Raw genomic sequence first — 54,682 nt, 5'->3', positions numbered from 1 at the left:
ATGGCCGTCACTGTGCCACGGCCGGGTACGGCGGCCCGTCTGGGGCAGGATGGGTGTCATGGCTCACTCGCGCATCGCCGTCACCGGATCGACCGGACTCATCGGAGCGGCGCTGGTGCGCTCGCTGCGGGCCGACGGGCACGAGGTGGTGCGCCTGGTGCGCCGCCCCGCCCGCGCCGGTGACGAGGTGGAGTGGGACCCGAAGCGCGAGTACGTGGACACGGCGGGCCTGGTCGGCTGCGACGCCGTGGTCCACCTCGCCGGGGCCGGGGTCGGCGACCACCGCTGGACGGCGGCCTACAAGAAGGAGATCCGGGACAGCCGGGTGCTGGGCACCGCCGCGATCGCGGAGGCCGTCGCCTCCCTCGACACCCCGCCCGCCGTGCTGCTGTCCGGGTCCGCGATCGGCTTCTACGGGGACACCGGGGACCGCCCGGTGGACGAGGACGCGCCGCCCGGTGACGGCTTCCTGCCCTCGGTGTGCGTGGAGTGGGAGGAGGCCACGGCGGCGGCCGAGGAGGCGGGGGTGCGTACGGTGCACGCCCGCACCGGTCTGGTGGTCGCCCGCGCGGGGGGCGCCTGGGGCCGGCTGTTCCCGCTGTTCCGGGCGGGGCTCGGTGGCCGGATGGGCAACGGGCGGCAGTACTGGAGCTTCATCGCGCTGCACGACCACATCGCTGCCCTCCGGCACATCCTGGACACCCCCGAACTGACCGGTCCGGTCAACCTGACGGCCCCGGCGCCCGTCACCAACGCCGAGGTGACGGCCGCGATGGGCCGGGTACTGCGGCGTCCGACGCTGTTCACCGCGCCCGCGCCGGCGCTGCGGATCGTGCTCGGCGAGTTCGCCTCGGACGTGCTGGGCAGTCAGCGCGTGCTGCCCGCCCGGCTGCTGGACTCCGGCTTCTCGTTCGCCTTCCCCGAGATCGACTCCGCCGTCCGCGCGGCACTGCGCTGACCGCCGCACCGCACCGGCACACCCGTTCGGACGGGTGTGCGACCCCGTGCATCGGTGCACCGGTACGCGCGCGACTGCGCACGATCGGGCCACTCTCCTAGCCTCCTGACGTACGCACGCATTCCGGTGGGCGGTTGAGGGCAAGAGCCCCCCACCACTTGCTCCGAATCGGGGAGGGCACGTGCTCAGCACGGCACACCACGCGGACGTCGTCATCATCGGGGCCGGGATCGCCGGCCTGTCGGCGGCCCACCGGCTGACCAGCGCGGGGGTCAGCGTCAGCGTCCTGGAGGCCGGGCCCGGCGTCGGCGGCCGGATGGCGACCGACGAGGTGGACGGATTCCGGCTCGACCACGTCGGCCCGCTGCTCAACACCGCGTATCCGGAGCTCCGCACCACACCGGGGCTCGACGGACTGGTCCTGCGCACCTTCGATCCCGGCGTCCTCGTCCACAGCGGAAGCCGCCGCCACCGGACCGGCGAAACCCGGGGCACACCGCGCTCGCGCCGCACACGGGGCGCGCTCAAGGCGGCGCGCGCCCTCGCGAGCGCCCCCCGGCCGCCGCGTACCGGCGCCCTCACCGGCGCCATGGGCGGCGCGATCGACCACGCCCGGCTCGGCGCGGCCCTCTCCCGGCTCGCCGCCACACCCCCGGCCCGCGTCCTCGCCCGGCCCGAACGCGCCGCGCTGGACGCGCTGTCGGGCCGGCTGTCCGCCCGTACGCTCGACGGCTTCGTACGCCCGCTGCTCACCGCGCTGCTCAGCGACCCGGACCTCACCACCTCCAGCCGGTGCGCCGACCTCGCCCTGCGCTCCTACGCGAGCGGACGGCTGTGTGTACCGGAGGGCGGGGCGGGTACGCTGCCGGCACTCCTGGCCGCTTCCCTGCCGCCCGGCACCGTACGCACCGGAGTGCACGTCACCTCCGCCGACATCACCTCCGTACGCACCAAGGAGCACGGCGAACTGGGCTGCCGGTCCCTGCTGGTGGCCACCGGGGCGAGCGCGGCCGCCGAACTGCTGCCCGGACTGCGGCTGCCGTCCTTCCACCCCGTGACCGTGCTCCATCACACCGCGCCCGAGCCGCCGCCCACCGGCGCCTCGCTGCTCCTGGACGCCGACCGGTCCGGCCCGGTCGCGCACACCGCCGTGATGAGCGCCGTCGATCCGGTCCGGGCCCCGCGCGGCCGGACGCTGATCAGCTCCACGGTCCTCGGCACCCCGCCCGACGACCTCGACCGCACGGTCCGCGCCCATCTCGCCGCGCTCTACGGCGTGCCCACCGGGGACTGGGAGCTGCTGGCCGCCCACCACGACCCGGAGGCGGTGCCCGCGATGCCCGCGCCGCACGACCCGCACCGGCCCGTCCGGGTCCTCGCGGGCCTCTACGTCTGCGGCGACCACCGCGACACCGGCACCGTCCAGGGCGCCCTGGCCTCGGGCGCCCGCGCCGCCGCCTCGATCCTGCACGACCTCGGCGTGCGCCCGGCCGCCGGCCCCGCCCCGGCACTCCCCGAGGCGGCCTGACCGGCGGCTCAGCCCAGCGCCGCCACCCGCTCGCGGTAGCCGCGGACGGCGGCGGCGTCCCGGAAGGGCTCCAGCCTGCGCTCGAAGTCCCGTACGTACTCCGCGGCGCGCACGGAACGCATCTCGGCGGCCTGCTGGGCGGCCTCCGCCCCCAGCCGGCACGCCTGGTCCAGCTCCCCGAGCCCCAGCCGGGCGGAGGCCAGCACCACCCGGCAGAACAGCCGGCTGCGGGCGTACGCGGGGGCCCGCAGCTGGAGCGCGCGCTCGGCGTACTGGGCGGCGGTCCGGTACTGCTGGAGGTCGCGGTGGCAGTGCCCGAACTCGTCGGCGAGCTGCGCCTCGTCGAAGTGGCGCGCCCAGTGCGGCACGTCGTCGCCGGGGCGGGCGGTCTCCAGGGCGCGCTCGGCCCGCGCGAGGGAGGCCGTGCACGCCTTGGCGTCGCCGAGCACCGCGTGCCCGCGCGCCTCCACCGCGTGCAGCAGGGCGAGGACCGTGTGGGGCGCGGCCGATCCGATGCCCTGCTGGGCCACCCGCGCCAGCTGGACCGCTTCCCGGCCGTGCGCGAGATACACCGCCTGCCGGCTCATGGTGATCAGGACGTAGCTGCCGTAGGCCCGGTCACCGGCCGCCTGCGAGAGCCGCAGCGCCTGGACGAAGTAGCGCTGGGCGAGGCCGTGCGCCGCGATGTCGTACGAGGTCCAGCCGGCCAGCCTGGTCAGATCGGCGGCCGCCGCGAACAGCCGCCGCCCGGTCGCCTCCCCGTACGTGCCGCGCAGCATCGGCTCCGTCTCGTGCTCCAGATACCGCACGAGGGCCTGCCGGGCGTGCCCGCCGCCGTAGGCGTGGTCCAGGGTGCGGAACAGTTCGGCGACCGACCGGAGCGCGGCGACGTCCCCCTCGCCGACCCGGAGGCCGGAGCCCCGCTCGGTCTGCCGCTGGCGGGGCACGCCCGCGCCGGCCGGGGCGCCGGGCGGCGCGGGGGCCCCGCCGGGCCGCGACGGGACCGGCCCCCGCACGCCGTGCCGCCCGCCGCCCGGACCGGGCGCGCCGCCCTGCTCGGGGACGACCGGGGCGGCGCCGTGCGGCGGGTACGGGGCGGGGGCGGCGGGCGGCCTCGGGGCGCCGGTCCGGCCGGGGGCGGCGGGCGCGGGGCGGGCGACCCACTCGTCGGCGCGGCCGATCAGCCAGTCCCGGCTGGGCACGACGAGCCCGGCCGGGGTGAAGGCGATCTTCCGCAGCTCCGTCTGGCTGCCGGAGTCCTTGCGCCACAGCCCGCTGACGATGTCCACCGCCTCGGCCGGGGTGGCGGCGAACTCCAGGCCCGCGTACACCGGGGCGCAGGCGTCGAGCCCGAGGTCCTGGGCGGAGAGCCGGCGGCCGAGGCGGCGGGTGAAGACCTCGGCGATCAGCGCGGGGGTGGTGCCCCGGGGCTGCTGGCCACGCAGCCAGCGGGTGACCGAGGTCTTGTCGTACCGCAGGTCGAGGCCGTGTTCGAGGCCGAGCTGATCCACCCGGCGGGCGAGGCCGGCGTTGGAGAATCCGGCCTCGGTGATGAGTGAGGCGAGCCGACGGTTGGGGGTGCGCTGCGGTGGTCGTTCCGACATCAGCTGTAGGGTCTCCTGCCTTCGGGGCCGGGCGGGCAGCCCTCTGGGCCTCCTCTGACGAACGGCGCGAATTTAGCCCTCGGCGCGGCAGCGACAGCACCGTTCGCTCCACATTCATCCGATCGTGTGAGGATTGTGGACGGCGCTGACGGGAAGACCTGCCGGGCCGCCGCGTCGCCGCCGGTCGTACAGTGGCCGGGGTCTTTCACGAAAGGCCCGGGCGCGATTCGTGCAGGGTGACGCGGTACCGGGGAAATCCTCCGGCCCACGCCGCCGCGAGGAGAGAGGCTGCTGCCGTGACTGAGCTCCGGTTCGTCCACATGGGTTTCGGCGAGAACGCCGTCGACTACCAGGAGGCCTGGCAGAAGCAGCGCGAGGTGCACGCGGCCCGGTTCGAGGACACCGTCCCCGACACCTGCCTGCTCCTGGAGCACCCGCCCGTCTACACCGCCGGCCGGCGCACCGAGGACAGCGAGCGCCCCCTCGACGGCACCCCCGTCATCGACGTGGACCGGGGCGGCAAGATCACCTGGCACGGCCCCGGCCAGCTCGTCGGCTACCCGATCCAGAAGCTCCCGCGCCCGGTGGACGTCGTCGCGCACGTGCGCCGCCTGGAGGAGGCGCTGATCCGTACCGCCGCCGAGTTCGGCGTCGCGACCAGCCGGGTGGAGGGCCGCAGCGGCGTCTGGGTCCTGGGCGACCCGGTCGAGGAGCGCCCCGCGGTCGGCGGCCTGACGCTGGACTTCGACCCGCGGCTGCGGGACGAGGAGTTCGACCCCCGGCTCAACGGCCCGGACTACGCCCCGTCCAACGCCGGGCAGCGCCGCGAGGACCGCAAGCTGGCGGCGATCGGCATCCGGGTCGCCAAGGGCGTCACCATGCACGGCTTCGCGTTCAACGTGAACCCCGACAACACCTGGTTCGACCGGATCGTGCCCTGCGGCATCCGCGACGCCGGGGTCACCTCGCTCGGCTACGAACTGGGCCGCGACATCACCATCGCCGAGGTCCTCCCGGTCGTCGAGAAGCACCTGAAGGACATCCTGGAGAACGCCGAACCGGCCCCCCGGACGATCGCGCGGCCCGACGACGCCATGGCCACGGCGTGACCCACGGAACACATCGCCGGGAATAGGCCCCACCTGCCACAGGTTGGGCAGACGTAAAGCCGAATGAACTACGGGCGTACCCTGGTGTTCGCCGAAGAATCCAATGCAGTGAAAGCAAAGGGGAGTGCCGGAGTGTCTGTCGCACCTGACGGGCGCAAGATGCTGCGCCTTGAGGTCCGGAACAGCCAGACCCCCATCGAGCGCAAGCCCGAGTGGATCAAGACCCGGGCGAAGATGGGCCCCGAGTACAACCAGCTGCAGAAACTCGTCAAGAGCGAGGGTCTGCACACGGTGTGCCAGGAGGCCGGCTGCCCCAACATCTTCGAGTGCTGGGAGGACCGCGAGGCCACGTTCCTCATCGGCGGCGACCAGTGCACCCGGCGCTGTGACTTCTGCCAGATCGACACGGGCAAGCCGCAGGCGCTGGACCGGGACGAGCCCCGCCGCGTCGGCGAGTCGGTCGTCACGATGGACCTGAACTACGCCACGATCACCGGCGTCGCCCGCGACGACCTGGAGGACGGCGGCTCCTGGCTCTACGCGGAGACCGTGCGCCAGATCCACGCGCAGACGGCGGACCGGGAGGCCGGCCGCACCAAGGTCGAGCTGCTGATCCCCGACTTCAACGCCGAGCCCGCCCAGCTCGCGGAGGTCTTCTCCGCCCGCCCCGAGGTCCTCGCGCACAACGTGGAGACGGTGCCGCGCATCTTCAAGCGCATCCGCCCCGGCTTCCGCTACGAGCGTTCCCTGGAGGTCATCACCCGCGCCCGCGAGGCCGGCCTGGTGACCAAGTCCAACCTGATCCTCGGCATGGGCGAGACCCGCGAAGAGGTCAGCGAGGCGCTGCGGGACCTGTACGAGGCGGGCTGCGAGCTCATCACGATCACGCAGTACCTGCGGCCGTCGGTGCGCCACCACCCCGTCGAGCGCTGGGTGAAGCCGCACGAGTTCGTGGAGCTGAAGGACGAGGCCGACGCGATCGGGTACTCGGGCGTCATGTCCGGGCCGCTGGTCCGCTCCTCGTACCGCGCCGGCCGGCTGTTCCAGCAGGCGATGGACCGGCGCGAGGCGCAGGTCGCGGCGCGGTCCGCGTAGGCGCGTTCCGGGGCCCGTGTCCCGGGCGGTCCGTCCGCGTGACCGCGCGGACGGACCGCGCCGGGGTGCGCGGGGCGCGTACCGAGGTTTCATGGGTGTGTGACCGTGCGGTCATGCGCCGGTAACGCCCACTGGTGACCCTGGACACAGGCACCCGCACTTCGTTCCGAGGGGACTTCCACGATGCAGGCCGCGCCGGTACGCGCCACCGTCATCCCGACCGTCACCGGTGCCCTCCGCGCCGTCGAGTCGCTGCTGCTCGGCCGCGGCCAGCGCACGGCCCGCCGCAACGCATGGACGGCCGTCCTGGCGGACCGCCGCCGGGCCGAGGACCGGGCGGAGTCCGGCTACGTACCGCAACGGGAGGCCGCGGCGGCCCGCCGCTCGCGGGCCACGTAAACTTCATTGCATGGCGAGGAAGGCAAAAACCACTGAAGGCGCGGACAGCGCCGAGAACGCGGGGCGGCTCAAGCAGATCGCTCTGACCTACAAGATGACCAAGCGGACCGACTCCAAGATCGGTCTTGTGGTCGCGGGTGTGGGAATCGTCACCTTCGGTGTGATCCTCGCGATCGGTTTCCTGATCGATCACCCGGTCTACCTGGGCATCCTCGGGTTCGTGCTCGCCCTCCTCGCGATGGCGATCATCTTCGGGCGCCGCGCCGAGCGCGCCGCCTTCGGGCAGATGGAGGGCCAGCCGGGCGCCGCCGCCGCGGTGCTCGACCGGGTCGGCCGGGGCTGGACGACCACCCCCGCGGTCGCGATGAACCGCAACCAGGACGTCGTCCACCGCGCCGTGGGCAAGGCGGGCATCGTGCTGGTCGCCGAGGGCAACCCGAACCGGGTGAAGAGCCTGCTCGCGGCCGAGAAGAAGAAGATGGCCCGGATCGTGGTCGACGTCCCGGTCCACGACATCATCGTCGGCAACGGCGAGGGCCAGGTGCCCCTCAAGAAGGTGCGCACCAAGATGCTGAAGATGCCCCGCGTGCTGACCGGCCCGCAGGTCACGGCCGCCAACGACCGCCTGCGCGCGATGGGCGACCTGATGAGCAACATGCCCCTCCCGAAGGGGCCCCTCCCCGGCCGCGGTGGCGCCGGGCGCCCGCCGCGTGCGCGCTAGTCACCACTTTCAGCGAGAACCACTCCAGGCCGTACCTCGCCTGTCATCCGCATCTTGGGAAGCCTGTGACGGGGCGCCGGTGGCGCCCCGTCACTGTGCTTCATGATCTCCATGACGCGCTCCCAGCGGCCCTGCCTGCTCCATCGGTTCCAGTGGCCGATGAGCCCCTTGAAGCCGGCTTCGGCCTCCAGGACCGGCCACGACGCTCCGGTGAGCGCTTTTGCGAGGAAGACCTCGAGAACTGTTCTCGGAGCCGGTCCGCCCGCCTGGCGCGGCACCAGGCCGCCGTGGGCGAAGCCTTCCGCTTCCGCGATCCGCCGCCACACCTCGTCGGACAGGGCGGGCACGTCCCTCCCCCGCTCCCGGAACCACTCACCGATCGGGCAGCCGAGCCCTCGGCGCATCGCCGGCGGATTCTCCAGCACCCTCACCGTAATACCCAGCAGGCCGAGCCACTCACCCTGCTGTTCCTTGGTGAAATGCTCCAGGCACCCGTGCGCGGACAGCACCGCGCCTTGGCCCACCTCCGCTCCCTGCTCGGCCTCCTGAGCCTCCGACCGCCAAAGAGCGATCTCATCCCTTTCTCCCCGCAGCTGCTCCAGCTCCGCGAAAAGGGGACGGAGACTGCTCTCCGCAACGGTTTCAGGAAGGCCGCCGAGAAGGCCCCGGATGATGTCGTACCGCTCGGCGATCTTCCGGTCCAGCGACGCCAGGCGTGCGGAATAGTCGACCTTCGACGCGGCACCGGTGCTCACCAGCCCCGTTCCGCCGCCGAACAGTGCACAGACATGGCCCCACACCCATTCCTCGACGCCCTGAGCAAAGATCTGGGAGCAGGAGCATGTCGCGGCACCGGCGTACTCCGGCCTCTTGCCGTTGCAGACGTAGTGCACGCTCTCGTTCTCGTGGGGGCTGCTGCCCACGTAGTGGTGACCGCAAGGGCTCAGCAGGCGAGTGGAGAGTGGGTACGCCCGTCGGCGGACCGGGTTCCGGCGAAAGGTTCTGCCCTTCGCGCCCCGCAGCTCCGACACCTCGTCCGGAGTGAACACGGGCGGCACGTGCAGAGTGACGGACGCGCCCCAGAGCGGAAGGCCGTCCGGACCGATCTGTGCGCCGTTCTTCCCGCTTCGGAAGACGAATCGGGCACTCAGGAGATCCTCGTCCGTGAGGCGCCCCCGGATATTGGGGCCGCTCCACGGCTTGCCCGAGCGAGTGAAGAGCCCTTCCGCGTTCAAGTGGAGAGCGACTTTCTCCCAGTTCCTCTTGAACCGCACGGCGGCACGGCGCGCCTCTCGGAGCACGTCGGCCTCGTGGACGGCTTCGCAGGGGTCGGTGCGGGTGCACGCCTCTCCCCCGTCGCAGACGTCGAGCACAAGCCGCTGCTCGCCCTTGATTCCCTGATTGGCGATGCGATAGCCGTAGCGGGCCTGTCCACCGGGGAAGCCCCCGGCTTCCGCCTTTTCCTGGATACCGCCCTGAACTCGCCTGCGGATCTTGGCAAGCTCCTTGAACGCGTCCTCGGCCTCGTCACGCATGCGGGACTCGCCCGCTTCGGTGGTGTTGTCGATGTCCTGGTCGACAACGGCGACGAAGACCCCCAGGTCTTGAAGGCTCCAGACCCATTCCCAGAAGACCCGCTTCTGCCGGCCGATGGCGCGGGTCTCGTAGACGCAGACCAAGTCGAACGGACGCGGCTCCCGCGCGGCGAGTTCCATGAGCCTCGCCGCCCCGTCACGGAGCCTCCAGGGACGGGTACCCGGTGCAGACTCGTCCACGAACGTCCCGACGTGAGCCCAGCCCTTGCCTGCGGCATACGCTGCGGTCCGCCTGCCCGTGTAGGCGATCCCGTAGCCCTTTGCCTGCTCTGCGGTCGAAACACGCAGATAGTCGACGGCCCGGAGCGGGACTCCGGCCGGAGCCTGGGCTGTGACGCTGATTGCAGACATGACAGACTCCCGCATGTCAGTCCTCCGGTTCCTGGCGGATGTTCCATGCCGCTGGGGGGAAGACCACGAGCAACTCGGGCCGGCCGGTCGCCGGGGGCGGCGTACCGCCGCTCCAACCGCATCGAACGTGCAGAAAATGCGTGTGTACGGGTACGGGTCAGGCGCGGATCTGTACGGCTCGGGCCAGGCGGTCGTGGAGGCCGCGGCCGTCGCGGTCCCAGACGAGCGCCGGGATGGCCAGGCAGAGCAGCACGCTGCGCAGAAGCACGCGGACGGGGCCGAGGCGGCCGCCGTCCTCGGCGATGACGCGGACGCCCATGAGGCGCTTGCCGGGGGTGCAGCCGATCGTGCCGACGGTGAGCACGCTCATCACGAGGAAGACGGCGAGCGCCCAGTTCCCCGCCGTCTGCTGGTCACCGCGCGCGATCAGGCCGTATGCGATCAGCATGCACAGCGCCCAGTCGATGAAGAGGGCTCCGAAGCGCCGGCCGAGCGGGGCGATGGCGCCGGGCCCCTCCTCGGGGAGGCCGAGCCGCTTTCCCCGGTATCCGAAGTCGGCGCCCATCTCCTCGGCGGCCGCGCGCGGCCCCGAGAGCCACGATCCGATTGCTTGCCTGTTGTCCACCCGACCACGGTACTGCGCCGGGCCGCACGCCTTCGCCCGTGGGGGCGAACACGGCCCGCAGCACCCGCGCCGGTTAACTTCCGCGAAACAAATGGGTCATGCTTGAGAAATCCGGTCTGCCTATGGTCGGGTCCAGCGTGTGCCACCGCACTGGCCACAACGAGCTGCAACCCCGACCCCTCCCCGGGCCGGGAGTAGGAGGAGTTGGATGTTCCAGAACGCCGACGACGCGAAGAAGTTCATCGCCGACAATGACGTCAAGTTCATCGACGTCCGGTTCTGCGACCTGCCCGGCGTGATGCAGCACGTCACCGTCCCGGCGGCGACCTTCGACCCGGCGGAGGAGCTGGCCTTCGACGGCTCCTCGATCCGCGGCTTCCAGGCCATCCACGAGTCCGACATGTCGCTGCGCGCGGACCTGTCGACCGCCCGCGTCGACCCGTTCCGCCGCGACAAGACGGTCAACATCAACTTCTTCATCCACGACCCGATCACCGGCGAGCAGTACAGCCGCGACCCGCGGAACGTGGCGAAGAAGGCCGAGGCGTACCTCGCCTCGACCGGGATCGCCGACACCGCGTACTTCGGCCCGGAGGCCGAGTTCTACGTCTTCGACAACGTCCGGTTCCAGACGTCGGCGAACGAGAGCTTCTACCACATCGACTCCGAGGCCGGCGCCTGGAACACCGGCGCGCTGGAGAACAACCGCGGCTACAAGGTCCGGTACAAGGGCGGCTACTTCCCGGTCTCCCCGGTCGACCACTTCGCCGACCTGCGCGCCGAGATGTCCCTGGTGCTGGAGGAGAGCGGTCTGCAGATCGAGCGCCAGCACCACGAGGTCGGCACCGGCGGCCAGGCGGAGATCAACTACAAGTTCAACACGCTGCTCGCCGCGGCCGACGACCTGATGCTCTTCAAGTACATCGTGAAGAACGTCGCCTGGCGCAACGGTAAGACCGCGACCTTCATGCCGAAGCCGATCTTCGGCGACAACGGCTCGGGCATGCACGTCCACCAGTCCCTGTGGGCCGGCGGCGACCCGCTGTTCTACGACGAGCAGGGCTACGCGGGCCTCTCGGACACCGCCCGCTACTACATCGGCGGCATCCTGAAGCACGCCCCGTCGCTGCTGGCCTTCACCAACCCGACGGTGAACTCCTACCACCGCCTGGTGCCGGGCTTCGAGGCGCCGGTCAACATGGTGTACTCGCAGCGCAACCGTTCCGCCGCGATGCGTATCCCGATCACGGGCTCCAACCCGAAGGCCAAGCGCGTCGAGTTCCGCGCCCCGGACCCGTCGTCCAACCCGTACCTGGCGTTCTCGGCCCTCCTGATGGCCGGCCTGGACGGCATCAAGAACAAGATCGAGCCCGCCGAGCCGATCGACAAGGACCTGTACGAGCTGGCTCCCGAGGAGCACGCCAACGTCCAGCAGGTCCCGACGTCCCTGCCGGCCGTCCTGGACGCCCTGGAGGCGGACAACGAGTACCTCCAGGCCGGCGGTGTCTTCACGTCCGACCTGATCGAGACGTGGATCGACTACAAGCGCACCCACGAGATCGCCCCGATCCAGCTCCGCCCGCACCCCCACGAGTTCGAGCTCTACTTCGACCTCTAGGAATCGCGACCGGGACGACGCGCCGGGTCTGCGCAAGCACGCCCGTACGGACCGCCGGAACTCGACGGCGTACCGGTCACAGTTCCACCGGGACAAGAGCCCTGCCACTCTCCACGGAGAGAGCGGCAGGGCTCTCTGCATAGCCTTTCAACTTCTGACTGAATGTGCCGGTTCGTATCTCATAGCGCCCTATCGTGCGGTAGCGACATGGTTTGCCATCCGTCCAAGCCGTGCGCGCTTACCTTCAGTCCCACCAGGAGTCATGCGTGTCCACGCCCCCGCCCTCCGGCCGTGCTCCCTTTCCGCCCACCACCCGACGATGGTGGCAGCACCCGGCGCTCGTCATCACCGCCCTGGTCGTCTTCCCTCCCGGCGGAATCGCGCTCGCGTGGCTCACTCGGTGGAACCGGCTGAAGAAGATCATCGCCACCGTCCTGGCGGGCCTCTGGTTCCTCGCTCCTTTTCTCGGCAATCCACCCAAGAAGCCGAAGGATGACATCAAGCCAAAGTCAGCAGCGACCGCAACGGTGGAGACACCTGCCTCGCCCGCGAGCCCGTCCCCCAGCGCACCGCCCAGTTTCGTGGGTCAGAGCCTCAAGAAGGCCAAGGCAGCCGCCCACTCCGCCGGGTACAGCGCACTTTCCCATGACGCCTCGGACAGCGACGACGGACAGTGGGACGACGGCAACTGGAAGGTGTGCTTTCAAACAGTGGCGGACAAGAGGGTCGGCTCGATGCCTACGCTCGACTTCGGGGTGGTCCGCAACGAGTGGCCGTGCCCCGGGAAGGACGGCGAGCCGATCCCGTACCCGGAGATGCCACATGTCGTCGGTCAGAACTTCGAGGAAGCATCCACACGGCTCAAGCCACTCGCCCTCCGGGCAATTGAGGCGGAAAGTGCCTACACCGACGTCACCCTCCCTTCTGCCGTCGAGGACTGGACCGTCTGCTTCCAGGCCCCGGAGGCCGGCGAGGGGATCAACCACCCGAAGAGCATCACGGCCTACCTCAAAGTGACCGCCCCGGATACGGCATGCCCGAAAACGGAACTCACCGAGTTGCACCCCGCCCCGACGCCGCCGGGTACGGACGGCTCGGATGTCCCCAGTCCCTCGTCGACCGACAGCTCCGACGAGGTCGCGGTAGCTGTCAAGTCAAATGAAACGATTGTGCGGCTATGAACTGTGTTGTTGTGATTCGTGTCGTCGGGTGGGGTCGTTGATCCATGCCTGCTGGGGGATCTTCGGTGGCACGGGCCGGTGGTTGAAGCGTTCGGGGTGCTGCTCGAACGCGACCGTGAGGGTGGCCGCCCGTTGCTCGCGGACGAGGTCGGCGGTGCCGAAATGGACGCTGGCCGGGGTGTGGTAGCCGATCCCGGAGTGCCGGTGGACGTGGTTGTAGTGCGAGATGAACGCGTCCATCCACTCGCGTGCGTGGGCGAGGGAATCGAAGCGTTCGGGGTAGTCCGACTGGTACTTCGTGGTGCGGAACCGGCTCTCGCTGTACGGGTTGTCGTTGCTGACCCTGGGTCTGGAGTGGCTTCGGGTGACGCCCAGGTCGAGAAGCGTCTGGGAGACCTGCCTGGAGGTCATCGAGGTGCCGCGGTCGGCGTGAACGGTGTGCGGCACGATCCCGTTGCGGTCGATCGCCTCTTGGATCAACTCCTCGGCTCGCGCCGCTGATTCGGCCTGCTCGACGGTGTGGCCGACGACATAGCGGGAGTAGATGTCGAGGATCACGTAGCCGTGGAACCAGACTCCCTTCGCCGGGCCGGCCAGGCGGGTGATGTCCCAGCTCCAGACCTGGGAAGGCCCGTCGGCGACGAGTTCGGGAATGGTGCGGGGAGGATGGGTGGCCCGCCGGCGGCGTTCGCCGTCCTGACCGGCTTCCTTCAGGATCCGGTACATCGTGCGCTCGGAACAGTGGTAACGGCCCTCGTCCAGCTCGCGGGCATAGACCTGCGCGGGCGGCAGGTCCACGTACTCGGGCCGGTTCATCAGCTCCAGCACCGCCCGCCGCTCGGCCGCCGACAGCGCGTTGACCGGCGCCGGACGCGGAGCCTTCGGCCTGGGCGGGGCCGGGTTGAGCCGCCGGTGGTGGGTGGCCCGGGAGCGTCCCGTCAGACGGCACGCCACCACGATGCCCACGTGCGGAGCGAGCTGCTCGACCAGGGCGTGCAGATGATGTTCGAGGACGTCGTTCAGTCCGCGCTGTCGGAGACCGATTCCAACAGCGCGACAGCTTTTCCCAGCACCTCCACCGCGGCGCGGTTCTTCGCCAGCTCCTTCTCCAGCCGTTCCACCTGCCTGCGCAGCCTGTCGTTCTCCGCCTCGGCCGGGTGCTTCCTCGGGCGGGCGGGGCTGGTGCGGTGATCGGTCAGCTTCTCCAGCGCGCCCGCATCCCTGGCCTGCCGCCACTCGATGATGTGCGAGTGGTACAGCCTCTCCCGGCGCAGGACAGCGCCCTTGTCCCCGGCGGGGGCCGCGTCGTACTCGGCGACGATCCGCAGCTTGTACTCGGGGGCGAAACGGCGGCGCTTCGGCTTCGGCGCCGGATCCTGCCCGGCGGGCTTGGTGCTGGTCATGCGGGTGGTTCTCCTGTCGTACCCGCCCACAATATCTGATCATTTCGGGGCGTCTCACCCAACGGTGTCAGAGAGGGCCTGGTGAGAAGCGACCGTCCCTCGCCGCCCTGGCCGGGGAACTGGCGGACGCAAGCCGCCTCCGTACTCCCGTACCGCCGCTGGCCAGCCGGTTCCCGGGCCTGGCTCTCGAAGATGCGTATCGCATTCAGCGGCTCAACGTAGCGCGTCGCGTTTCGGCAGGTGGCCGCGTCGTCGGTCACAAGATAGGGCTGACCTCGCTTGCCATGCAGCAGCAGATGGGCATCCACGAGCCCGACTCCGGAGTCGTCCTCGATGACATGATCTCGCCCAGCGGCAGCCACTTGAGCATGGCGGACTTCATGGCCCCCCGGATCGAGACGGAGATCGCCTTCCGTATTGGCCGCGACTTGAACGCCCCCACTGACCTTCGCACCGTCCGCTCCTCTGTGGCGGAGGTGTTCCTCGCGTTCGAAGTTCTCGACACCTGCTTCACCGACTGGAACATCACGCTGGTCGACAGCATCGCCGATAACGCCGCATGCGCCCGGGTCATCACCGGAACCCCGGTCCCCGCCAGCGACATCGCGGATGTCTCCGCGGAGCGGATCACGGTCAGCGTCGATGGGAAGACCGCGGCGATCGGGGAAGGACGCGACATCCTCGGCGACCCGTTCAAGGCGCTGATGTGGCTGACGTACCGCCTCCCCGTCCTCAAGACCACGCTGCACGCCGGCGACATCGTCCTGGCCGGTTCCGTGCACGCCAGCATCCCGCTCACCGCCGACATGGACATCCGGGCCACGTCGACCCGGCTCCCCGCCATCCGTACGCACGCCATCTGAGTCCTGCCCGCTTCGTATGAAGAGTGGAGTACACGTGCTGAACACGGCCGTCCTCGGTACCGGTCTCCTCGCCCTCGACCTGGTCGAGCGCATCCAGAACTCCCCGCACCTGCACTGCGGTCTCGTCGTCGGCCGCACCCCCGACAGCACCGGCCTGAGCAAGGCCGCCGCCATGGGCTGCGCCACCGCGGCAGGCAGCATCACCGCCCTGGCCGACTCGGAGGAGATGTTCGACATCGTCTTCGACGTCACCAACGCTTTCGCCCACCCCGAGCACGCGGCCCACCTCGCCGGCACCGGAGCTACGGTCATCAACCTGACCCCCGCCAACACCGGGACGCTGATCTTTCCCGCCGTCAACGGCGACCAGGCCGCCGCGCACCAGCACATCAGCCTCGCCTCGTGTGGCGGCCAGACCTCGATCCCCGTCCTCCACGCCATCGCCCAGCACTACGAGCCCCTCCATGTGGAGATGGTGGCCACGGCCGCCACCAAGAGCGTCGGCCGGGCCAGCCGCCTCAACCTCGACGAGTACGTCGAGACGACCCAGTCCGCGATCCAGCAGTTCACCGACGCGGACACCGTCAAGACCATGCTGAACATCAGCCCCGCCACGCCGCCGCCGCGCTTCCGCAGCACGATGACGCTCCTGGCGCCGGGGGCCGAGACAGAGCCGGTGCGCACGATCGTGGACTCCGCGGCCGAGACCATGCGGTCCTTCGTCCCCGGCTTCCATGTGGCCTCGTGCACCGTCGCCGACGACACGATCCGAGTGGCCGTGGAGGTCACCGCCACCCGCACCAACATGCCGGTGCACGCGGGGAACCTCGAAGTGATCAGCGCCGCCGCCATCCACGCCGCCGAACAGCACGCCCTCACCCGGACCTCAGCAATGAAGGAGTACGTACGATGACCTCCAGCAACCAGAGTCGCCTGATCGTCCACGACCCGACCCTGCGCGACGGCCAGCACGCCGTGCGCCACCAGCTCGACCGCCACCAGATCGGTGCCTACGCCGCCGCCGCCGACGCGGCCCGCGTCCCCGTCGTCGAAATCGGCCACGGCAACGGACTCGGCGCGTCCTCGTTCCAGGTGGGTCACAGCAAGATCAGCGACGATGAGATGCTGTCCACCGCCCGCGAGGCCCTCACACACAGCAGGATGGCCGTCCTCATGGCGCCCGCCTGGGGAACCTCCGCCGACCTCCGCAACGCCGTCGTACGCCACGGCGCGGACGTGGCCCGTATCGCGGTGCACTGCACGGAGGCCACCGCCGCCGAACGCCATCTCGGAGTCATCCGGGAACTCGGGGCCGAAGCACAGGCCGTGCTCATGATGAGTCACATGGCCGACCCTGGACAGCTCGCCGAGCAGTGCGCGCTTCTGGTCGGCTACGGGGCTCAGGCCGTCGGCATCATGGACAGCGCCGGGTTCTACCTGCCCGAGGACGTCACCGCCCGCATCGGCTCCATCGCCTCGGCGGTGGAGGTGCCCGTGATCTTCCACGGGCACAACAACCTCGGTATGGCAGTGGCCAACTCCGTCGCCGCCGTCACGGCCGGTGCCCGCGTCATCGACGCGTGCGCCCGGGGGTTCGGCGCGGGCGCGGGCAACACCCAACTGGAAGTTCTCGTGCCCGTATTGGAACGCTATGGCCACGCCACCGGGATCGACGTCCGGCGCCTGGCTGATGCCGCCGACCTCGCCGGACGGACGCTCATGCCCGCGCCGCCGTCGATCGACTCGACCAGCCTCGCGTCCGGACTCGCCGGCGTCTTCTCCGGGTTCAAGAAGCCCGTCCTGGAGGCGGCTTCGCACGAAGGCGTCCACCTCTGGGACCTGTTCCAGGAACTCGGCCGCCGTCAGGTGATCGCCGGGCAGGAGGACGTGATCCCGGAGGCCGCCCGCAGCCTCACGTCGCGGGGAGCGGACCGGTGACCGCCATGACGGCCCCGGCCGGGGTCTGGTTCATCACGCCGGGCCACACGTCCGAGCGCTTCCCGACCGCGTACAAGTGCGGCGCGGACGTCGCGCTCGTGGATCTGGAGGACTCCGTGCCCTCCATGGCCAAACCGTCCGCCCGTGCCGCTGCCCGCGGCTTCCTCGCCGCCCCCGCAGCGACCGGGTGCACGCTCGGTGTCAGGATCAGCTCGCCCACCACCCTCGACGGCGTTCGCGACCTCGCCGCCATCGCGGTCTTCCCTGCGAAGCCGCAGATCGTCTTGATCCCCAAGGTCGAATCGCCGCGCGACTTCGAGATCGTCGCCGGTGTCCTCGACACCCCCGACTACACACCCCTGCTGTACGCGCTGATCGAGACCCCGCGCGCCGTGGAGGCGCTGCCGTCGATTGTGCGGGCCGACCGGATCGCCGGGGTCCTGTTCGGGACGGCCGACTACGCCACCTCCACCGGCAGCGCCATGGGGTGGGATGCGATGCTGCACGCCCGGTCCGCGCTCGTCACCAGCGCCGCCGCTGCAGGCATCCCGGCCATTGACTCCCCGTTCTTCGACCTGGACGACCTTGATGGGCTGCGTCGTGAAGCCGAGCAGGTCAAGGCGCTCGGATTCGCCGGGAAGTGCTGCGTGCACCCTCGGCAGCTCGTCGCGGTGACGGGGGTGTTCCGTCCGACGGACGAGGAGATCGCCGCCGCCCGCGCCATCGTCGAGGCCGCCGAAACCTCCGGTGAACGTATCGTCCGTGTGGGCCACCAGATGATCGGTCCCCCCATGGTCGCCGCCGCCCGCTCCCTCCTCACCCGTGCCAACACGCCGCATGAGGTGCGCGCATGAGCACCGTCGGCCCGCAGGGGTACCGGCGGATCGCCGAAGGCCGATACCGAGAAGTCGTCGGCCTCGGGTTCGACGAGCTGGCCGTGGGCCTGGTCATCGAGCACCGTCCCGGACGCACCCTCACCGAGACCGACAACGTCCTGATGACGACGCTCGGCGGGAACGACGCCCCCCTCCACACGGACGCCCACTACAGCAGCCTCACCGAGTGGGGCCGCCCCCTGGTGTGCAGCAGCATCACCCTCCACATCGTCGGCGGAATGACCGTGCGCAGCACCAGCGGCCTCACCCTGGCGAACCTCGGCTTCGAGGAGATCCGCTTCACCCACCCGGTCTTCGTCGGCGACACCCTCTACGCGGAGACCGAGATCACCGGCCGCCGGATATCCAGGAGCCGGCCGGAGACGGGGATCGTCACCTGCCGCACGACCGGCCGCAACCAGAACGACGAAGTCGTCATGACGTTCAGCCGGAGCTTCCTCGTCCCGCTCGACAGCGCCACGGTCCGAGACCGCACCCACTACTAGAAGCGGACGTCACATGCCCAATCCGACCCTGTTCACCGAGGTCGCCGACGACGACCACTGGCAGCAGTACGACCGCCTCGCAACCCGGAGCTACGGCCACCCCGTGGACGACATCACCCTCCTGCGCCCCCACGCGGACATCCGCGTCGCGGTCCGGGACGGTCACGTCGTGGCCGGCGGTCTCGGCCTCCTCCTGCCGCAGTTCTTCGGCGGGGCCCCCGTACCGTCCGCGCTCCTCGGCGCCGGCTGCGTCGCCCCGGAGGAACGCGGAGCCCACCTCTCCGTCCGCATGATCTCCGAACGCCTGCGCCCGCTGCGCGACCAGGGGGCCGTGATCTCCACTCTCTGGACCGCATCCAGCGGCTACGCCCGCCGCCTCGGCTGGGAGGCCCCCACCCAGGTGTACTCGTGGACCGTCCCCACCGACGAACTGAGACGGTGCTTCACCGGGACCGGATTCGATATCACGCACGGCACGGACGCGAAGGTCCGCCTGCTCCAGAACGACCTGGCCGCTTGGTGGAACGGAACGTGGCAGCGACCGGAGTGGTGGGCGGACTGGCAGCAGGGCAAGCACCCCGGCCTGGCCACGTACCGCTTCAACCGGCCGGGGCAGGGGCCCGCCGGCGTCCTCTCCCTGGCCAACGAGCCTCACCCCATCGAGGGGCGTCAGGTCGTCGTGCACGACTTCTGGGCCGCGGACCAGGACACGACCGCCGCCATGTTCGCCTTCCTCGGCCGGCACAACAGCCGCATCCCCACCGTCGCCTTCCAGCGAACCGGACTGCCGCCCGGACCGCTGCTGCTGCACCGCCTGGACCGTCCCGGCTCCCTGACCGCGCGGTCCTGGCACCCGTGGATGCTCCGCATCCTTGACCTGCGCCGAGCAGTGCAGCTACGCGGCTGGCCCGACGAGGTCGACCTCACCCTCCCCATCGAAATCGTCACCGAGAGCGGCGAGGCCACCGAGCGCTACACACTCCGGATCACCAACGGGAAAGCCGATCTGGAACCCACCACGCGCGCAGGACAGATCACCCTGACCAGAGGACAGTTCGCCGTCTGGTACGCCGGCGGCTACCGCAGCACGGCCGCCGCCACCCTGGCCGGAGTAGCCGCCCCTCCCCGCACCGTCGCCCGGTTCCTGGCTGTCACCACCGACCGTGAACCATGGCTCGCTGACCACTTCTGACCCGTATGCCGCAAGGCGCCGCAGTACCCTTCACACTTACGGGCTGATTCCACCGCTTGCATGCAATTCGGAGAAACCACCACATGACGCGGAACACCCCCATCCCGCCCGACCTGCGCCGATGGATCACCGCCAGCCTGCCGGACGGGAACCCCGACAAGGCCGAGGACGTCTCCTGGGACCGCGGCGACTCGCGAGTCTGGAGGGTGCCCACGGCTGGGACCGAGGTCTTCGTGAAGCTCAGCCCGAGCCCGAAGGACTACGAGCGGGAGGTGGCAGGCTACGCGTACGCGGCGCGTGTCCTCACCCCGCAGGAAGCGCCCCGCCTCCTCGCCGCAGATCCCGGCTTGCAAGCGATCATGACCTCACTCCAGCCGGGCCGCGTCGTACGCGGGCTGCCCCTCGGCAGGAAGGAGGAACTGTGGGTGCACGAACGGGCGGGAGACTTGCTCAGGCGCTGGCACAACGCCTCCGCGCCCGCCTCGCAGCAGGACCGCGACACGATCCGCGCGACCATGGCCGGCCAGGCGAGCGAAGCCGCCGCCTGCCTGGAGACCACCGCCGGACACCTCGACGACAAGCAGCGTGCTCTGGTCCAGTGCGCTGCCGACGAGCTGCCGCAGCTCGCCGTGAAGCTGCCCGTCGTGTACCGGCACGGCGACTACGCCACCCGCAACTGGCTGTGGGACCCCCACCACGGCTACGGCGTGATCGACTTCGAGATGTCCGCCCACGGCGTCGCCGTCGAAGAGTTCGTGTGGCTGTGCGGAGCGGTATGGGCGCCCCGCCCGGACCTCAAGGCCGCATACTTCACCGGATACGGCCGCGCCCTGTCGGACAGCGAGGAGAGGGCGCTGCTCCTCCTCACCGCGAGGCTCGGTGTCTCCTACCTCGCCACCGGCCTCTCCAAGCAGAACCCGGTGCTCATCGAGCGGGGTCACCTCGTCCTCAGCCGCCTCACGCACGCATAGGGGCGGCCTGATGACGACCGTCCTCATCGTCGTAGCACACCCCGACGACGCCGAGATAGCCATGGGGATGCGCATCCACGAGTACGCGAGGCAGGGAGCACGCGTCCGGGTCCACTGCCTCACCACCGGGGCACCCGGACCGGACGGCGCCCCGGAGCGCAGGGACGAGTGCCTGGCCGCCGGCGCGATCCTGGGCGTGCAGAACTACAGCTTCTCGAACATCCCCGACACCCGGTTCGTCGAGAATCGCGGCAAGATCAACAGCGACCTCGTCAAGCTCCTGGACAAGACCCGCCCGGACGTCGTCTACACGCACTTTCCCGACGACCAGCACCTCGACCACCGCGTCACCGCGCAGGAGGTCACGACCGTCGCCCTACGCGCCGCCAACAACCTGATCTACTTCCGCTCCCCCTACAGCATCGGGTTCGAGCCCACCAAGATCTTCATGGGCACCCCGGAACTCCTGGACCTCAAAGCAAGGGCTCTGAGGTGCTTCGCCTCGCAACAGCAACTCGACATGGACGTCTTCCGCAAGCTCGCCGAGGTCGTGTACCGACAGCACGTACATCACCGCGTAGTCAAGCGCTTCCCTCCGGGGACGAACTCCGCCGAGCTCTTCCGCACAGCTAGAAAAATCGAGTTCGCAGGCCGGGAAGATCCGTTCCAACAATGCCCCTCAACGGAAGGACCCGCATGAGCTCGCCCTGGCTCCCGCCTGAGCAGTACGTCAAGACGATCGCCAACGCAACCTCGTACGCGGGCTTCTACTTCACCGACACCGCGGGTCGCCCCATCCAGCTCCGTTCTGTCCTCAGTGCGGAGACCTGGCAGTGGCCCGGCGGGAACATGGACCCGGGTGAGACCCCGTGGGAGTGCGCGCTGCGCGAGTGCGGCGAGGAGACGGGCATCGCCTTCGCAGGCGAGAGGAAGCTCCTCGCATTTCACTTCATCAGCCAGGGCGCGAACTGGCCGCTCAACAAGTTCGGCGTGATCTTCAACGGTGGCCGACTCACCGACGAGCAGATCAACGCCATCATCCTCGACCCGAACGAGCACACCAAGCTGAGGGCGCTCACCCTGGAGGAGTGGGAGGGAGTCATGTCTCCATACAGCTTCGCCCGCCTCAAAGCGACCGATGACGCCCGGCGTACCGGGACCATCGCCTACTTGGAGAGTTGACGACCGTATCCCTGCCCCCGCCAAGCGTGGTAGCGCTCGTACTAGCTCTCTCCCAGCGTCCTGACCATGACCGCGTACAGCGGGGAGTCCTCGGAGGGCTTGGCCTCGTCCCGCTTCTGGTAGCCCCACTTCTCGTACAGCGCTTGCACCCTCGGGTGGGCGGAGTCGACCAGGAGCGTCACGAAGTCGACCTCGACCGATCGGATCAGCGCGTCGTGGATCTGCCGCGCCCGGCCGGTCCCCTGCCACTGGGGCACCACCATCAGCTCGGACAGAGCGAAGATGCGGCCGCGCACACCCCTGGGCCGGTCCGCGCCCTTCCACCAGCCGCCCGGCTTGAAGCGCGAACCGTACGCGTACCCGACCGCTTCACCGTCCTCCCAGCCCGAGACGCACAGCCAGTCCTCGCGCCCGGTCCACAGGTCGACGTAGTACGAGAACCGCTCGCGTGAGTGGAACGGGTCGGGCTCGTTCGCGTAGACCTCGTCGTGTATGTCCAGGAGCAGGGAGCGCACGTCCGGGGCGTCGGCGTGCGTGTACGTTTTCAGATCCATCGGCGTGACTCCTCGATCCAGCTCACGACCTCGGGCGCCTTCGTGCCTGTGGCCTCGATGACTTGGCGAGTGACGGCGAGCGTCCTCGTCGTGCGCAGCGATCCGGACGCCGGCAGCAGCATCTCGTACGCGCGGCGTCCTGTTCCGGCGGCGAGCTCCACCTCTCCCTGCCTCGCCTGGGCGAGCGACAGGTGCGCCGTGTAGAGGGCCTTGTTGCGGACCATGTCGTCGGGGATCGCCGCAAGAGTGCGGTGGAGGCAGGACTCGGCCCGCTCGTCTTCTCCCAGTGCGGTCCAGACGTACGACGACAGGGCGTCGAATTCGGCTCGGTTGTAGAACGAGATCCACGCGGAGGGCTGTACGCCGTCGGCGCGTCCGAACGTCCTCTCCGCGAAGCTCATGGCACGCAGGGATTCGGTGGGCCGATGCAACCTGGCCAGGGCGTTGGCGTGCCGCATGTGCCCCAGCGACGCGTACAGCGGGTCGCGCCGAGCGGTCGAGGACCGCTTCATGACCTCGGCACCGGCCGCCGCCTCGGCGTGGTTCTCGCGTTGGCTGGAGGTGAGCATCAGGTGGTCCCACACGCGGTACATGGCCTCCCCCTCGCGCGCCAGGCCCGCAAGGGGGAGTGCCTGGCCGAGGTGAGAGCGGGCACGCTGCGGAGCACGGGCGTCGATGGCGGCGAAGGCCGCCAGACAGGTGGCATCGGAGGCGAGCCGGTACAGCTGGCGCCTCACGTGGTCCGAGGCGCCTCCGCGGGCGAGCGACGACTGGATGCGCGACGCGAGCTCGATGGCCTTGTTCTCGATCTTCCCCGCCCCGCCGAGCCGCGCGTCACCGCGCAGCAGCTCGGTGTACTCCAGACGAAACCGGTCGGCGTCGGCATGCCCCAGCCGCGTGGGGCGTGGCGGGGCAGCGGCGGCGACGGCGGTTCCGGTCGCCGCGACAAGGAAATTGCGGCGGTGCACTGAGTCCTCCGCTCGTACGGCGGTGCGTGGTGGGACGAACCCCAAATCCGCTACGGGGCACCCGAATACCGCTTCGAGTGCGGCGCATGTGCGGCCGATCGGCCGGCGGGTGCTGCCGTTGAGAAGATTGCGCACCGTCCGCGCGGACACATCCCCCGGCCTCCCCCCGATTTCTTCGAGCGCGATATTCATCTGTCGTGCTAATTCGTCCTGCGTCAGGCCGAGTTCATTCATCCGGCCTCTCAGGATGACGTTCGCTCCCATGCGACAGAACGTAGCCGGGCCGGTACGCCCGGAACAGCCGCCGGGTCATGCGAACGTAAAGTTTTCCGCTTGGTCTTGGGCGAATCGGCTGCGACCTTTCCTGTCCACAGCCGCCTGACGGTCGTTGACTGATCACACGCCCCGGAAGTCGAAGAACGCTCCGGGCCCGCTCCCCCTCAGCAGCGACCACGCCCTGTCCGTAGTGCGGCCCGCATCCGGGGTCGAGTGGACGACGTCGGCGGACAACCTTCAGCTCATCCCATGAGACAGCGACAGCCCACCAACTTCCGCCCCGCTGGATCACCGGCCCCGGGTGGAGGCACCACCAAGCAGCACTCGCGCATCCATCGAAGGAGCATCACCATGATCGACACCAGCAACGAGAACGGCACCACCACTCCCGGCAGGAAGCCGGTGGCGGTCGACCTCGGCGACGTCGCCGAGCTGACCGAGGGCCAAGGCGGCGGACAGTCGGAGGACAAGCGCCGCGCATACAACTGCTGACCCTTGCCGCAGAGGTGCGGTCCCAGCCTTCGGGTCGGGGCCGCACCCCCTTCGCAAGATCTGGAGGACACGTTGCCCGTCGGCGGATTCAGCACCACCCGACCCAACCTTCCTCGCCCACTCGGCGCGGAGAGCTTCGCCACGTCATCTCTGTGGCGGCTCGGCAGCATCCCCGTCCGCACAGCGCGGCGGCCCGGCCGTCGCGTCCATGTCATCGGCTTGTGCGCAGCCACCGCCGAAGAGGTACAGGCCCTGGCCGAGTGCCCAGTGCCCACCCGCGCAACCTGGCAGTGGCCGGGTGCCTACGCGGTGCTGGAAGAGCTGGCACACGGGCTGGTCCTCCACACCGACCCGGCCGCCGCACTGCCCCTGTACGCGGTCGCCTGGCAGGGGACCTGGGCGTGGTCGACGTCGGCCCGCTACCTCGGCGCCCTGGCGGGCGCTCACGTCGACACCAAGCGTCTGGCATGCGCGTTCCTCGCTCCATCCGTGCCCGTATTGGCCACTGGCCGTACGTACTTCGCCGGAGTCGAACAGCTCCCACCCGGCAGCCGCATCGAACTGCCCGCCACCGGAGACCGGTACACGCACAGCACCACGTGGTGCCCCGACCCCCTCGACGGGCCGCCACCGCACCTGCGTAACGCCCTCACTGCCGCCGTACGTCTACGCGCCGACACCGACCCGGCTCTGTCGAGCGACCTTTCCGGTGGTCTCGACTCCTCCACGATCGCCATCCTCGCTTCCCGCACCGCGCCGGATCCGGTGAACGCTGTCACCGTCCACCCCCGTGGTGTCCTCGACGGCGCCGACCTCCATTACGCCCGGCTCACCGCTGCGGCCTCCGACGGCAGGCTCCGCCACCACCTGCTCCCCCTCGGCGATGAACACCGGCCGTACACCAACCTCACCGACCTCCCCGTGACCGACGAACCCGCGCCTTCCACGCTCACGCAGACCCGACTCCTGGCCCAATTCCGCTGGATGCGCCGCGAACTCGGCACCCGTAGTCATCTGACCGGCGACGGCGGGGACAGCGTCCTCTTCCAGCCGCCGGCCCAGCTCGCCGATCTCCTGCGCCATCGTCGCTGCACCCGCGCGGTCCGCGAGGCATTCGGGTGGGCTCGGCTTCGACACATCGCCGTCGTCCCACTGCTTCGCTCCGCATCGATGATGACGGCCATCACCCGCGAGGGCGCCTCGGCAACACTCACCACCGAGCTGACCAGCGGGGTCAAGCCGACTCGGGGTGATGTCAGGTGGTTCTCCACCCTGCCCGTACCGGCATGGGCGGAGTCTTCCGCCGTACGTCTCCTCACCGAGGCCGCCGAGGACTACGCTGCCGCGCCCGCCCCTCTGCCGGGCCTGGACACCTCGGTACGCATCCTCGTTGATGAGATCCGCGAAGTGGCACGCACTGCGGTGTCCGACGCCGAGCTGGCAGACGCCTGCGGCATCGATCTGCACAATCCATTCCTTGATGCCTCCGTGGTCGACGCGGTGCTGAGGACCCCAGTCGATCTGCGTCCCCCTCTCTACGCCTACAAGCCGGTGCTGAAGCAGGCGTTCGCCGATCTCCTCCCAGCCGAACTTGTGGCCCGTATCACGAAGGGGGCCTTCGAGGCAGACCACTACGGCGGACTGCGCGCCGCCCTTCCCCAACTCCTCGACACCGGAGGCATGAACCTGGCCGCGCTCGGCTTGATCGACACGACGCGATTCCGTGAGCAGATCCGCCACGCCGCCGCCGGGGTCCCCATGCCGCTCGCGCACATCGAGCAGGCCTTGGCTGCCGACGCCTGGTTGCACACCATCACCCACACCCCTGATCCCGCGTGGGACGCCGCCGCCCCTGGAAAGGTGGAGTAATGAAGCGGTCCGTCGACTTCGGCCATGTGCAGGTCGTCATCGACTACGACACCGGCGGCGTGCGCTGCCTGATTCCCACAGAGCCCGCCCCGTCGATCGCGCCGAAGGCCAGCTGGGGCAGCACCGAGCACCCCGCAGGCCTCACCGTCCCCCGCAATGCGTGGAGCTCCGCCGCAGCCGCTGCGCTCGCCTGTGTCCTGGCGGTGAAAGCGGCGGGGAGGAAGGAATCCGCCATGCGACGTCTCATCGACGCCATCCGTACAGCTGATTCGACAACCACGCACCCGGCTACCCCCGAGCAGGCCGAGCGTGCTGTCCTCGCCGTGCGCCGGGCCGCCTGGTTCTCCCCGGCCCGAACCGCTTGTCTGGAGGAGTCGGCCGCCGCCGTACTCCTCCTCGCCTTCCAGCGCCGGTCCGTGATCTGGTGCCACGGCGTCGCGCCGGATCCCGTACGCCTGCACGCATGGGTCCAGACTGGCGACGGAGCCCTTGCAGCCGAACCGCGCTCCACGCTTCTCTACACGCCCGCCCTGATGATCGGAGACATCCGTGACTGAGCCGACGCTGTGGCTGACCACCGAGACCTGCGGCCTCGGGCCCTATCGCGCCGATCTGGTCGAGACGTACTGGAAGTGGGAGCAGGACCCCACCCTGATGATCGGTTACGGCCGCCAAGTACCCGAGTCCCTGGAGGCCCGCGCCGAAGGGATGCAGCACCAGCTCCGGGGGGCCAACATCCGCTTCACCGTTTACGACCTGGCCGGCGCCGAGCCCGTACCGGTCGGGGTAACCACCCTGCTGCCCGATGATTCCGTGCGTACCGCCGAGTTCGTCGTCATGCTGGCCCGCGAGGCCCGGGGGCGCGGGCTCGGTGTCGAGGCGACTCGGCTGACCCTCGACTACGCGTTCCACGTGGCCAGCCTGCGCATGGTGTGGCTCAAGGTGCTGGCCCCGAACGCGGCCGGGATCAAGGCGTACGAGCGTGCCGGGTTCCAGCACGTGGGGCGGCTTCGGGAGGCCGGATACTGGCTCGGGCAGGTTTGCGACGAGGTGCTGATGGACGTCCTGGCGGAGGAGTTCAGCGGGCCTTCGTCGGTGCGGGCGCTTCTGGGGCGGGGCTGACGAAGGACCTCGGTCTTCGCCGACAAGGACGAACTGATGCAGGCGTGTGTGGCCGAGGCGGTGCGCGGGGTGGGGCGCAACGAGTCGTCGGCCATGGTCCGCGCGGCCATGGCGGAGTTACTGGAGCCCGACCGGGCCGCCCTGCGCCGGCCGCCGGAGCAGATCGCGGCGCTCTTCTTCGGGCTGCTGTTCACACAGCCGCGTACGGAGGACGAGCCGCACCTGACCCCGCGGGAGCTGGTCGACGTCTTCCTGCACGGGGCCGTCGCGGGGTAGGCGCGACGACGGGGCCCGGCGGCCCGGGGCCGGGTGCCGCTCCCCCGGCCGCCGCCCCGGGCACCGCGCCGCCCCCTCAGTGGCCGGTGGTGAGTTCGCCGCTCAGGGTGGTGTGCAGGGCGGCGCTCGGTTGGTTGAGGCCCACTATTTCGACCGTCTTGCCGCGCTGGGCGTACTTCGTCTCGATCGCGTCCAGGGCCGCGACCGAGGAGGCGTCCCAGATGTGGGTGGCGGAGAGGTCGATGACGACCTTGTCCGGGTCGGTGGCGTAGGCGAAGCGGGTCACCAGGTCGTTGGAGGAGGCGAAGAAGAGTTCGCCGGTGACGGAGTAGACGACCTGGGAGCCGTCCGGGTCGGTGACCGCGGTGACGTCGGCGAGGTGGGCGACGCGCCGGGCGAAGATCACCATGGCGGTGACCGAGCCGACGACGACGCCGATCGCCAGGTTGGACGTGGCGACGACGACGGCGACGGTGATGACCATGGCCGCCGTCTCGCCCACCGGCATCCGGCGCAGGGTCTTCGGCGCGATGGAGTGCCAGTCGAACGTGGCGAACGAGACCATCACCATGACCGCGACCAGGGCCGCCATCGGGATGTCCGAGACGACCGGGCCGAAGGCGATGCAGAGCACCATCAGGAAGGAGCCCGCCAGGAAGGTGGACAGGCGGGTGCGCGCGCCGGAGACGCGGACGTTGATCATCGTCTGGCCGATCATGGCGCACCCGCCCATGCCGCCGAAGAAGCCGGTGACGATGTTGGCGACGCCCTGGCCGATGGACTCGCGGGTCTTGTTGGAGCGGGTGTCCGTGATGTCGTCGACCAGCTGGGCGGTCATCAGGGACTCCATCAGGCCGACCAGCGCCATCGCCAGGGCGTAGGGGGCGATGGTCGTCAGCGTGTCCAGGGTGAAGGGCACGTCGGGGAGGCCGGGCACCGGGAGCGAGGAGGGCAGCTCGCCCTTGTCGCCCACCGTCGGCACCGCGATACCGGCCGCCACGGTGGTGACGGTCAGGATCACGATGGAGACCAGGGGCGCCGGGATCACCCGGGTGACCTTCGGGAAGAACACCATCAGCAGCAGGCCGCCGGCGATCAGCGGGTAGACCGCCCACGGCACGTCGTGCATCTCGGGCACCTGGGCCATGAAGATCAGGATCGCCAGGGCGTTGACGAAGCCGGTCATCACGGAGCGCGGCACGAACCGCATGAGCTTGGCGACGCCGAGGGCGCCGAGCACGATCTGGAAGAGGCCGGCCAGGATCACCGCGGCGATCAGGTAGCCGAAGCCGTGCTCCCGGTTGAGCGGGGCGATGACCAGGGCGACGGCGCCCGTGGCCGCGGAGATCATCGCGCGGCGCCCGCCGACGACGGAGATCGTGACGGCCATCGTGAAGGAGGCGAACAGGCCGATCGCGGGGTCCACACCGGCGATGATCGAGAACGAGATCGCCTCCGGGATCAGGGCGAGCGCGACGACCAGGCCGCCGAGGATCTCGGTGCGCCAGACCCTGGGGTCGGCGATCCAGTCGGGCTTGAGGGCGCGCAGCCGGGACGCGGGGGCGGACGGGGGCGAGGGCGGTGCGGAGGAGGACACGAAGGCGTACCTGTCGGTCGGGCGCGCCCGTGGGAGAGGGCGTGCGGGGGTAGACAGCGGGGACGGCGGGGCCCGGCGGACGCGTGGGTGCGCGCGGGGGCCCGGGGAGCCGGCCGGGGGCGGGTCCGGCGGATCGGCGCGCGGACGGATCGGCGCGCGGACGGATCGCGCGGACGGGCCCGGTGCCCGGGGGGCTCAGGGGTGAGGGGTCACGGCGGGCACGCGGCGCTGCGGTGCGTCGTCATGCGCATCCGCCCGCTCGCTCTCTGTCCACCGGAATCAGGGAAGGCCCCGCGCACACGTGGGTGCGGTGCGGGGCGCCGAAAACCACTGTACCGTCCCGCCCGATCACCGTAGGGTCGTGTCCGTGATCACCGGACCGGCCTTGAGCCACGCACGGAACGGCTGTCCGGTGGAGGGCTGAGCCCCCGCCGGACGCGCCGCGCCGGGTGCTTCGTACACCTGGCACGGGGGCCTCCTCCGGCTCGTACACCCACGTTTTTTCCGAGTGTCGAGCCGATTGAGAAGGATGAGGTCGTCAACCATGCCTGTTTCGTTCAACCACACCATCATCGCCGCCAAGGACCGTCATGAGTCCGCGCGGTTCTTCCGTGATCTGCTGGAGCTGGACGAGGCCCCGTCGTGGGGTCCGTTCGTCAACATCCAGCTGGAGCACGGTGTGCTGCTGCAGTTCGCCGAGCCGCCGGTGGAGATCCAGATGCAGCACTACGCGTTCCTCCTCGACGACGAGCTGTTCGACCGCGCCTACGCGCGGCTGGTCGAGGGCGGGGTCGAGCACTGGGCCGATCCGCAGATGAAGCGGTCCGGTGAGACCAATACCGAGCACGGCGGCCGGGGCGTCTACTTCAAGGACCCGGCCGGGCACGCGATCGAGCTGATCACCCGCCCGTATCTGTAGTCCGCCGTGTCCGTGGTCCGCCCGGTCCACCCTCCGTAGTCCGCCCGGTCCACCGCCGGACGGACGCGGCGGGGTCGCGGGGCGGTGGCGGGGCGCGGAGGCTGGGGGGATGAGCGATCTGGAGCCCCCCGGTGGCGGTCCGGTCCCGCCGCGGCCTCCCCGGCGGCGGATCTGGCCGTGGGTGGTGCTGCTGGTCGCGGTGCTGCTGGCGCTGGCGGCCGGGGCGGTCTCGGCGGTCCTCGCGGACGTGGTCCGCTCGGAGGGCTCGCGGACGGTGCACATCCGGTACGAGGTGACGGGCACCGCGCGGGACGTGGTGCTCACGTACAGCACCTGGCGGGGCGACGAGCTGTCGACCGGGCGGCTGGCGCTGCGTTCGCTGCCGTGGGCCGGGGAGCTGGACACCCGGGGCTTCCTGAGCGGCGGGTCGTTCGAGGTGAGCGTGGGCCGGGGCGGTGGTGACGTGGCGTGCGCGGTGACCGTGGACGGCGGTGCGCGGCGTACGGACGCGGCCTCGGGTGCGTACGCGACGGCCACCTGCGACGGGTACTGAGGGGCGGGCCCCGGATTGCTCCGGGGCCCGCCCGCGGTGTGTCAGCGGCCGTAGCGGATCAGGGCGCGGACCATGCGGCAGGTGGTGTCGGACGGCGGGTGGATGCCGAGGCGCTGGGCGGTGGCGCGTATCCGGGCGTTGTTCGCGGTGGACGGGAGGTAGACGCCGGTGTCGAGCAGGGCGATGGCGAGGCGCATCGCCTTCAGCCGGCGGTTGTGCGAGACGTACCACTCGCGGGGGCGGCCGGCGGGGAGCGGCTTCTTCTTCAGCGGCTGGTGCAGGGGTGTGTGGAGCGGCTTGGTCGTGACTGCGGCAGCGGCCATGGGCAACCTCCTGGCACGGTGGCGGAACTGATCGGAACCCTCACGAACTACCCCCGATTCTACCGCCGGGCACTGACAATCGGCCCTGGTCGGCGGGGCTTTGACCGGTCCTGGAGGGAACCGTCCCGTACGGTGGGTGCCATGGAGATCTGGATCAATCCCGCGTGTTCGAAGTGCCGCGGCGCGATGGATTTGCTCGACGCGGAGGGGGCCGATTACACGGTCCGCCGCTATCTGGAGGATGTGCCCTCGCCGGACGAGATCCGGGCCGTGCTGGAGCGGCTCGGGCTCGAACCGTGGGACATCACGCGGACGGGGGAGGCGGCGGCGAAGGAGCTGGGTATCGCGGACTGGCCGCGTGAGGAGGGCGCGCGGGAGCGGTGGATCACGGCGCTCGCCGGGCATCCGAAGCTGATCCAGCGTCCGATCATCACGGCGGACGACGGCACGGCGGTCGTCGGCCGCTCGGAGGACGCGGTGCGGGACGCGCTGGGGCGCGGGGCGTCCTGACCGGCGGGGTGCCCGCCGTTCCGCCCGGCCCCGCCCGCGCCGGACGCCCCCGCCCGAGCCGCCCGAGCCGCCCGCCCCGCCCGCCGTGCTACCGCGCGGCTTGCGCCGACTCCTCGGCCCCGGCGAGGAGTTCCGTCAGGTGGAGGCCGAACCTTACGTCGCAGGGGTGGGCCTCGCCGGTGCGTGCCGAGGTGATCAGCGCGTCCACCGCCGCCGTGAACGCGTCCACCGCACTGCCCCAGTCCGGCATGGTGACGACGCCGTGCTCGCCCCGCAGGACGAACTCCACGCCGGCCGCGCCCTCCGGGGCGCCCAGGGCGAGCGTCACGGTGCTGGAGGCGCCGGAGGCGTGGCGCAGGACGAGGTTGTACACGTCGGCGGGGCCGCGGGCGGCGGTGAGCGCGGTGACGTCGCCGAGGAGCGGGATCAGGACGGAGAGGGCGTGCGGGCCGACGTCCCAGAGGCCGCCGCGCTCCCGGCGCCAGGGGGACGCGGCGTACGCGCTGTCGCTCCTGGGGTCCCAGAGCGCGCCGAGCCAGTCGGCGCGGGCGGTGAACCAGCCGCCGGTGGCGCTCTGTTCGGCGATCCAGGCGGCGGTGCGCGGGGCGAACCTGAGCGTGCAGAAGACGACGGAGGCCACGTCGGCCCGGGCGGCGGCCTCGGCCACCTCGCGGGCGCCGGCGGCCTCGGTGGCGACGGGCTTGTCCAGGAGCAGGTGGCAGCCGGCCGCGGCGGCGCGGGCCGCGAGGGGGGCCTGCACGTCCGGCGGCAGCGCGAAGGCGACGGCGTCGCTCGCGGCGAACAGTTCGTCGAGCCCGGCGTCACCGGAGTAGGCGGGTACGCCGTACTCCCCGGCCAGTTCACCGGCGGCTTCCGCCCGCCTCCCCCACACTCCGCTGAACACGGTGCCGGGGTGGGCGGCGAGAGCGGGGGCGTGGGTGCTGCGTGCCCAGGGTCCGGTGCCGGCGAGGCCGATGCGCAGGGGGGGCTCGGGTGTCGTCATGGGGACAGTGTGCCGGGTGGGGACGGGGCGGCGGCGCGGCGGGGGTCGCGGCGGAGGGGGCGGCGGAGGCTCGGTAACACGGGGTTCACACGAGGGCAACGGTCGGGAAATCGCGGCTTGCGAAGCTGCACCGCATAGACCGCAGCACCCGTAAAGGATGGCTTCCGTGACGTTCAAGGCTGAGTACATCTGGATCGACGGCACCGAGCCGACCGCCAAGCTCCGTTCGAAGACCAAGATCATGACCGGCGCCCCGTCGTCCGACGTGGCCGCGCTGCCGATCTGGGGCTTCGACGGGTCGAGCACCAACCAGGCCCGGGGGCATGCCTCGGACCGGGTGCTGAAGCCGGTCTTCCTGTGTCCGGACCCGATCCGGGGCGGCGACGACATCCTGGTGCTGTGCGAGGTCTTCGACATCGACATGACGCCGCACCCGTCCAACACCCGTGCCGAACTGCGGCCGGTCGCCGAGCGGTTCGCCGGGCAGGAGGCGATCTTCGGGATCGAGCAGGAGTACACCTTCTTCGACGGCCACCGGCCGCTCGGCTTCCCCGAGGGCGGCTTCCCGGCCGCGCAGGGCGGCTACTACTGCGGGGTCGGCTCGGACGAGATCTTCGGCCGCGAGATCGTCGAGAAGCACCTCGACAACTGTCTGCGGGCGGGCCTGGGCATCTCCGGCATCAACGCCGAGGTCATGCCCGGCCAGTGGGAGTTCCAGGTGGGTCCGCTGTCCCCGCTGGAGGTCTCCGACCAGCTGTGGATCGCCCGGTGGCTGCTCTACCGCACCGCCGAGGACTTCAACGTGTCCGCGACGCTGGACCCGAAGCCGGTCAAGGGCGACTGGAACGGCGCGGGCGCGCACACCAACTTCTCGACGAAGGCGATGCGCGAGGGCTACGACGCGATCATCACCGCCTGCGAGTCGCTGGGCGAGGGCTCGAAGCCGATGGACCACGTGAAGAACTACGGCGCCGGCATCGACGACCGGCTGACCGGTCTGCACGAGACCGCCCCGTGGAACGAGTACAGCTACGGGGTGTCCGACCGGGGCGCCTCGGTGCGTATCCCGTGGCAGGTCGAGCAGGACGGCAAGGGCTACATCGAGGACCGCCGCCCCAACGCCAACGTCGACCCGTACGTCGTCACGCGGCTGATCGTGGACACCTGCTGTGCCGCGCTGGAGAAGGCCGGCCAGGTCTGACCGGCCGCCGCGCCGTCGGAAGGCGACCACCGGGAGGCGTCCGCCGCGAGTCGCGCGGCGGGCGCCTCCCGCGCATGCGCGCCCGGCGCTGTCAGTGGGGTGTGCCAGGCTGGCGCCATGCTCGAAATCAAGGTCGCCACCGAGAACCAGCAGCCCCGCGTCCGCGTGTCCGAGGAGACGCTGAGCGCGTTGGTGCACCGCATCGGCGGAACGCTGGACCACTTCCTGGTGGTCCAGCGGGCTCCGGACATCCCCGGCACCTTCATCCAGGTGTGGCACGAGACGGGCGGCGCCTACGAGTTGGAGCACCGTACGGGTTCGGCGTCGAGCCATGTCCGCGCCGTCCTCGACGATCCGGAGCGGGTCGCGGAGCTGATGACGCGCTGGGCGCGCCAGGAGTCCGGCTGGGACGGGGGCATGGTCTGGGAGAGCGCGGGGATACCGGAGCCGGACCCGGTGCCGGAGCTGCCCGCGGAGATCCGGGAGCAGTTGGAGGCGCGGGTCCGGGAGCTGCTGCGCGGTGGTTACGGGACGGTGTCCACGCTCACCGAGGCCGCCGAGGACTACCTGGTGAAGGACGGGGTGCGGCCGGTGACGCGGGCGCAGGCCAGGCAGTTGGTGGAGCGGCTCTGGCTGGAGCGGGTGGCCGAGCAGCGGCGCTGGGAGGGCGAGACGGACCCGGAGCGGCTGGCGCGGGCGTTCGCCGCGCTGGACTGGGGCGGCATCACCGCCCGCGAGCATTTCACGTGCTGCCGTTCGTGCGGGACGAGCGAGATCCGGGAGGCCGGGCGCGAGGACGCCCGCGGTTTCGTCTTCTTCCACTTCCAGGGCACGGAGAGCGCCGCCGCCGGGCACGGGCTGTCGCTGTACTACGGCGGGTTCGACGGTTCCGGGGAGACGACCGCCGCCGTGGGCCGCGAGGTGGTGGCCGCGCTGGAGGAGGCCGGGTTGACCGCGGAGTGGGACGGTTCGCCGGACCGGGCGATCGGGCTGACGAACCTGGACTGGCGCAAGCGGCTGGTGGGTTAGGAGCCGGCGGAGGGGTGCCGGGTCGCGGGCGGAGGGGCGGGCCGGCGGCCGAGAGCGGTCTGCTGCGGGGCGGGGTTCTCTGCTTCAATGGGGGCATGGCCGGTTTCCCGCACACCTCGACAGGTCGCAGCGACCTGGAACCGTTCTGGCCGTCCCGTCAGCATCACGACTTCGACCGGGTGTGTTGTCGCGCGCCGAGCGCGCCGGCCCTCTAGAGTCCGCACCCGGTCTCGGGTCCGCGCGCGTACGCAGCAAGTCCGTCCGTTCGACGACTCCTCGCGCGAAAGAGCTGACCCCTCATGGCGAACAACCGTTCCTTCTCCGCTGCCGCCGTCCGCCCCTCCTCCCCCACCCGGCACCGATTGCGTGCCGTCGCCCCCGACGAGGCCGTTCAGCAGGCCGATGTGTCCGCGCTGCTCGCGCCGGGCACGACCTGGCTGCCGGCGCCCCAGCACTCCCTGCCCAGCCTGCCGGGCCGGCCGCCGATGGTCGGCTATCTGGTGCTCGTGCCCGCCGACCAGCAGCCCGCCTTCGCCGCTGCCGCCGCCCGGTACGCGGTTCCGGGGCCCGCGCCGGAGGCGGCGGGTCCGGGCCCGGCGGGTTCCGGCGCGGCGGGCGCGGGGCCGGTGGCCATCGACCCGGTGCGCCGCGCCGCCTCGGTGCAGGGGCGGCAGCTCGACCTCACGTACCTGGAGTTCGAGCTGCTGGCCCATCTGGTGGCCCACCCCCACCGTGTCCACACCCGCGACCAGCTGGTGACGACGGTCTGGGGCTACGGGCACGTGGGCGACGGCCGCACCGTGGACGTGCACATCGCCCGGCTGCGCCGCAAGCTGGGCGCCGAGCACCGCCGTTCGATCCAGACGGTGCGCCGGGTCGGGTACAAGTACGCGCCCTGACGGGCGGCGCACGGGGGCGGGCCCCGGTTCCGGTATCACTACCGGGGCCGGGGCCCGTCCTCGTACCGTGCTGGTCAGCGCATCCCCGGCCCGACCGGGGTGGCGGCGGCGACGGGCTCCGGCTCGCTGTGGTCCAGGCTGGGGAGCCGGCCGAGGCCGCGCGGGGTGCGCCAGTTGCGCTCGCCGAGCAGTGCCATCACGGAGGGCAGCAGCACCATCCGTACGACCGTGGCGTCGAGGAGCACCGCGACGGCCAGGCCGACGCCCATCTGCTGCATGTCCTGCATGGACAGGGTCGCGAAGACGGAGAACACCGCCACCATGATCACGGCCGCGCCGGTCACCGCGCCGGCCGTGGCGCGGATGCCCTCGTCGATCGCGGGCCGGGTGGCGAGGCCCCGGCCGCGGGCCTCGCGGATACGGGAGACCACGAAGACGTGGTAGTCCATCGAGAGGCCGAAGAGGACGACGAGGACGAACAGCGGCATCCAGGACTCGACCGCGCCGACGCCCTCCGAGCCGATGAGCCCGGCGCCCCAGCCGTGCTGGAAGACCGCGGTCATCACGCCGTAGGCGGCGCCCACCGACAGCAGGTTGAGCAGGATCGACGTCACGGCGATGACGTAGGAGCGGAAGCAGAACAGCATCAGGAGGAACGTCACGGCGGTGATGAAGAGGAAGACGGGGGCGATGCCGCGCTTGAGCTGGTCGTTGAAGTCGACGGACGTGGCGACCTCACCGGTGACGTAGGCGCGGGCGCCCGTTCCGTCGAAGGCGGCGGACAGCCGGTCCTCGCGCAGGTCGGTGAGGCCCTGCTCGCCGCCGGGGAGCGGCACCTCGAACTCGGCGACGTTCCGCGCCCGGTGGACGGTGACGTCGTCGAAGCCGGCGAGGGCCTTGCGTACGGCGGGGGCGGTGATGTCGTCGGCCTCGACGACGACGTGGGCCGGGGCGGGGCCGCCGGGGAAGGTCTCGCTGATCTGGCGGTAGGCGACGGACAGCGCGGAGTCGGAGCCGAACTGCTTCTCCAGGCCCAGGGATTCGGTCTTCATGCCGACGGCGGGCGCGGCGAGGACCAGCAGGACGGCGACGGAGGCGGCGGCGAAGAGCTTCGGCCGGTTCAGGACGGGGCGCAGTACCCGGCCCGCGAAGCCGCCGCTCTGCTTGCGGCCGCGCTTGCCGCGCCGGTTCAGCAGGGGCACCCGGCCGGCCTCGATGCGGTCGCCGAGCCAGGAGAGCAGGGCGGGCAGCACGGTGACGGAGCCCAGCATGGCGATGAACACGACGGTGATGGTGGCCAGCGCGAAGCCCTTGAAGAGCATCAGGCCGGACAGGAACATGCCGGCCATGGCGACCATGACGGTGAGCCCGGAGACGAGGACGGCGCGGCCGCTGGTGGCGGCGGCGATGCGCAGGGCGGTCTCGGCGTCGCGTCCGGCGGCCCGTTCGTCGCGTTCGCGGCGCAGGTAGAAGAGGCAGTAGTCGACGCCGACGGCGAAGCCCATCAGGAACATCACGGAGTACGTGGTCTGGAAAAGGTGCAGCTGGTGGCTGGCGAGGGAGAGCAGTCCGAAGGCGGCCATGCAGGCGGTGAGGGCGAGGCCCACGGGCAGCAGGGCGGCGACGACGGCGCCGAAGGCGACCAGCAGGATGCCGAGGGCCAGCGGTACGGCGGTGAACTCGGCCTTCTTGAAGTCGTCGGAGAGCAGGTCGCCGAGCCATTTGCCGGCGCTGGCGTCGCCGAACTGGCTGACGGTGATGCCGGAGTGCTTCTCCTGGACCCCGGCGACGGCGTCCAGGACGGGCTGGACGCGGTCGGCCGCGGTGTCGGGGTCGCCCTTCATCTCGAAGGTGATCAGCGCGTCCTTGCGGTCCTCGGAGGGGATCGGGTCCGCGAGGCCGGTGACCTCGCCGGTGTCCTCGACGGCGGTGGCGAGTTCGCGGGCGGCGGCCTTCCAGCCGTCCGGTTCGGCGGACGACACCATGACGAGTTCGCCGGCCCGGTGGGCGAGTCCGGCGTCGGCGAGGATCTGTTCGGCGCGGGCCGAGTCCCCGGCGGTGTTCTCCGCGTTGGTCATCTCGACCATGCCCGAGGCGCCGCCGATGCCCGCGGCGAGTACGACGAAGAGCAGCCAGCCGAGAATGGCCGTCTTGCGGTGGTGTGCGCTCCACACACCGATGCGTGCCGCCAGGTTACGCCTCATGGCGTGTTCGCCCCCTGTTGATGGAAGTGGGTGGAAGTCCGTCGATGTGCCTTCGAATCTAGGGAGGTGCCGAGATCCGCCCCAGCCGGTGAAACCCCCGGTCGCACGGCACGTAGGGCGAGGTGGCGGGGGTGGTGCTGGGTACACCCCCACCGGGTGGGGAACCGGCTGGGACCCGCGGGGTGCGGCGGGTGAGACTGTCTGCGACACGGGGCCGGTACGAGGGCCCGGCGAGGGGAAGAGGAACCGGGATGAACGCGATACGGGGACGGATCGGGTCGGCGCTGCTGGCCGCGTGGCGCGGGCTGCTGATGTCGTTCGCGGCGCTCGTCGGGTCGTGCACGCTGTTCTCGCTGGCGCTGGTCTCGATCGCCATGATTCCGCTGGGCATCGGCCTGCTGACCACGCCGTACCTCCTGGAGGCGGTCCGCAGGCACGCCAATCAGCGCCGGCTGCTGGCGGCCACCTGGTCGGACGTGCGCATCCCGGTCCCGTACCGGCCGATGCCGAAGGATCTGCGCGGCGGGTTCCTCGGGCAGGTGGAGCGGACGACGCTGATGCTGAAGGACCCGGCGACCTGGCGGGACATGCGGTGGATGCTCGTCGACATGACGGCCGGCTACACGGTGGCGGTGTTCGGGGCGGCGCTGCTGCTCTACCCGGTGGAGGGTCTGGTGCTGGCGGCCGGTCTGTGGCGGGTCTTCACGGACGACCGGTACTGGTACGCGTTCGTGCCGGTGGACAGCCAGGCGACGGGGCTGATGGCGGCGGCGCTGGGTGTGGCGATCTTCGCGGTGGGCGTGCTGCTGAGCGAGCGGCTGCTGCGGGCGCACTTCGTGCTGGCCCGTGCCTCGCTGGCCCCCACCGAGAAGCAGGAACTGGCGCTGCGCATCGACCGGTTGACGGAGACCCGGCACGAGGCGGTGGACACGGCCGCGTCCGAGCTGCGGCGCATCGAGCGGGATCTGCACGACGGTGCGCAGGCGCGGCTGGTGGCGATGGGGATGAACCTGGGCACCATCGAGGCGCTGATCGAGAAGGACCCGGCGCAGGCGAAGAAGCTCCTGTCGATGGCCCGTGAGTCGTCGGCGGAGGCGCTGACGGAGCTGCGCGACCTGGTCCGGGGCATCCACCCGCCGGTTCTCGCGGAGCGCGGGCTGGGCGACGCGGTGAAGGCGCTGGCGCTGCGGCTGCCGATCGCGTGCGACGTGGACGTGGAGCTGGCCGGGCGGGCGGAGGCGCCGGTCGAGTCGGCGGCGTACTTCGCGATCAGCGAGGCGCTGACGAACGCGGCGAAGCACTCGGGGGCGGAGCGGATCTGGGTGGACCTGCGCCACGGCGAGGGGGCGCTCAGGTTCTCGGTCACGGACGACGGCCGGGGCGGTGCGACGGTCGGCGGGGGCTCGGGGCTGAGCGGTATCGAACGCAGGCTCGGTACATTCGACGGCGTCATGGCCGTCAGCAGCCCGGCGGGCGGCCCCACCATGGTGACCATGGAGATCCCTTGCGAGTTGTCCTAGCCGAAGACCTCTTCCTGCTGCGCGACGGTCTGGTCCGGATGCTGGAGGCGTACGACTTCGAGATCGCGGCAGCGGTCGAGACCGGGCCGGAACTGTCCAAGGCCCTTGCCGAGCTGGAGCCGGACGTCGCCGTCGTCGACGTCCGGCTCCCGCCGTCGCACACGGACGAGGGGCTGCAGTGCGCGCTGGCGGCCCGGCGGGCGCGGCCCGGACTGCCGGTGCTCGTCCTCTCGCAGCACGTCGAGCAGTTGTACGCGCGCGAGTTGCTGGCGGACGGCAACGGCGGCATCGGCTATCTGCTCAAGGACCGGGTCTTCGACGCGGACCAGTTCATCGACGCGGTGCGCCGGGTCGCGGCCGGCGGCACGGCGATGGACCCGCAGGTCATCTCGCAGCTGCTGACCCGGCGTTCGCAGGACAAGCCGATGGTCGGGCTGACCCCGCGCGAGCGGGAGGTCATGGAGCTGATGGCGCAGGGCCGGTCGAACGCGGCGATCGCCTCGCAGATGGTGATCACGGAGCGGGCGGTGGCCAAGCACACCTCGAACATCTTCGGAAAGCTGGACCTGCCGCCGTCCGACGACGACAACCGCCGCGTGCTGGCCGTGCTGGCCTATCTGGACCGGGGTTAGGGCCGGTCCGGCGGGTCTTCGCGGGACAGGCCCCGGCGCGTCCTCAGCCGTTGAACCAGGACGCCACGTCGAGCCGGAACGCGCCGTCCGGGGCCATGGTGCGCAGGTCGTCCTCCAGGGCGCGGACCCGGTCCGCGCCCAGGGCCAGGACCCACTCGGCGCGCAGCCGGTCGAAGCCCGCCGCCGACCGCGCCAGCACGTCCGTGCCCCGCGCGGTCAGCCGGACCAGCTTGCGGCGCCCGTCGTCCGGGTCGTCGGCGCGCTCCACGTAGCCGAGGCTCTCCAGCCGGTCGACGGTCTTGCCGGCGGCCTGCTTGGAGACGCCGAGGCGGCGGCCGATCTCGCTGGCGGTCGCTCCGCGCAGGCCCACGGCCTGGAGGGCGTAGCCGTACGCGGGCCGCATGTCGGGGTGGCCCTCCTCGGCCAGTTCGCGGTGGAGCGCGTCGATCACCGACCGGAAGCCCGCGAACAGCAGCAGCGGCAGCTCGAAGCCCCGCCCCTCCACACCGGGCCCCTCCTCGCCGGGGCGCACCCCGCCGTGCCCGCCCGGAGCCTCAGCCATTGCGAAACCCGACAACCTGGTTTACGTTTTCGTCAATCACGTTGTCGAGTTTACCCGAGAGGCCCCGCCATGCCCGCGACCGCCTTCCCCGACCACACCCACGCGTCCGCCCCCGCCGCCGCCCGCCCCGCCCTGGCCGCCATCGAGGGCAAGCAGGGCTTCCTGCCGTCGGCCGCCGCCCGGATGGCCACCTCGCCCGAGGTGCTGGGCGGCTTCCTGAAGATGAACGCCCTCTTCGAGTCCACCAGCCTGGACCGGCTCTCCCGCGAAGTGCTGAGCATGACCATGGCCACCCGGAACGGCTGCCACATCTGCGTGGCGATGCACACCGGGATACTCACCGCCCTGGACGCCGACCCCGCCCTGATCGCCGCCCTGCGCGAGGCCGCCCCGCTCGGCGACGAACGGCTGGAGGCCCTGCGGCGGTTCGTCCTCGCGGTCCTCGCGACGAACGGAGCGGTGGGCGGGGACGCGCTCGACGCGTTCACGGCACACGGCTACACCGCGCGCAACGCGCTGGAGGTGACCCTCGGCATCGCCACCTACACCCTGTCCACGCTGGCCAACCGGATGACGGGCGCGCCGGTGGACGGGCCGCTGACCCGGTTCGCCTGACCGCCTCGGGGCGACCGCTCCGGGGCTCCCAAAGTGACCATCGCATCATTCGCTCGTTCAGCTGACTGTGCGCCCATCGCCAGAGCCACCGTCAGCCCTCCCCCCGCCCGGCGCGGAGCAGGCCGAGGCCGCGCTGATCGAGCACTATCCGCGCCTGGTGCGGATCGGCTACCTCCTGCTGCCGCCCTCGCCGGGCCGCGGCCGGCGCGTCCTCGCCGCCCACGCCCTCGCCCAGCGCTCCCTCCAGGCGGCGCACCGGGCCGGCTCCGCCACCGTCCCGCTCCCCCGCCGCCCCGGCCGCGACGAAGCCGCCGGCCCCGGCTACGCCTTCGTACGCCACCAGGTGCTGCGCCGGGCCCTGGCCGCGCGCCGCACCCCCCGGCTGCCGCCCCCGCTGCCCACGGTCTGGGGGCTGCGCCTGCTCCCGCATCCGGGCGGCGCCGGTGAACTCGCCCTGGAACGCGAACTGGCCGCGCTCGGCCCGCCCGCCCGCGCCGCCTTCGTACTTCGCGGCCTCGACGGGCTCACGGACGGGGAGATCCGGCGGGAGCTGGCCGCCGCCGGGGTGAGCGACCCGCACGCCGCGCTGGTCGAGGCGGACGGCGTGCGGGCCGGCCACGCGCTGCTGGGGTCACCGGAGTTCGACCCCTGCTCGCTCCAGGCCCGGCCGCCCGATCTGCCGCGCCGCCGCCGCAGGGCCAGGGCCGCCTGCGCGGCCGCCGCCGCAGGGCCAGGGCCGCCTGCGCGGCCGCCGCCGCGCTGTTGGTGTGCGGGGCGCTCCTCGGCCTGCCCGGCGGCGGCTGGGGGCACCGCGCGCCGTCCGCCCCGCCGTACGCGCGCAATCCGGCGGCCGAAGCGGCCCTGGACCCGGCCGCGCTGCGCCGCGTACCGGCGGCGTACTGGCAGCGGTCGCCGCGCCGGGACTTCACCGTCTGGCCCGCGCGCGGCGACCGCACCGGGGACGTCCGGCTGCTGCGGCGGGCCCTGCGGACGTGGGCCGGGCCGGGCGCCGGGGTGCGCACGTCGGCGACGCCGGGCACCCCGGTGGGCCCGCCGATGGGGCCGCCGCAACTGCTGTACGCGGGCGAGGTGGGCGGCTCCGCGGTGGTGCTGTTCCACGACGGGCTGCGCGTCGTGCGGTACGCGGAGCCGGGCGACGCCGGCCGGGGCCGGGGCGCCGCCCTGGACTTCGCCCGCGTGGACGGGGCCGACGAGGCGTCGTCGGGCGCCCTGGTGGTGGCCCGGACCGACGACGGGGTGCGCTATCTGACGGCGCCCTGGGTGCGGGCGGTCCGGGTGCGGGACCTGCTGGCGCCGGAGGGGGCCGCGCGGGCGGTGCCGCGCTCGACGGACGGGGTGACGGGCGCGCTGGCCGACCCGGCCGCGGCGACCGGCTGCCGGTCCTGGGAGGCCGTCGAGCTGACCGGACCCGCCGGCGCGCCGGTGCGGCTGGTCACGGACCTGGGCGAACCGGCCCCGGCCCGGCTGACCTCGGGCGCCCCCGGCGCGCCGCACGACGTCACCGGGCGGGCCGCGCGGGAGAGCTGGGCGCGCGCCGCGTGCCTGCTCCGGGAGGCCCGGTCGCACGGCGTGCGCGCGGTCAACTCCTGGACGTACGCCCGGCAGCCGCTGCCCGAGGACGGTGGCACGGCGCGCTGGCTGTGCACCCGCGCGGAGACCTGGCGGGGTGCGGGCAGCCGGGTCGTCGCCCAGTTCCAGGACCCGTCCGAACGGGCCCCGGTCCCGGGCACGGTGGCGGCCCGCGCCGAGGACTCCCCCGCCTGCGGGGTGCGTGCCCCGCGCGTCCTGGCGGGCGTGCTGTGGCAGTCGCCGGGCGGCCGGTGGTACGTACTGGCGGCGGGCAGCGGGGAGTTCGCGTCGCTGTCCACCTCGGGCGGGGTGACGGGCGAGGCGCGGGGGCGGCTGCTCGCGGTGCCCGCCGAGGAGGGCGACCGGCCCCGGCTGCGCGGCCGGCTGGAGGACGGCGGCCGGGTGGACGCGCTGCACTGAACCGCAGGTCCGGGCCGGTGCGTTCGCCCGGGGAGCGAGGGGCCCGGTCCGCCGCGCCGGACCCACCGGTCGGTACGCTGGGGGCATGACGACCGGGGTGCGGCGCAGGATGGGCGTCGAGGAGCGCAGGCAGCAGCTGATCGGCGTCGCGCTGGAGTTGTTCAGCCGCCGCTCGCCCGACGAGGTGTCGATCGACGAGATCGCGGCGGCCGCCGGCATCTCCCGGCCGCTGGTCTACCACTACTTCCCGGGCAAGCAGAGCCTGTACGAGGCGGCGCTGGGCCGGGCGGCCGACGAGCTGGCGGCCAGGTTCCTGGAGCCGCGCGAAGGGCCGCTGGGCGCCCGGCTGCTGCGGGTGATGGGCCGGTTCTTCGACTTCGTGGAGGAGCACGGGCCCGGTTTCGCGGCGCTGATGCGGGGCGGCCCGGCCGTGGGCTCCTCCACGGCGAACGCCATGATCGACGGGGTGCGCCAGGCGGCCTGCGCGCAGATCCTGGCCCATCTGGACGTGGCCGCGCCGTCGGCCCGGCTGGAGCTGGTCGTCCGTTCCTGGGTGTCGCTCGCCGAGTCCACGGCGCTGCTCTGGCTGGACGGGCGGCGGGTGCCCCGGGCGGAGCTGGAGCTGCAACTCGTGCACGACTTCGCCGCGCTGGCCGCCGTAAGCGCGGCGTACGACGAGGAGATGGCGGGCATCGTGCTGCGGGTGCTGGCGGAGGAGCCGGCGGACGGCCCCTTCGGCGACCTGCTGAACCGGCTCTCCGCCCTGGCCCCGGCCGTCCCGGCGGTCCCGGCCCAGCGGCTGCCGTAACGGCCCCGGACCGCGCGGCGCGGCGGGGCCGGTCCCCGTGCGGTCAGGCCTTGCGGTAGGAGGCGTCCAGGTCACGGGCCTCGGCCGACAGGTGCAGGGCCGGGCCCGCGACGGCGCGGAGGTGGCCGGCCGGCCTTCCCCGTACCCGCGAGCGCGCACAACAGGGCTCCACCATGTGGGCGCGGGCGCCGCCCCACCGGCACCGCGGCACCGGCTTCTACGTCAGCAGTTCGCCGTGCAGGGCGAGGGCCAGGCCCGCCTCCGCGCTGTCGGAGCGGCCCTGTTCGAAGGCGCGCCGGTACGCCGCGTCGCCCACGGCCTCGCGGGCGCGCCGTTCGCAGGCCTCGCGGACCGGGCCCAGTTCGGGGGTGCCGCGCTGGGGGTGGCCGACCATGCGCCAGTAGACCTGTCCGGTGCCGTAGACCCGGGCGGCCCTGGCCCCTTCGCCCTGGGCGGCGATGGCGGCGGCCAGGACGTCCAGGCCGAGGGCGATGCCGAAGCGGTCGCGGAGCCGGTGCTTGCCGGCGAGCATGGCCCGCGCGTGCGCGGCGGCGGGGGCGGCGCGGCCCTGGAGCAGGGCGATCAGGGCCAGTTGGTAGTCCACGTAGGAGCGGGTCCAGCACTCGTCCTGGGCCTCGCAGGCGGCGCGCAGCACGACGGCCGCCGACGCCGCCTCCTCCAGCCGGCCGAGTCCGGTGAGGGCGAAGACGGTGATGAGGTGGCAGCGCAGCCGGTAGGCGGCTTCGAGCCGGCTGCCGGAGCCGGTGGCGCGCAGCACCCGCTGGGCCTCGCGCAGCCCCTTCTCGGGCTCGCCGGTCATCAGATGGGTGAGCCCGCGCAGATAGGCGGCGGCGAGGACGCCCTCGTCGGTGCCGTCCGCCGCGGCCGACCGTACGCACTCCTCGCCGATCCGTTCGGCGGCCGGGTAGTCGCCCTGGAGCAGGACGCAGATGCCGAGGACCCACAGGACGCGGGTGCGGTGGGGGCCGCCGGCCGGTCCGGAGTCCAGGGCGCGCTGGGCGTAGCCGCGGGTCTGCGGCAGGTGGCCGCAGCAGCACCAGAAGAAGCCGATGCGGCCGGCCATCTCCTGGGCGGCGGCCGGGTCGTGGGCGAGGAGGTGGTCGAGGGCGGCGCACAGGTCGGCGTGCGCGTCGGCGATGCGGTGGTACCAGTGGATCTGGTCGTCGCCGGTCCAGCCGGCGTGGGCGTTGCGGGCGAGGCGGAGGAAGCAGGCGGCGTGCCGGTCGGCGGCGGAGCGTTCCTCGCCGAGTTCGGCGAGCCACATCCGGCCGTACTCGCGCAGTGTGTCGAGCATGCGGTGGCGGGTGCCGTCGCGGGTGATGACGGACTTGGCGGTCAGGCCGCGCAGGGCGGTGCGCACGCCGTCCTCGCCGAGCGGGCCGCCGGCGCAGACGGCGACGGCGGTGGCCTCGTCGAAGTCGCCGCGCAGGACGGTCAGCCGGGCCCACAGCAGCCGTTCCAGCGGGGTGCACAGTTCGTGGGACCAGCCGATGGTGGTGCGCAGGGTGCGGTGTCGGACGGGGCGCAGGCTCGCGTCGGCGAAGACGTCGAGGCGGGAGCCGAGGCGGTGGGCGATCTCCTGGACGCTCTGCCGGCCGACCGCGGCGGCGGCGAGTTCGATGGCGAGCGGGATGCCTTCGAGGCGGCGGCAGATGTCGGCGGCGGCCTCGGCGGTGCCGGGTTCGCGGAACGGGGTGGCGGGGGCGGCGGCCGTGGCCCGTTCCCGGAAGAGGGTGAGGGCGTCGGCGACGCCGTCCACGGGCAGCGGGTCGACCTCGACGAGCTGTTCGCCACGCAGGTCGAGGGGCTGGCGGCTGGTGGCCAGGACGGTGAGGCCGGGCGAGGTGGTGAGGATCTCGCCGAGGAGGTGGGCGCAGGCGGGGCGCAGGTGTTCGCAGGAGTCCAGGACGAGCAGGAGCTGCTTGTCGGCGAGCCATTCGCACAGCACGTCCATGGGGTTGCGCAGGGTGTGGTCGCTGAGGCCGACCGCGTCGGAGACGGTGGCGAGGAGCAGTTCGTCGTCGTGCAGGGGGGCGAGGTCGGCCCACCACACGCCGTCGCGGTAGGAGGTCGCGGCGCGGCGGGCGGCGCGCAGGGCGAGCCGGGTCTTGCCGACTCCTCCGGTGCCGGTGAGGGTGGTCAGCCGGCCGGTGGCGAGGGCGTGTTCGAGACCGGTCAGCTCGGCCGTCCGTCCGACAAAGCTGGTGGTCTCCTCGGGGATGTTGCTGACCATCGTCACCGTCGCTGCACAGGTGGGTCGGCCGGTCCCGGCCCCCGCGTCCGCGCGGTCCGGCGAGGAGGGACGCCGGGTCGTGTGCCGGGGGCCGGGACCGGCCGGGTGGAGTGGAAGGCGTGCCCAGGGGGTGCGAGGTGCGGCACCCCCTGGACGGCTGCCCCATACGGTAGTCCTGATATCGGTCAGCGCAGGGTGAATACCGCCACTGTGCGTCCCGGAACGGTGAAGCTTCCCGAACTCCGCTCGTACGAGGAGCGCTTGACGGTAGAATCCGCGCCCTTCGCCTGGACGGGGTGCAGGGTGTACTTCTGGCCGGCCAGTGCGGCGATCTTCTGGGTGGTGGTGCCGAGGGCGGCGTTGAAACGGTCTCGTCCTTGCCGGAGAGCGGCAAGGAGAGCCGGGACCGCGCCCGGGCGGCGGAGGAGAGGCCGAAGTCCTTCTCGGTGCCGCGGATGGTGAGCAGGTCCCGGTAGGCGGCCGCGGTGCCGTTGATCTGCGCGCAGCCCGGGGTGATCCTCGGGTTGGCCAGCAGCGGCGCGGCGTACGGCCACTTGGGCTCGTTATCCGCGCCCGAAAGCGGGCGTCGTCGGCCCGCCGGACCGCCTCTCACCGGAACCCGGGCAGAGGCCCCGTGGGATCCCGGCCTGGCGGACGCGTTGCGGGAGGCGGGGGTGCGGGTGGAGGAGGAGGCGGTGCTGGACGAGCTGCTGACCGGTCTCGGGTGAGACGCGCTCGCGTCACCGGGCCTCTTCTTCGGCCGGACCGGCATGCGGGGAGCCCCGTATGCCGCCGACACCGAGCCCGGTGCGGCTGCGGGCGTTGGCCTCGGCGACGCGGGCGCTCAGCAGCTCAGCCGGGTCGAGGGGCCGTAGGCGGTCCGGGTCGGCGTCCCACTCGCGGCCACCGCCGAGCGGGCGGAGCTGGAGCCAGGGGCCCTCGTGGCCCATCACCAGGCCCACCCGGCCGCTTCCGGCGTCGTGCACGGCCGTCCCGACCCGGGGGACGCCGTCCTCGGTCACCCGGCCGCCCCGTTCCTGATCACTTCGGCGAGGGCGTGTGCGACGGGGGCGGAGCAGACGCCGAGGTGGACGAGGGCGTAGTCGGCCGGCCGGGCGGGGCCCTCACCCTCCGCTTCCGGCCACGGAGTACGTACGTCCATCGCGGGCAGCTGGACGCCGGCGGCGGTCAGGGCGGCGGCGAGGGCGTCACGGGCGGCCAGCGCCTCCCGGAGCTTGGGCGACCTGCGGGGGAGGTGCGGCTTCTGCGACGGCGAGGTCATGGCGGTTCTTCTTCCTTCGGGTGTTCTTCCGTGAATTCCGCTGTCCGCCCCCACGACCGGTACTACGGTGCGTGAGGGGGCTGTTACGAGGATGGCCCCGTCGGAGCTGTGACACACCGGGGGCGGAGGCTGCCTCCCCGACGGGTGAGCCACGTTCCACACGTTCCACGGAGGGCGAGATGCCGACGAGGCGGGCGGTCACGGGCCGCAGCAGGGAACCACGGGCACGGTTCGCGGAGGAGCTGCGGCGTCTGCGTACCGCGCGCGGCGACAGTCTGCGGCAGCTCGGCGAACGGCTGGGATGGGACTGGTCGTTGTTCGGCAAGATGGAGAAGGGCGAGACGGTCGGCGGACCCGAGGTCGTGGAGGCGCTCGACCAGCACTACGGGACACCGGGGCTGCTGCTGGCGCTGTGGGAGCTGGCCATCAGCGACCAGACGCAGTTCAAGGAGCGGTACCGGCGGTACATGGCCCTGGAGGCGGAGGCGACGAGCCTGTGGCACTTCGCCGTGAGTGTCGTGCCGGGGCTGTTGCAGACACCCGGCTACGCGCGGGAGTTGCTTGCGGCCGGTGGCTTCAAAGGGGCTGCCCTGGACCAACAGGTCGAGGCCAGGATGGGGCGGCAGGGGCTGCTGGCAGCGGATGACTCGCCGCCCTTCCGTACCATTCTCTCGGAGGCAGTGCTCCGGACGGCCCTGCGAAGTTCGCAGGAGTGGCGAAAGCAACTTGAATACCTCGCCGAGGCGGGGGAGCAGCCGAACCTGACGCTGCAAGTTCTGCCTCAGACGGCCGGACTGCACGGCTTGTCGAGCACCGATGTCTGGTTTCTCCGATTGCAGGACACTCGTACGGTGGCGTACACGGAGCACGGGTACGGCGGGGAGCTGCATGAGGAGAGCGCTACGGTGGAGCGCATGCAGCGTGCGTACGATGCAACGCGCGACCTGGCGCTTTCCCCTGCCGAGTCACGAAAATTCATCTTGCGTATGTTGGAGGAACTGCCGTGCGAACCATCGATCTGAGCACCGCGACCTGGCACAAGAGCAGCCACAGCAACCAGGACGGTGGCGCGTGCGTCGAGGTTTCCCACAGCTTCGCCGACGTCGTCCCCGTCCGTGACAGCAAGCACCAGGGCGGCCCCGCCCTCACCTTCACCGCGGCCGACTGGTCGTCGTTCGTGTCCGCCGTGAAGGACGGAACCGTGGGCGCCTGAGCCGCGCGCGTCAAGCGACGCGAGCCGATGATCCCCTTGCCGTCCGCGCCGTCCTTGGCGGGCGTGAGCGCGTCGAGTGCCTTGCGGACGGCGAGGGTGTTGGTCTTGGGGTGGTGGCCCATCAGGTCGGAGCGGAACTCCTGGACGTCGCTGTCGGCGAGGTCCCCGGCGGGCATGTGCTCTGCCCCCTCCGGACCCGGCCCTCGCGCGCGTCGCCTCACGCGCTCCGCAGCGCCGCCGTCGACCCTCGGACCACCAGCTCCGGCTGGAAGACGTACTCCGTGCGCTGGACGGGGCTGCCGCCGATCTCCTCCAGGAGCGCGCCCACCGCGGCCGCCGCCATCGCCTGGACCGGCTGGCGCACCGTGGTCAGCGGCGGGTCGGTGAACGCGATGAGCTGCGAGTCGTCGAAGCCGACCACGGAGACGTCGCGCGGTACGTGCAGCCCCCGGTCGCGGGCCGCGCGGACCACGCCGAGCGCCATCAGGTCGCTGCCGCAGACCATGCCCGTGCAGCCCCGGTCGAGCAGCGCGCCGGCCGCGACCTGGCCGCCCTCGACGCTGAACAGCGTGGAGCACACCAGGAGTTCGGCCTCCTCGCGGTCCAGGCCGAGCACCGAGACCGCGGCGTCCACGAAGGCGTCCCGCTTGCGGCGGGAGGGCACATAGCGCTGCGGCCCTATGGCCAGGCCCACCCGGCGGTGGCCGAGTTCGGCGAGATGGCTCACCGCCATCCGTACGGCGGCGGCGTCGTCCGGCGAGACGAACGGGGCGCTGATGCGCTCGTTGTAGCCGTTGATCAGGACGAACGGCACCCCGCGCTCGCTCAGCGCGGCGTAGCGCGCCGGGTCGGCGGAGGTGTCGGCGTGCAGCCCGGACAGGAACACGATCCCGCCGACGCCGCGTTCGACCAGCTGCTCGACGAGTTCGTCCTCGGTGGCGCCGCCGGGCAGCTGGGTGCAGAGCACCGGCGTGTAGCCGTGCCCGGCGAGCACCTGTTCCACGGACTGGGCGAACGCCGGGAAGATCGGGTTGGTCAGTTCGGGGGTGACCAGCCCGATGAGCCCGGCGCTGCGCTGCCGCAGCCGTACGGGGCGTTCGTAGCCCAGGATGTCGAGCACCGCGAGCACCCGCTGACGCGTGGTGTCCGCGACGCCCGGCTTGCCGTTGAGGACCCGGCTGACGGTGGCCTCGCTGACGGACGCCTGGCCGGCGATGTCCGACAGCCTGAGCGCACCGCCCGCGCCGGGGCTCCTCGGCAGGGGGACGGTCGTCACACCGTCCACCACACCGTGGTGTCGGCCGGCAGCTCGACCGTGTCGCCGTCGGTGTCGACCGGGGCGCTGGACAGCAGGAGCGTGCCCGGTACGGGGACGCGGACCGGGGCGCCCGTGGTGTTGACGGTGCAGACGAAGCCGGGGCGGGCGAAGGCCAGCAGCCCCTCGGGGGCGTCCAGCCAGCGCACGTCGGTGCCCGCGCCGAGGCCGGGGTGGGCCCGGCGGGCGGCGATCGCGGCCCGGTAGAGCTCCAGCGTGGAGCCGGCCGCGCCGGTCTGCGCCTCGACGCTCAGCTCGCCCCAGCCGGCCGGCTGCGGGAGCCAGCTGCCGTCGGCGCCGAAGCCGTAGCTGCTGCCCTCGCGGGTCCACGGGATCGGGACGCGGCAGCCGTCGCGGAAGCCGTCCTGGCCCTCGGCCCGGAAGAACGACGGGTCCTGGCGGGCCTCGTCCGGCAGGTCGGTGACGTCGGGCAGGCCGAGCTCCTCGCCCTGGTAGACGTAGGCGGAGCCGGGCAGCGCCAGCATCAGCATGGTGGCCGCGCGGGCCCGGCGCAGGCCCAGCTCGCGGTCGCCGGGGGTGCGGATCTGGGTGCCGAGGCCCGCCGGGTTGGCGAAGCGGGTGGCGTGCCGGGTGACGTCGTGGTTGGAGAGCACCCAGGTGGTGGGGGCGCCGACCGGCCGCATGGCGTCGAGCGAGGTGTCGATGACCTGGCGGAGCGCGGGGGCGTCCCAGGCGGTGGCCAGGTACTGGAAGTTGAACGCCTGGTGCATCTCGTCGGGGCGCACGTAGTTGGCGGTGCGCTCGACGGTCGGCGTCCACGCCTCCGCGACGGCGATCCTGTCCCCGGGGTACTCGTCGAGGATGGTGCGCCAGCTGCGGTAGATCTCGTGCACGCCGTCCTGGTCGAAGAACGGCATGACGTCGTTGCCGAGGAGCTTGAGCTGGTCGTGGGTGCCGAGGTCGGGCAGCCCGGCCGCCTTGACGAGGCCGTGGGCGACGTCCACCCGGAAGCCGTCGACGCCCATGTCGAGCCAGAAGCGCAGGATCGAGCGGAACTCGTCGGCGACGGCCGGGTGCTCCCAGTTGAAGTCGGGCTGCTCGGGAGCGAAGAGGTGGAGGTACCACTCGCCGGGGGTGCCGTCCGGGTCGGTGGTCCGGGTCCAGGCGGGGCCGCCGAAGATGGACTCCCAGTCGTTGGGCGGGAGTTCGCCGTCGTCGCCCTTGCCGGGGCGGAAGTGGTAGCGGTCGCGCAGGGCGGAGCCGGGGCCCTCGGCGAGCGCGCGCTTGAACCACTCGTGCTGGTCGGACGAGTGGTTGGGCACCAGGTCGACGATGATCCGCAGCCCGAGGTCGTGGGCGTCGCGGATCAGCGCGTCGGCGTCCAGCAGGGTGCCGAACATCGGGTCGATGGCCCGGTAGTCGGCGACGTCGTAGCCGGCGTCGGCCTGCGGGGACGCGTAGAACGGGCTGAGCCAGACCGCGTCGACGCCCAGCTCCTTGAGGTACGGGAGTCTGCCGCGTACGCCTGCGAGGTCGCCCATGCCGTCGCCGTTGCCGTCGGCGAAGCTGCGCGGATAGACCTGGTAGATCACCGCGTCCTGCCACCAGCCGGTGGGGTGGCCCGCGGCGGCGTCGGACGTGCCGGTGGAGGGGGCAGCGAGGTGCTGGGTCATGTCGTCCCTGGGGTGTCTGGGTGGGGGGTGGCGCCGGGACCGGGTCGGGATACCGGCGCCACCGTGACTGGTGCGTGCGGGTCGTACGGGCGGTGCTCAGCCCTTGACGGCTCCGGCGGACATGCCGGTGACGAGGTGCTTCTGCGCGAACAGGAACACCAGGGCCGCGGGAATCGCGATCAGGACGGACGCGGCGGTCATCGGGCCCCACTGGGCGCCGTACTGGTTGACGAACAGCTGGAGGCCGCCCGCGAGGGTGAGGTTGTCCTCGCCGACCAGGAAGGCGGAGGCGTACGCCACCTCGCCCCAGGCGGTGATGAAGGAGTAGAACGCGGTGACGGCGATGCCGGGCTTGGCCAGCGGCAGGATGAGCCGCCAGAACGTGCCGAACGGGGTGAGGCCGTCCACCTGCCCGGACTCGTCGATCTCGCGCGGGATGGTGTCGAAGAAGCCCTTCATCATCCAGGCGCAGAACGGCACCGAGATGGTGAGGTAGGTGATGACGAGGCCGGACGGCTTGTTGAGCAGACCCATGCTCGCCATGATGTTGTAGATCGGCACGATGAGGACGGCGACCGGGAACATCTGGGTGATCAGCAGCGTCCACATCAGCCCGCGCTTGCCGGGGAACCGGAAGCGGCTGACGGCGTAGCCGGTGGAGGCCGAGATGATGACGCCGGCCAGGGTGGTGAGGCCCGCGACGATCAGCGAGTTGCCGAACCAGGTCAGGAACTTCGTGTTCTCGATGAGGTTCGTGTAGTTCTCGAAGGTCGTTTCCTTGAAGAAGTCCGCCGTCGTCGCGTACTTGGCGGGCTTCAGCGAGGTCAGCAGGACCCACAGCACGGGGAACACCGCGATCACGGACGCGACGATCAGCGTCAGGTGCAGTGCCGTGGAGGCCAGCGGCGAACGCTCGCCGCGCAGCCGGACCTTGGCGGGGCGCGGCGCGGAGTGCCGCGCGGTGGGGGTGGGTGCGGTGGTCACCAGTCGTCTCCCTGCGTGCGGAGGACTCGCCGGTAGATCGCGGCGAAGACCATCAGAAGGGCGAGGATCAGCACGCCCCACGTGGAGGACTGCGCGAAGTCGCGCGGGCTGATCTCGAAGGAGAACTTGTACGCCTGGGTGACCAGGATCTGGGTGGCCTCGCCGGGTCCGCCGCGGGTGAGCAGGAAGATCACCGGGAACATGTTGAAGGTCCAGATGGTGGAGAGCAGGATCACCGTCGTGGAGACCGGCCGCAGTCCGGGCATGGTGACGTGGCGGAAGCGCTGCCAGGCGGTGGCGCCGTCCATCTCGGCGGCCTCGTAGTGCTCGCTGGGGATGGACTGGAGGCCACCGAGAAGGGCGACCATCATGAACGGCACGCCGAGCCACACGTTGACGGCGATGACGGAGAACTTCGCCCAGGTGGGGTCGTTCAGCCACGGCACCGCGTCGATGCCGCCGCCGGAGAGGATCTTGTTGAGCAGCCCGCGGTCCTCGTTGTAGAGGAAGCGCCAGGCGAAGACGGAGACGAAGCCGGGGATGGCCCAGGGCAGGATCAGCGCCATCCGGTAGGCGGACCGGCCGGCGAACTTCCGGTTGAGGATGTTGGCGAGCGCCAGGCCCAGCGCGAAGGTGATGGCCACGCAGGAGACCGTCCACACCAGGGTCCAGCCGAGCGTGCCGAGGAACTGGTCGCCGGTGAGCGCCTCGGTGTAGTTGTCCAGGCCCACGAACTTGTACGTGGCGGGCATCTCGTTGACGCCGATGGACCGGGCGACGTTGCGCTCGTTGGCGTCGGTGAGCGACAGGTAGACACCGCGGACGAGCGGGTACCCGATGATCACGCCGATCACGATGACGACCGGGGCCACCATGGTCCAGGCGTACCAGTGCGTCGACAGGGCCCGCCGGAGCCGTCCGGGCGGCGGGGGGTTACCAGTACCGCGGCTCCGGCCGCGGGCGCTCTCGACGCCCGCGGCCTTCACCACCGACTGGCTGGTGTGGACAGCCATCAGCCGGCCTGCCTTCCTGAGTCACTTCCAGCCCTTGAGGAGCTTGCGGTAGGAGTCGCCGGTCGCCTTGACGGCCTTCTCCGGGCTGGTCTGACCGGTCAGGACCTTGGTGTACTCGGTCACCAGCGGGGCGAAGAGGCTGCCGCCCTCCGGAATCCAGGGGCGCTCGACGGCGCTCTCGACGACCGGCTTGAAGAAGCCGACGATCTCGTTGTCGACGACCGACTCCTGGGCGTAGGCGGAGGTACGGGTCGGCAGGAGGTTGATCTCCTCGGCGACCTGGGCCTGCGACTTGACGGAGGTCATGTAGTCGACGAAGGCGTAGGAGGCGTCCAGGTTCTTGGACCCGGCGTAGACGGCCAGGTTGTGACCGCCCTGGGGGGCGCCCTGGGCGACGGAGCCGGCCGGGACCGGGGCGACGCCCAGGTTGGCCTTGTCGGCGAACGCCTTGCCGGTGTAGGTGTCGGCGACGGCCCACGGGCCGTTGATCATCATCGCGACGTCGCCGTCCTTGAAGGACGACATCATGTTCTCCCAGCCGTCCGTGGCGTCCGTCTTGGCGGCGCCCGAGTCGACCAGGTCCTTGACGACCTTCATGGCCTTGACGCCGGCCGCGTCGTCGATGGTGACGGCCTTGTCGGCGGCGTTGACCATGTCGCCGCCCTCGCCGTAGAGGAAGGGCAGGAAGTAGTAGGCGTCGTCGCCGCGCAGGTAGAGACCGGTCTTGCCGGTCTTCTCCTTGATCTTCTTGGAGGCGGTCTTCAGCTCGGCGATGGTGGTGGGCACCTCGACGCCGGCCTCCTTGAACATCTTCTTGTTGTAGAAGACGCCCATGGAGTCGATCACCTGCGGCACCGCGTACGTCTTGCCGTTGTACTTGGTGGACGCGGCGGCCTGCTTCAGGAAGTCGTCCTGCTTCTGCAGGGCGGGGGTGCCGTCCAGCGGGGCCAGGTAGCCGAGGTCCGCGAACTCGGGGGTCCACGCCACCTCGGAGCGGATCACGTCGGGGGCGCCGGAGCCCGCCTGCGCCGCGTTCTTGAACTTGTTCTGCGCCTCACCGAAGGGCACGTTGACGTACTTGACGTCGACCTTCGGGTGCAGCTTCTCGAAGCCCTCGGCGATCTTCTTGAAGACCTTGTCCTCGCTGCCCGCCGTGGAGGTGTCCCACCACGTCACGGTGCCGGAGAGCTCGCCCGAGCTCTTGGAACCGCTGCCGGACTTGTCGTCATCGCTGCCGCAGGCGGTCGCCGCGAGCGCCAGGGCCGCGACCAGGGCGGTGGCCGTTATGCCACGTCGCATCTGAACTCCTTCAACTGCCGTACCGCTCCGTC

General features: G+C 71.6%; 54 protein-coding genes and 4 pseudogenes (1 of these 58 running past the window's edge). 36 read left to right on the top strand and 22 right to left on the bottom strand.

What is annotated here, in order from left to right; all coding sequences use genetic code 11:
* A protein-coding gene (locus tag DNK56_RS09720) for a GNAT family N-acetyltransferase (RefSeq protein ID WP_111332448.1) crosses the window boundary here: on the bottom strand, window positions 1-2 show a 2-nt sliver of it. 526 nt of this gene lie to the left of the window's left edge; a 2-nt sliver of its 528-nt coding sequence is all that appears in the window; only part of the start codon is in view: it crosses the left edge, with 2 bases visible at window positions 1-2; its stop codon lies beyond the left edge, outside the window.
* A 56-nt stretch (window positions 3-58) separates the two neighbouring features.
* Here DNK56_RS09720 and DNK56_RS09715 point away from each other — a divergent pair, with 56 nt between their 5' ends.
* On the top strand, window positions 59-958 hold the full coding sequence (locus DNK56_RS09715; protein ID WP_111332445.1) for a TIGR01777 family oxidoreductase: 900 nt from the start codon (window positions 59-61) through the stop codon (window positions 956-958).
* Between the two features lie 181 nt (window positions 959-1,139).
* Entirely contained in the window at window positions 1,140-2,486 is a 1,347-nt protein-coding gene (locus DNK56_RS09710) for an NAD(P)/FAD-dependent oxidoreductase (protein ID WP_111332443.1), read from the top strand.
* Between the two features lie 8 nt (window positions 2,487-2,494).
* Here the strand turns inward: DNK56_RS09710 and DNK56_RS09705 are convergent, their stop codons facing one another.
* The gene (locus DNK56_RS09705; protein ID WP_111332441.1) at window positions 2,495-4,090 is read right to left on the bottom strand and encodes a regulator; all 1,596 of its coding nucleotides are present in this window, start codon (window positions 4,088-4,090) and stop codon (window positions 2,495-2,497) included.
* Between the two features lie 296 nt (window positions 4,091-4,386).
* Between DNK56_RS09705 and lipB the strand changes: the two genes are divergently transcribed.
* From lipB to DNK56_RS09685, 4 genes are all read left to right on the top strand, one after another.
* Window positions 4,387-5,199 carry a lipoyl(octanoyl) transferase LipB gene (gene lipB / locus DNK56_RS09700; protein WP_111332439.1) on the top strand — a complete coding sequence of 271 codons (813 nt, stop codon included), beginning with the start codon at window positions 4,387-4,389 and terminating at the stop codon, window positions 5,197-5,199.
* Window positions 5,200-5,358: 159 nt separating this feature from the next.
* Complete coding sequence (lipA, locus tag DNK56_RS09695; protein ID WP_111332437.1) at window positions 5,359-6,294, top strand: lipoyl synthase; 936 nt, start codon at window positions 5,359-5,361, stop codon at window positions 6,292-6,294.
* 183 nt (window positions 6,295-6,477) lie between these two features.
* The gene (locus tag DNK56_RS09690) at window positions 6,478-6,693 is read left to right on the top strand and encodes an SCO2195 family GlnR-regulated protein (RefSeq protein WP_111332435.1); all 216 of its coding nucleotides are present in this window, start codon (window positions 6,478-6,480) and stop codon (window positions 6,691-6,693) included.
* 10 nt (window positions 6,694-6,703) lie between these two features.
* Window positions 6,704-7,414, top strand: a complete 711-nt coding sequence (locus tag DNK56_RS09685; RefSeq protein WP_111332433.1) for a DUF4191 domain-containing protein — start codon at window positions 6,704-6,706, stop codon at window positions 7,412-7,414.
* Here DNK56_RS09685 and DNK56_RS09680 read toward each other — a convergent pair.
* The gene (locus DNK56_RS09680) at window positions 7,411-9,360 is read right to left on the bottom strand and encodes a recombinase family protein (RefSeq protein ID WP_158558534.1); all 1,950 of its coding nucleotides are present in this window, start codon (window positions 9,358-9,360) and stop codon (window positions 7,411-7,413) included. The genes DNK56_RS09685 and DNK56_RS09680 overlap by 4 nt on opposite strands.
* A 157-nt stretch (window positions 9,361-9,517) precedes the next feature.
* Window positions 9,518-9,985 carry an RDD family protein gene (locus DNK56_RS09675; RefSeq protein WP_111332429.1) on the bottom strand — a complete coding sequence of 156 codons (468 nt, stop codon included), beginning with the start codon at window positions 9,983-9,985 and terminating at the stop codon, window positions 9,518-9,520.
* Window positions 9,986-10,193: 208 nt separating this feature from the next.
* Here DNK56_RS09675 and glnA point away from each other — a divergent pair, with 208 nt between their 5' ends.
* Together glnA and DNK56_RS09665 are read left to right on the top strand one after the other, a co-directional pair.
* The gene (gene glnA / locus DNK56_RS09670; protein WP_111332426.1) at window positions 10,194-11,603 is read left to right on the top strand and encodes a type I glutamate--ammonia ligase; all 1,410 of its coding nucleotides are present in this window, start codon (window positions 10,194-10,196) and stop codon (window positions 11,601-11,603) included.
* A 266-nt stretch (window positions 11,604-11,869) separates the two neighbouring features.
* Window positions 11,870-12,784, top strand: a complete 915-nt coding sequence (locus DNK56_RS09665) for a PASTA domain-containing protein (RefSeq protein WP_146610502.1) — start codon at window positions 11,870-11,872, stop codon at window positions 12,782-12,784.
* Here DNK56_RS09665 and DNK56_RS09660 read toward each other — a convergent pair.
* Window positions 12,779-14,187: pseudogene (locus DNK56_RS09660) on the bottom strand (IS3 family transposase). The gene DNK56_RS09665 and the pseudogene DNK56_RS09660 overlap by 6 nt on opposite strands.
* A 284-nt stretch (window positions 14,188-14,471) precedes the next feature.
* Here DNK56_RS09660 and DNK56_RS09650 point away from each other — a divergent pair.
* The 9 genes from DNK56_RS09650 to DNK56_RS09610 all read left to right on the top strand — a co-directional run bounded on the left by DNK56_RS09650 (window position 14,472) and on the right by DNK56_RS09610 (window position 21,714).
* Window positions 14,472-15,050, top strand: coding sequence for a 2-keto-4-pentenoate hydratase (locus DNK56_RS09650; protein ID WP_241989829.1), 579 nt, complete (start codon window positions 14,472-14,474; stop codon window positions 15,048-15,050).
* A gap of 34 nt (window positions 15,051-15,084) precedes the next feature.
* On the top strand, window positions 15,085-15,963 hold the full coding sequence (locus DNK56_RS09645; RefSeq protein WP_111332418.1) for an acetylating acetaldehyde dehydrogenase: 879 nt from the start codon (window positions 15,085-15,087) through the stop codon (window positions 15,961-15,963).
* Window positions 15,960-16,988: a 4-hydroxy-2-oxovalerate aldolase gene (dmpG, locus tag DNK56_RS09640; RefSeq protein WP_111332416.1), complete on the top strand. Its 1,029-nt coding sequence runs from the start codon at window positions 15,960-15,962 to the stop codon at window positions 16,986-16,988. The genes DNK56_RS09645 and dmpG overlap by 4 nt, the downstream gene beginning before the upstream one ends.
* Before the next feature lie 5 nt (window positions 16,989-16,993).
* Entirely contained in the window at window positions 16,994-17,842 is an 849-nt protein-coding gene (locus DNK56_RS09635; RefSeq protein WP_241989955.1) for an HpcH/HpaI aldolase/citrate lyase family protein, read from the top strand.
* A complete protein-coding gene (locus tag DNK56_RS09630; protein WP_111332411.1) occupies window positions 17,839-18,369 on the top strand; it encodes a MaoC family dehydratase in 531 nt (176 codons plus the stop codon). Before DNK56_RS09635 ends, DNK56_RS09630 begins: the two co-directional genes overlap by 4 nt.
* Window positions 18,370-18,382: 13 nt before the next feature.
* A complete protein-coding gene (locus DNK56_RS09625; RefSeq protein ID WP_111332409.1) occupies window positions 18,383-19,561 on the top strand; it encodes a GNAT family N-acetyltransferase in 1,179 nt (392 codons plus the stop codon).
* A gap of 83 nt (window positions 19,562-19,644) precedes the next feature.
* On the top strand, window positions 19,645-20,532 hold the full coding sequence (locus DNK56_RS09620) for an aminoglycoside phosphotransferase family protein (protein ID WP_111332402.1): 888 nt from the start codon (window positions 19,645-19,647) through the stop codon (window positions 20,530-20,532).
* A 10-nt stretch (window positions 20,533-20,542) separates the two neighbouring features.
* A complete protein-coding gene (locus tag DNK56_RS09615; protein WP_111332400.1) occupies window positions 20,543-21,232 on the top strand; it encodes a PIG-L deacetylase family protein in 690 nt (229 codons plus the stop codon).
* The gene (locus DNK56_RS09610) at window positions 21,229-21,714 is read left to right on the top strand and encodes an NUDIX domain-containing protein (RefSeq protein WP_111332397.1); all 486 of its coding nucleotides are present in this window, start codon (window positions 21,229-21,231) and stop codon (window positions 21,712-21,714) included. Before DNK56_RS09615 ends, DNK56_RS09610 begins: the two co-directional genes overlap by 4 nt.
* A 41-nt stretch (window positions 21,715-21,755) precedes the next feature.
* On the opposite strand, the gene DNK56_RS09605 is transcribed toward DNK56_RS09610, so the two are convergent.
* Together DNK56_RS09605 and DNK56_RS09600 are read right to left on the bottom strand one after the other, a co-directional pair.
* Window positions 21,756-22,268: a GNAT family N-acetyltransferase gene (locus DNK56_RS09605; protein WP_111332394.1), complete on the bottom strand. Its 513-nt coding sequence runs from the start codon at window positions 22,266-22,268 to the stop codon at window positions 21,756-21,758.
* The gene (locus tag DNK56_RS09600) at window positions 22,259-23,500 is read right to left on the bottom strand and encodes a helix-turn-helix domain-containing protein (RefSeq protein ID WP_241989828.1); all 1,242 of its coding nucleotides are present in this window, start codon (window positions 23,498-23,500) and stop codon (window positions 22,259-22,261) included. Before DNK56_RS09600 ends, DNK56_RS09605 begins: the two co-directional genes overlap by 10 nt.
* A gap of 363 nt (window positions 23,501-23,863) precedes the next feature.
* On the opposite strand from DNK56_RS09600, the gene DNK56_RS09595 reads away from it, so the two are divergent.
* The 5 genes and pseudogenes from DNK56_RS09595 to DNK56_RS09575 all read left to right on the top strand — a co-directional run.
* Window positions 23,864-24,004, top strand: coding sequence for an albusnodin family lasso peptide (locus DNK56_RS09595; protein WP_111332389.1), 141 nt, complete (start codon window positions 23,864-23,866; stop codon window positions 24,002-24,004).
* Window positions 24,005-24,007: 3 nt separating this feature from the next.
* Window positions 24,008-25,873 (top strand): albusnodin/ikarugamycin family macrolactam cyclase, encoded by a 1,866-nt coding sequence (locus DNK56_RS09590; protein WP_241989827.1) that lies wholly within the window; start codon window positions 24,008-24,010, stop codon window positions 25,871-25,873.
* Complete coding sequence (locus DNK56_RS09585) at window positions 25,873-26,430, top strand: lasso peptide biosynthesis B2 protein (RefSeq protein ID WP_111332385.1); 558 nt, start codon at window positions 25,873-25,875, stop codon at window positions 26,428-26,430. The genes DNK56_RS09590 and DNK56_RS09585 overlap by 1 nt, the downstream gene beginning before the upstream one ends.
* On the top strand, window positions 26,423-26,995 hold the full coding sequence (locus DNK56_RS09580) for a GNAT family N-acetyltransferase (protein WP_111332383.1): 573 nt from the start codon (window positions 26,423-26,425) through the stop codon (window positions 26,993-26,995). The genes DNK56_RS09585 and DNK56_RS09580 overlap by 8 nt, the downstream gene beginning before the upstream one ends.
* A gap of 12 nt (window positions 26,996-27,007) precedes the next feature.
* Window positions 27,008-27,271: pseudogene (locus DNK56_RS09575) on the top strand (TetR family transcriptional regulator); the annotation flags it as partial.
* A gap of 76 nt (window positions 27,272-27,347) precedes the next feature.
* On the opposite strand, the gene DNK56_RS09570 reads toward DNK56_RS09575, so the two are convergent.
* On the bottom strand, window positions 27,348-28,868 hold the full coding sequence (locus tag DNK56_RS09570; RefSeq protein ID WP_111332381.1) for a SulP family inorganic anion transporter: 1,521 nt from the start codon (window positions 28,866-28,868) through the stop codon (window positions 27,348-27,350).
* 544 nt (window positions 28,869-29,412) lie between these two features.
* On the opposite strand from DNK56_RS09570, the gene DNK56_RS09565 reads away from it, so the two are divergent.
* Window positions 29,413-29,787, top strand: coding sequence for a VOC family protein (locus DNK56_RS09565; RefSeq protein WP_111332379.1), 375 nt, complete (start codon window positions 29,413-29,415; stop codon window positions 29,785-29,787).
* Window positions 29,788-29,896: 109 nt separating this feature from the next.
* Complete coding sequence (locus DNK56_RS09560; RefSeq protein WP_111332377.1) at window positions 29,897-30,340, top strand: hypothetical protein; 444 nt, start codon at window positions 29,897-29,899, stop codon at window positions 30,338-30,340.
* A gap of 41 nt (window positions 30,341-30,381) precedes the next feature.
* Here the strand turns inward: DNK56_RS09560 and DNK56_RS09555 are convergent, their stop codons facing one another.
* Window positions 30,382-30,663 (bottom strand): hypothetical protein, encoded by a 282-nt coding sequence (locus DNK56_RS09555; protein ID WP_111332375.1) that lies wholly within the window; start codon window positions 30,661-30,663, stop codon window positions 30,382-30,384.
* Between the two features lie 141 nt (window positions 30,664-30,804).
* Between DNK56_RS09555 and DNK56_RS09550 the strand changes: the two genes are divergently transcribed.
* Window positions 30,805-31,173 carry an arsenate reductase family protein gene (locus tag DNK56_RS09550; RefSeq protein WP_111332373.1) on the top strand — a complete coding sequence of 123 codons (369 nt, stop codon included), beginning with the start codon at window positions 30,805-30,807 and terminating at the stop codon, window positions 31,171-31,173.
* Window positions 31,174-31,261: 88 nt separating this feature from the next.
* Here the strand turns inward: DNK56_RS09550 and DNK56_RS09545 are convergent, their stop codons facing one another.
* Window positions 31,262-32,176, bottom strand: coding sequence for a Gfo/Idh/MocA family protein (locus tag DNK56_RS09545; protein WP_111332371.1), 915 nt, complete (start codon window positions 32,174-32,176; stop codon window positions 31,262-31,264).
* Window positions 32,177-32,342: 166 nt separating this feature from the next.
* Between DNK56_RS09545 and glnII the strand changes: the two genes are divergently transcribed.
* The 3 genes from glnII (at window position 32,343) to DNK56_RS09525 (ending at window position 35,305) form a co-directional block, all read left to right on the top strand.
* Window positions 32,343-33,377, top strand: coding sequence for a glutamine synthetase (glnII, locus tag DNK56_RS09540; RefSeq protein ID WP_111332369.1), 1,035 nt, complete (start codon window positions 32,343-32,345; stop codon window positions 33,375-33,377).
* 117 nt (window positions 33,378-33,494) lie between these two features.
* Window positions 33,495-34,406 carry a DUF6891 domain-containing protein gene (locus DNK56_RS09535; protein WP_111332367.1) on the top strand — a complete coding sequence of 304 codons (912 nt, stop codon included), beginning with the start codon at window positions 33,495-33,497 and terminating at the stop codon, window positions 34,404-34,406.
* A gap of 299 nt (window positions 34,407-34,705) precedes the next feature.
* Complete coding sequence (locus DNK56_RS09525) at window positions 34,706-35,305, top strand: winged helix-turn-helix domain-containing protein (protein ID WP_111332363.1); 600 nt, start codon at window positions 34,706-34,708, stop codon at window positions 35,303-35,305.
* A 74-nt stretch (window positions 35,306-35,379) separates the two neighbouring features.
* On the opposite strand, the gene DNK56_RS09520 is transcribed toward DNK56_RS09525, so the two are convergent.
* Window positions 35,380-37,509 (bottom strand): MMPL family transporter, encoded by a 2,130-nt coding sequence (locus tag DNK56_RS09520; RefSeq protein WP_199563808.1) that lies wholly within the window; start codon window positions 37,507-37,509, stop codon window positions 35,380-35,382.
* A 251-nt stretch (window positions 37,510-37,760) separates the two neighbouring features.
* Here DNK56_RS09520 and DNK56_RS09515 point away from each other — a divergent pair, with 251 nt between their 5' ends.
* Together DNK56_RS09515 and DNK56_RS09510 are read left to right on the top strand one after the other, a co-directional pair.
* Window positions 37,761-39,029 (top strand): sensor histidine kinase, encoded by a 1,269-nt coding sequence (locus DNK56_RS09515; protein ID WP_111332359.1) that lies wholly within the window; start codon window positions 37,761-37,763, stop codon window positions 39,027-39,029.
* Complete coding sequence (locus tag DNK56_RS09510; protein ID WP_111332357.1) at window positions 39,014-39,661, top strand: LuxR C-terminal-related transcriptional regulator; 648 nt, start codon at window positions 39,014-39,016, stop codon at window positions 39,659-39,661. Before DNK56_RS09515 ends, DNK56_RS09510 begins: the two co-directional genes overlap by 16 nt.
* 43 nt (window positions 39,662-39,704) lie before the next feature.
* On the opposite strand, the gene DNK56_RS09505 is transcribed toward DNK56_RS09510, so the two are convergent.
* The gene (locus tag DNK56_RS09505; protein ID WP_241989826.1) at window positions 39,705-40,223 is read right to left on the bottom strand and encodes a MarR family winged helix-turn-helix transcriptional regulator; all 519 of its coding nucleotides are present in this window, start codon (window positions 40,221-40,223) and stop codon (window positions 39,705-39,707) included.
* 69 nt (window positions 40,224-40,292) lie between these two features.
* Between DNK56_RS09505 and DNK56_RS09500 the strand changes: the two genes are divergently transcribed.
* The 3 genes and pseudogenes from DNK56_RS09500 to DNK56_RS09490 all read left to right on the top strand — a co-directional run bounded on the left by DNK56_RS09500 (window position 40,293) and on the right by DNK56_RS09490 (window position 43,656).
* The gene (locus tag DNK56_RS09500) at window positions 40,293-40,838 is read left to right on the top strand and encodes a carboxymuconolactone decarboxylase family protein (RefSeq protein WP_111332355.1); all 546 of its coding nucleotides are present in this window, start codon (window positions 40,293-40,295) and stop codon (window positions 40,836-40,838) included.
* 67 nt (window positions 40,839-40,905) lie between these two features.
* Window positions 40,906-42,848, top strand: a pseudogene (locus DNK56_RS09495) (hypothetical protein).
* An 85-nt stretch (window positions 42,849-42,933) separates the two neighbouring features.
* Window positions 42,934-43,656 (top strand): TetR/AcrR family transcriptional regulator, encoded by a 723-nt coding sequence (locus tag DNK56_RS09490; RefSeq protein ID WP_111332353.1) that lies wholly within the window; start codon window positions 42,934-42,936, stop codon window positions 43,654-43,656.
* Between the two features lie 43 nt (window positions 43,657-43,699).
* Here the strand turns inward: DNK56_RS09490 and DNK56_RS36445 are convergent, their stop codons facing one another.
* The 3 genes and pseudogenes from DNK56_RS36445 to DNK56_RS09475 form a co-directional block, all read right to left on the bottom strand.
* The gene (locus tag DNK56_RS36445) at window positions 43,700-43,831 is read right to left on the bottom strand and encodes a hypothetical protein (RefSeq protein WP_274543575.1); all 132 of its coding nucleotides are present in this window, start codon (window positions 43,829-43,831) and stop codon (window positions 43,700-43,702) included.
* A gap of 42 nt (window positions 43,832-43,873) precedes the next feature.
* Window positions 43,874-45,910, bottom strand: a complete 2,037-nt coding sequence (locus DNK56_RS09480) for an ATP-binding protein (protein WP_111332351.1) — start codon at window positions 45,908-45,910, stop codon at window positions 43,874-43,876.
* 185 nt (window positions 45,911-46,095) lie between these two features.
* A pseudogene (locus DNK56_RS09475) lies at window positions 46,096-46,517 on the bottom strand (alpha-1,6-glucosidase domain-containing protein); the annotation flags it as partial.
* On the opposite strand from DNK56_RS09475, the gene DNK56_RS09470 reads away from it, so the two are divergent.
* Window positions 46,423-46,638, top strand: coding sequence for a DUF2399 domain-containing protein (locus tag DNK56_RS09470; protein WP_241989825.1), 216 nt, complete (start codon window positions 46,423-46,425; stop codon window positions 46,636-46,638). The pseudogene DNK56_RS09475 and the gene DNK56_RS09470 sit on opposite strands and share 95 nt — an antisense overlap.
* 12 nt (window positions 46,639-46,650) lie before the next feature.
* On the opposite strand, the gene DNK56_RS09465 is transcribed toward DNK56_RS09470, so the two are convergent.
* Both DNK56_RS09465 and DNK56_RS09460 read right to left on the bottom strand, forming a co-directional pair.
* Window positions 46,651-46,932, bottom strand: a complete 282-nt coding sequence (locus DNK56_RS09465; protein ID WP_111332347.1) for a hypothetical protein — start codon at window positions 46,930-46,932, stop codon at window positions 46,651-46,653.
* Window positions 46,929-47,192 (bottom strand): hypothetical protein, encoded by a 264-nt coding sequence (locus DNK56_RS09460; protein ID WP_111332345.1) that lies wholly within the window; start codon window positions 47,190-47,192, stop codon window positions 46,929-46,931. Before DNK56_RS09460 ends, DNK56_RS09465 begins: the two co-directional genes overlap by 4 nt.
* Window positions 47,193-47,371: 179 nt before the next feature.
* On the opposite strand from DNK56_RS09460, the gene DNK56_RS09455 reads away from it, so the two are divergent.
* On the top strand, window positions 47,372-48,214 hold the full coding sequence (locus DNK56_RS09455) for a helix-turn-helix domain-containing protein (RefSeq protein WP_111332343.1): 843 nt from the start codon (window positions 47,372-47,374) through the stop codon (window positions 48,212-48,214).
* The gene (locus DNK56_RS09450) at window positions 48,196-48,405 is read left to right on the top strand and encodes a DUF397 domain-containing protein (RefSeq protein WP_111332341.1); all 210 of its coding nucleotides are present in this window, start codon (window positions 48,196-48,198) and stop codon (window positions 48,403-48,405) included. The genes DNK56_RS09455 and DNK56_RS09450 overlap by 19 nt, the downstream gene beginning before the upstream one ends.
* A gap of 217 nt (window positions 48,406-48,622) precedes the next feature.
* On the opposite strand, the gene DNK56_RS09445 is transcribed toward DNK56_RS09450, so the two are convergent.
* The 5 genes from DNK56_RS09445 to DNK56_RS09425 all read right to left on the bottom strand — a co-directional run bounded on the left by DNK56_RS09445 (window position 48,623) and on the right by DNK56_RS09425 (window position 54,650).
* Complete coding sequence (locus DNK56_RS09445; protein ID WP_111332339.1) at window positions 48,623-49,693, bottom strand: LacI family DNA-binding transcriptional regulator; 1,071 nt, start codon at window positions 49,691-49,693, stop codon at window positions 48,623-48,625.
* Window positions 49,678-51,354, bottom strand: a complete 1,677-nt coding sequence (locus DNK56_RS09440; RefSeq protein ID WP_111332337.1) for a glycoside hydrolase family 13 protein — start codon at window positions 51,352-51,354, stop codon at window positions 49,678-49,680. The genes DNK56_RS09445 and DNK56_RS09440 overlap by 16 nt, the downstream gene beginning before the upstream one ends.
* Before the next feature lie 96 nt (window positions 51,355-51,450).
* A complete protein-coding gene (locus DNK56_RS09435; RefSeq protein WP_111332335.1) occupies window positions 51,451-52,338 on the bottom strand; it encodes a sugar ABC transporter permease in 888 nt (295 codons plus the stop codon).
* Complete coding sequence (locus DNK56_RS09430; protein ID WP_111332333.1) at window positions 52,335-53,351, bottom strand: carbohydrate ABC transporter permease; 1,017 nt, start codon at window positions 53,349-53,351, stop codon at window positions 52,335-52,337. Before DNK56_RS09430 ends, DNK56_RS09435 begins: the two co-directional genes overlap by 4 nt.
* Window positions 53,352-53,372: 21 nt before the next feature.
* Window positions 53,373-54,650, bottom strand: coding sequence for an extracellular solute-binding protein (locus DNK56_RS09425; RefSeq protein ID WP_111332331.1), 1,278 nt, complete (start codon window positions 54,648-54,650; stop codon window positions 53,373-53,375).
* Window positions 54,651-54,682 lie beyond the last annotated feature (32 nt).

Source organism: Streptomyces sp. AC1-42W (assembly GCF_003248355.1).
Classification (GTDB): domain Bacteria; phylum Actinomycetota; class Actinomycetes; order Streptomycetales; family Streptomycetaceae; genus Streptomyces.
This window is presented reverse-complemented; position numbering and strand designations above follow the sequence as displayed.

Excerpts from the sequence above, each read along its gene's own strand:
- DNK56_RS09715 (WP_111332445.1), top strand. The coding sequence starts at position 59 with ATGGCTCACTCGCGCATCGCCGTCACCGGATCGACCGGACTCATCGGA.
- DNK56_RS09705 (WP_111332441.1), bottom strand. The coding sequence starts at position 4,090 with ATGTCGGAACGACCACCGCAGCGCACCCCCAACCGTCGGCTCGCCTCA.
- lipA (WP_111332437.1), top strand. The coding sequence starts at position 5,359 with ATGCTGCGCCTTGAGGTCCGGAACAGCCAGACCCCCATCGAGCGCAAG.
- DNK56_RS09690 (WP_111332435.1), top strand. The coding sequence starts at position 6,478 with ATGCAGGCCGCGCCGGTACGCGCCACCGTCATCCCGACCGTCACCGGT.
- DNK56_RS09685 (WP_111332433.1), top strand. The coding sequence starts at position 6,704 with ATGGCGAGGAAGGCAAAAACCACTGAAGGCGCGGACAGCGCCGAGAAC.
- DNK56_RS09680 (WP_158558534.1), bottom strand. The coding sequence starts at position 9,360 with ATGTCTGCAATCAGCGTCACAGCCCAGGCTCCGGCCGGAGTCCCGCTC.
- glnA (WP_111332426.1), top strand. The coding sequence starts at position 10,194 with ATGTTCCAGAACGCCGACGACGCGAAGAAGTTCATCGCCGACAATGAC.
- DNK56_RS09650 (WP_241989829.1), top strand. The coding sequence starts at position 14,472 with ATGCAGCAGCAGATGGGCATCCACGAGCCCGACTCCGGAGTCGTCCTC.
- dmpG (WP_111332416.1), top strand. The coding sequence starts at position 15,960 with ATGACCTCCAGCAACCAGAGTCGCCTGATCGTCCACGACCCGACCCTG.
- DNK56_RS09635 (WP_241989955.1), top strand. The coding sequence starts at position 16,994 with ATGACGGCCCCGGCCGGGGTCTGGTTCATCACGCCGGGCCACACGTCC.
- DNK56_RS09630 (WP_111332411.1), top strand. The coding sequence starts at position 17,839 with ATGAGCACCGTCGGCCCGCAGGGGTACCGGCGGATCGCCGAAGGCCGA.
- DNK56_RS09625 (WP_111332409.1), top strand. The coding sequence starts at position 18,383 with ATGCCCAATCCGACCCTGTTCACCGAGGTCGCCGACGACGACCACTGG.
- DNK56_RS09620 (WP_111332402.1), top strand. The coding sequence starts at position 19,645 with ATGACGCGGAACACCCCCATCCCGCCCGACCTGCGCCGATGGATCACC.
- DNK56_RS09615 (WP_111332400.1), top strand. The coding sequence starts at position 20,543 with ATGACGACCGTCCTCATCGTCGTAGCACACCCCGACGACGCCGAGATA.
- DNK56_RS09610 (WP_111332397.1), top strand. The coding sequence starts at position 21,229 with ATGAGCTCGCCCTGGCTCCCGCCTGAGCAGTACGTCAAGACGATCGCC.
- DNK56_RS09605 (WP_111332394.1), bottom strand. The coding sequence starts at position 22,268 with ATGGATCTGAAAACGTACACGCACGCCGACGCCCCGGACGTGCGCTCC.
- DNK56_RS09600 (WP_241989828.1), bottom strand. The coding sequence starts at position 23,500 with ATGGGAGCGAACGTCATCCTGAGAGGCCGGATGAATGAACTCGGCCTG.
- DNK56_RS09595 (WP_111332389.1), top strand. The coding sequence starts at position 23,864 with ATGATCGACACCAGCAACGAGAACGGCACCACCACTCCCGGCAGGAAG.
- DNK56_RS09585 (WP_111332385.1), top strand. The coding sequence starts at position 25,873 with ATGAAGCGGTCCGTCGACTTCGGCCATGTGCAGGTCGTCATCGACTAC.
- DNK56_RS09565 (WP_111332379.1), top strand. The coding sequence starts at position 29,413 with ATGCCTGTTTCGTTCAACCACACCATCATCGCCGCCAAGGACCGTCAT.
- DNK56_RS09560 (WP_111332377.1), top strand. The coding sequence starts at position 29,897 with ATGAGCGATCTGGAGCCCCCCGGTGGCGGTCCGGTCCCGCCGCGGCCT.
- DNK56_RS09555 (WP_111332375.1), bottom strand. The coding sequence starts at position 30,663 with ATGGCCGCTGCCGCAGTCACGACCAAGCCGCTCCACACACCCCTGCAC.
- DNK56_RS09550 (WP_111332373.1), top strand. The coding sequence starts at position 30,805 with ATGGAGATCTGGATCAATCCCGCGTGTTCGAAGTGCCGCGGCGCGATG.
- DNK56_RS09545 (WP_111332371.1), bottom strand. The coding sequence starts at position 32,176 with ATGACGACACCCGAGCCCCCCCTGCGCATCGGCCTCGCCGGCACCGGA.
- DNK56_RS09535 (WP_111332367.1), top strand. The coding sequence starts at position 33,495 with ATGCTCGAAATCAAGGTCGCCACCGAGAACCAGCAGCCCCGCGTCCGC.
- DNK56_RS09525 (WP_111332363.1), top strand. The coding sequence starts at position 34,706 with ATGGCGAACAACCGTTCCTTCTCCGCTGCCGCCGTCCGCCCCTCCTCC.
- DNK56_RS09520 (WP_199563808.1), bottom strand. The coding sequence starts at position 37,509 with ATGAGGCGTAACCTGGCGGCACGCATCGGTGTGTGGAGCGCACACCAC.
- DNK56_RS09515 (WP_111332359.1), top strand. The coding sequence starts at position 37,761 with ATGAACGCGATACGGGGACGGATCGGGTCGGCGCTGCTGGCCGCGTGG.
- DNK56_RS09505 (WP_241989826.1), bottom strand. The coding sequence starts at position 40,223 with ATGGCTGAGGCTCCGGGCGGGCACGGCGGGGTGCGCCCCGGCGAGGAG.
- DNK56_RS09500 (WP_111332355.1), top strand. The coding sequence starts at position 40,293 with ATGCCCGCGACCGCCTTCCCCGACCACACCCACGCGTCCGCCCCCGCC.
- DNK56_RS09490 (WP_111332353.1), top strand. The coding sequence starts at position 42,934 with ATGACGACCGGGGTGCGGCGCAGGATGGGCGTCGAGGAGCGCAGGCAG.
- DNK56_RS36445 (WP_274543575.1), bottom strand. The coding sequence starts at position 43,831 with ATGGTGGAGCCCTGTTGTGCGCGCTCGCGGGTACGGGGAAGGCCGGCC.
- DNK56_RS09480 (WP_111332351.1), bottom strand. The coding sequence starts at position 45,910 with ATGGTCAGCAACATCCCCGAGGAGACCACCAGCTTTGTCGGACGGACG.
- DNK56_RS09460 (WP_111332345.1), bottom strand. The coding sequence starts at position 47,192 with ATGACCTCGCCGTCGCAGAAGCCGCACCTCCCCCGCAGGTCGCCCAAG.
- DNK56_RS09455 (WP_111332343.1), top strand. The coding sequence starts at position 47,372 with ATGCCGACGAGGCGGGCGGTCACGGGCCGCAGCAGGGAACCACGGGCA.
- DNK56_RS09440 (WP_111332337.1), bottom strand. The coding sequence starts at position 51,354 with ATGACCCAGCACCTCGCTGCCCCCTCCACCGGCACGTCCGACGCCGCC.
- DNK56_RS09430 (WP_111332333.1), bottom strand. The coding sequence starts at position 53,351 with ATGGCTGTCCACACCAGCCAGTCGGTGGTGAAGGCCGCGGGCGTCGAG.
- DNK56_RS09425 (WP_111332331.1), bottom strand. The coding sequence starts at position 54,650 with ATGCGACGTGGCATAACGGCCACCGCCCTGGTCGCGGCCCTGGCGCTC.